The organism is Pandoraea capi (assembly GCF_902459735.1).
Taxonomy (GTDB): domain Bacteria; phylum Pseudomonadota; class Gammaproteobacteria; order Burkholderiales; family Burkholderiaceae; genus Pandoraea; species Pandoraea capi.
In genome coordinates this window covers 57,672-115,342 of sequence record NZ_CABPRV010000012.1, presented here as the reverse complement: position 1 = coordinate 115,342, position 57,671 = coordinate 57,672, and the positions used below count along the sequence as shown (strand labels likewise).

Genomic DNA, 57,671 nt, shown 5'->3' with positions numbered 1-57,671 from the left:
GCAGCTTGTGAGCGGGCACACCACGCTGTTCCTCGCAGCGCAAGGCGCCTTCGTGCTGTCGCTCGTGATGCTCTGGCGACGGCTGCAAAGCCGTGGCGGTGTCGTGCTGCTGCTCTCGCGTATTCCGGTGCTGCGTGAGCGCGTGCGCATCTACGAACTGGCGCGCGTGTATCTCACGCTCGGCATGCTGCTCGAAGGCGGCATCACGATCCTGCGCGCGCTGGCGACCGTGCAACCGATGGCGTCCGTCAATCTGCGTGCCGCGCTCGGTGCTGCGTCGGCAAGTGTCGATGCGGGCACGCCGCTGTCCACGGCATTCGAAGCCGCGGGCCTCACCACGCCGATCTCGCTGCGCATGCTGCGCGTGGGCGAACGCACCGGCGAGATGGGGCCGATGCTCACCCAGTCAGCGGCGTTCTACGACGGCGAAATCGACCGCTGGATCGACCGCTTCACGCGCTCGTTCGAACCGGTGCTCATGGCGGCCATCGGCCTTGTCGTCGGCGCCATTGTGATCCTGCTTTACATGCCCATCTTCGATCTGGCGGGAGATCTCTCGTGAGCACGCTCGACCTCAGCCCTCCCGACACGCTCATCGACGCCGCACAGGTCGCCCGCGCCCGCGAGATTCAGCGCGAGACGGGACAGGATCTCGTCGCCGCGCTGCACTCGCTCACGGGCGGCGGCCTGCGTGACGTGGTGCTAGCCCTCGGCACGCAACTGGGCTTGCCGGTGATGGATCTGGCCGACATGCTCGCCGCGAAACCGGCGTTCGACACGGTATCGCTCTCGCAGTCCTTGCAGCGCCATTGCGTGCTGCTCGCGCGTGCGGACGGCGCGCTCGTGGGCGTCGTCAGCGATCCCTTCGATCTGGACTTGCGTGTCTGGCTCGGCGCGCGCGCGTCGACCCCGGCGCCCCTGCCCTTCGCGCTGGCGTTGACCGACGACCTCCGCGCCTACCTCGCCAAACAGGAGGAGACGGCGCGGGCCATCGATCACGTGGTCTCCGCAGACGGCGAGAGCGTGGGGAGCGACCGTACGTCGACTCGCCTGTCGTTCGCCAGCGTTGCCGAAGGCGCAAGTCCGGCGGTCAAACTCGTCAACTCGACGCTATACGACGCCCTCAAGGCGGGCGCGTCGGACATTCACCTCGAGAGCACGGCGACCGGACTGGCCATCAAGTATCGTGTGGACGGCGTACTCGATCACGCAGCGTCGGCACGCGGCACGGACCTCGCCGAGCAGGCGATTTCGCGTCTGAAGGTGCTGGCGGAACTCGACATTGCCGAGCGACGCATTCCGCAGGACGGCAGCTTCCGCGTGGAGGCGGCCGGGCGCGACATCGATTTGCGCGTCTCGATCATGCCGAGCATTCACGGCGAGGACGCCGTGATCCGGATTCTCGACAAGCGCGCCATGATCGAGGCGTACGGCGCCCTCACGCTCGAAGCGCTCGGCTTCGATCCGGCGTCGCTCGTCAGCCTGCGGGCGCTCGCGCGCGAAGCGTACGGCATGCTGCTCGTGACCGGCCCGACCGGCTCGGGCAAGACGACCACGCTCTACGCCGCGCTCACCGAGATTCACGACGGCCGCGAGAAAATCATCACCATCGAAGACCCGGTCGAGTACCAACTGCCGGGCATCCTGCAAATCCCCGTGAACGAGAAGAAGGGCCTGACCTTCGCCAAAGGGTTGCGCTCGATCCTGCGTCACGACCCCGACAAGATCATGGTCGGCGAAATCCGTGACCGCGAGACGGCGGAAATCGCCGTGCAATCGGCCTTGACGGGTCACCTGGTGCTCACCACCGTGCACGCGAACAATGTGTTCGACGTGTTCGGCCGCTTCAATCACATGGGGATCGACCCCTACGCCTTTGTCTCCGCGCTCAACGGCATCTGGGCCCAGCGGCTCATGCGCGTGAACTGCCCGCATTGCCGGGAAGACGCCCCGACGCCCGACGACGCCGAGCTGGCCAGCGTCGGCCTGACGCGCGCCGACGTCGCCGACTTCCGCTTCATGCGCGCTCGCGGCTGTTCGCAGTGCCGTGGCTCGGGCTACAAGGGACGCCGCTCGATTGCCGAGATCCTGATGCTCAACGACGAGCTTCGCGAACTGGTCGTGGACAAGCGCCCGATCCGCCAGATCAAGGCCGCCGCGCACGCGAACGGCACACGCAGCCTGCGCCACGCCGCACTGATGCTGGTGCGCGCGGGCGACAGCACGCTGGAAGAAGTGCGACGGGTGACGACGAATGCTTGAATGGCGAGCGCAATCCCTGCATCTGGGCGTGTCGCGCGATGCGGCAAGTCTGGTACTGCGCGAACAAAAGTCGCAGAAGTTGCAGACGTGGCGGGTGCTCGGCTCGTCGTCGCTCGCGGCATTCTCCGGCGAGGCGTATGTGCCTGCGCTACGCGACGCCGTGCACGATCTGCTCAGCCAGCATGCCGCGCGTCGCGCCACGCTCGACATCGTGTTCGACGACCGCCTCGCACGCCTGTGGATGACCACGCCGCCCGCCGGTGCGACACGCCCATCCGACATCGAGGGCGCCGCCATGTTGCGCTTTGCCAATCTGTTCGGCGAGACACCCGAGCACTGGCAGATCGCCGGGGACTGGCAAGTCACGCATCCGTTCTGCACGGCAGCTTTGCCTCGTACACTCGTCGATACGCTGATCGTGACGGCGCAGGCGTGCCGCGTCCCCGTCACGAGCATCGCGCCGCAATTCGTGCGTGCGTGGAACCGCTGGCAGCGGCAATGTCGCACACCCGGCTGGTTTGCCGTCATGCATGACGATCTGATGCGCATCGGCATCACCAACGGTCGCGACGCGCACCATCGACTGCATGCGATTCACGAGGTAACCATGCCATCGGATCGCGACATCTACTGGCTCGCCCAGACGCTGGCGCGCACCGCCATGCTCATGGGGGTCATACCGGCCACGACACTGCATCTGTGCGGCACCGTGCCGAACGACGCGCGTGTCACGCTCGCGGCACTGCATGTGAACGCGCTGGCGTTGGCGGCGGTGCATGAAACCAGCGAAACCGGCGACGGACACGACTGGCAAGCCGCCGACATCCTCGCGACGGGCGGAGCGCTGATATGAGCGGCATGTCACGCATCGCCATCGACTTCGCACCGCGCGGCTGGCAGCGCACGCTACGACAACTGTCACCGCGCTGGTGCGTGGTGCTGGCGCTCGCCATCGTGATCGCCACGGTGGCGGCCGTGCTCGGCTACCGCGTCTATGTGCGCGGTCAGGCGCGGCAAGCGGCCGCACAGCGCGTTGCACAACGTGAGGCTGCGCACGCTCGCGCCAATCCACCGGTCGCCCCCATCGTGGTGCCGGTGGCGCAGGCGAACGCCATCAACGCCATCGCCCGCACGCTCAATCTGCCGTGGCGCGAACTGCGCGATGCACTCGACGCCTCGGCCATGGCGAACGTCGCCCTGCTCTCGCTCGCCCCCGACGTCAACCGGCATTCGGTGCGCATCACGGCAGAGACGACGTCCCCGGACGACATGATCATTTACCTGCGTGTGCTGCGCGAACAGCCCTTCTTCTCCGACGTGCAATTGACGCATCACGAAATCAACGAACAGGACATCAACCGTCCGATTCGCTTTGTCCTGGAGGCCGTATGGACGGTATCGGCCGCTCACTGAACCTGCGTCTGCCTGCGCGACCGACTGCGCCGTTGCTGCGCGCGCGCATCGCGTTCGCCCGTCTGGGTGTCGCGCGAGCGGCAGTGCTCGCATGCTTGCTGTGTTCGCTGACGGCGCTCGCGGCGTTCGGTCTGGCATTGACGCGAGACGACACGTCGTCGGTCGTGACCGCAGTCTCCGGCAAGCGCCGCCCGTCCGGTCCATCTCAGGGATCGGCCCCCGTGGATGCCGGACTGCTGGCGTTCTTCGAGACATTGGGCAACCGTCGGCAGAACGATCTGCACATCAAGCTGTTCTTCGATCTGGCGAAGCAGAATGGCCTCACGCTCAAGCAGGGCGAGTATCAGTACGGCTACGACAACGCCGCGCACGTCGCCACGTGTCAGGTCGTCCTGCCGCTCAAGGGCAACTACGACGCCATCTGGCATTTCGTGCTCGAAGTGCTGAAGACGCTGCCCTTCGCGGCCTTGCAGGACATCAACTTCAAGCGCGACGCCATTGGCGACGCCGCCGTGAGCGCGCAGGTGCGCTTCACGCTCTATCTCCGGGACGGCCCGGTGCGTACCCCATGACGCGGCGTAGATGGCTGCTGTGGGGCTCGCTCGCCGCCAGCATTGCGGCTGCGCTCGCAGATCCTTCATTTTTGCCGTTCCTCGATACGTCGTCGAACGCGCCGGTTGTCTCGCCTGCGCTGCCGGTCACGCACGCGCGGGTGCGTCCGACTCCCCCGGCCAGTCAAGCGATGGCCGCAAGCGCTGCGGTGGCATCCGCCACGGCGAACACACGCACCGACGCAGACGACCTCGCCGCCTATCGACGCGAGCTGCTCACGCAGGTGCGCGCGTTCGTCTCGGGCAGCGGCCCGAGCGTCGGGGCGTCGTCCATCGTCGCCCCAATGCCGCGCGAGCATCTCGTCGACACCGACGGAGCACCTGCATCATCGGCGCGCCTGTTCGCCAGTCAGAACTGGGGGCCACCGCCGCCCGCGCCGTCATCCGCGCCCGCGCCCCTCGCACCGCTGCCGCCCACTGCGCCGCCGATGCCGTTCACGTATCTCGGCAAGGCGCAGGCCGCCGGGGCTTGGGAGGTCTATCTGGCGCGCGGCGAGAGGACCTTCATCGTGCATGAGAACTCGGTCGTCGACGACGTGTACCGCGTCGAGTCGATCAAGCCGCCTCGCCTGTCGCTCATCTACATCCCCATGAACCAGCAGCAAGAGTTGGATATCGGAGGCGTGCAGTGAAGTTGCCCGTCGCTTCATTCTTTTCGTCGTCGCATTCATCGCCATCGTCACTTTCGGCCCGGACCGTGACCCTGCGCGCGACGGCTGCGCTCGCCCTCCTCGCACTTTCCGGTTGCGCAGCCCAAATGGCGCTGCGCGACGGTCGCGACCTCATCGCTCATGACCAGCCCGAGGCCGGTCTCAAGAAATTGCAGGAAGCAAGCCAGCGCGATCCGGCCAACGGCGAGTACCGCCTGATCTACATCAACGCGCGCGACAAGACCTTGCTCGACTTCATCACCAACGGCGAGAAGGAGATGACGGCGAACAAGCTGCAAGCCGCTCGGCCGTGGTTCAAGCGCGCGCTCGATCTCGATCCGAACAACGAGAAGGCGAAAGCCGATCTGCGCACGCTCGACGCCCTGCTGCGTCACCAGAGCATGATCAAGCAGGCGTCGATTTCCATGGACGAGCGACGTTTCGACGCCGCGCGCAAGACGCTCGAACAGATCCTGCGCGAGCGGCCCGACAACGACGCGGCCCGGGCCATGCTCGCCGAAGTGGAGTCACGCGCGGCGCAACCGGTACTCAGCGCGGAACTGTCCGACGCCTACCGTCAGCCGTTGTCGATCGAATTTCGCGACGCGCCCCTGCGTCAGGTGTTTCAGGTCATCGCCCAGCGCTCGGGGCTGAACTTCGTGTTCGACAAGGACCTGAAGGCGGACACCAAGGTCTCGATTGCCCTGCGCAACAGCACCGTGGAGCAGGCGCTGTACTTCCTGCTCGTGACCAACCAGCTCGAACAGCAGGTGATGGACAACAACACGTTGCTCATCTACCCGAATCTGCCCGCGAAGGTACGCGAGTACAAGGAAATGGTCGTGCGCACGTTCTTCCTGAACAATGCCGACGCCAAGCTCGTCGCCGCTTCGCTCAAGACGCTCACCAAATCGACCGACATCGTCGTCGACGAGAAGCTCAATGCGGTGATCGTGCGCGACTCCCCCGAGGCGATCAAGGTCGCCGAGCAGGTCGTCGCGCTTCAGGACCGCGCCGAGCCGGAAGTCGTGCTCGACGTGGAAGTGATGGAAATCACGCGCAGCCGCTTGCAGAACCTCGGCATCCAGTGGCCGGACAAGGTGGTGCTCACGCCACTGTCGTCAGCAGGCAGCGGCGCGGCGCTCACGCTGGCCGATCTGCTCTCGCCCACGCGCAATAGCGTCGGCGTCGGCTCGCCATCCGCGACCGTCAACCTCAATGCCACCGACGGCGACACCAACATCCTCGCCAACCCGCGCATTCGCGTGCGCAACAAGGAGAAGGCGAAGATCCTGATCGGCGACAAGGTGCCGGTCATCTCCACGACCGTGGGGGCCGGGGTCGGCGCCTTCGCGTCGGAATCGGTGAGCTATATCGACGTGGGCCTCACGCTCAATGTCGAGCCGACCATCTACATGAACGATCAGGTCGGCATCCGTATCTCGATGGAAGTCAGCAGCCTGGGCGCGAAGACGACGACGAACTCCGGCAGCACCGTGTTCCAGATCGGCACGCGTCAGGCCTCGACCGTTCTCCAGTTGAAGGACGGCGAGAATCAGGTGCTCGCCGGGTTGCTCAACAATCAGGAGCAGACCTCGGGCAACAAGATTCCGGGCCTTGGCGACTTCCCGATTCTCGGACGCCTGTTCGGCAACACCACGAACAACGATCAGAAGACCGAGATCGTACTGTCGATCACCCCGCACATCGTGCGCAACGTAGTGCGCCCCGCCGAGCGCGCCACCGAGTTCCTGTCCGGCACGCAAGGCAACTTCCGTCGTCGTCCCGCACCGGCACTGCCGGACGCTACGCCGCGCCCGCAAGCGGCGACTGTTGTACCGGGTGTCGTCATGACCACATCAGGGGCCGGCGGTGCCGCTGTGGCGGCCAACGGGCTGTCGCTGTACGAGGCGTCGCACGGCGCACCGGCTGTGGCTGCGCCGACGCAACCGGCACCGGTGACGCCGCTGCCGCCGCCCGCTGCCGCCGCTCCCCCTGCCGGCGGTGCGGTGCCGCCCCCGCCCGGCAATCCCGTGCCGCCGCCGGCACCGACACCCACGACCGTGCTCGGTCCGACCAGCGACCCCGTGCCGCTTTCGTCGCAACAACCGGTGCCCGTGGGCGGTGCCCCCGCGCCGCGCTGATGCTGATACCGATGCCGACGCCTCGCCTGCCGCGCTGTGCTCGCCCTGCCACACAACGCTCGTGTGGCGGGCGCCAACGCGGCTTCACGATGATCGAACTGCTGGTCACGCTCGCCATCATGGCCATGCTCGCCGCGCTCGCCGTGCCGGTATCGCAACTGGCTGTGCAGCGTCGCCAGGAACAGGAGCTTGCGCGCGATCTGCGCGAAATCCGCCACGCCATCGATGCCTACAAGCGCGCGTGGGATACCGGGCACATGGAGAAGAAGGCCACGGAGACGGGCTACCCGCCCTCGCTCGAAATTCTCGTGCAGGGCGTGCCTGACATGCGCGATCCGAAGCGCAAACGGCAGTACTTCCTGCGACGCATTCCCCGCGATCCGTTCAACAACGACGACTCGCTCACGGACTCGCAGACATGGGGCAAGCGCAGCTACGCGAGCCCGCCCGACACGCCGGCCGAGGGCGAGGACATTTACGACGTCTACACGCTGTCGCAGGGCGTGAGCCTGAACGGCGTGCCCTATCGGCTCTGGTAACGACACCGGGAAAGACACTGCTGCGTGGACTTCGACATGAACCGCATACCGAAAACCCGTTCGTCCCGATCCCATCGTGCATCGCGTGGCGCTCGTGGCGCGCGCCGCTGCGGCGGCTTCACGTTGATCGAGCTGCTGGTGGTGCTGGGCATCATCGCCACGCTCGCGACGTTGATGATCCCGAACTACGTGCCCGCCATCAGCAAGGCGAAGAACACCGTGCTGGCCGAGAATCTGCGCACGCTGCGCAAGGTCATCGACCAGTATTTCGACGACACCGGCCACTATCCCGCGAATCTGAACGAGCTGGTCGAGCGCAAGTATCTGCGCGCCGTGCCCGTCGACCCGGTGACGGGCAGCGACACCACCTGGATTACCATGACGCTGGCCGAGAACGCCGCGCAGGACCCCAGTGCGCAGATTCTTGCCACGACGCGCGCCGCGCAGGAATCGGCACGCTTCGGCGCCTCCACCCCGACGCCACCGCCCGGTGCGATTCCCGCGGTCGAGGACAAGGGCGTGTGCTGCGTGAAGAGCGGTGCGACGGGCGCCGACCCGGCGGGCAAGGCGTATGCGGACTATTGAACGACGCGCACGCGCCGGCCGACGCGCCCGTCACGCCCAGCGTGGCTTCACCTACGTGGGGCTGCTGATTCTGGTCGCCGTGCTGGGACTGGTCGCGGCGCTCACCATCCGCGTGGGTGCGCTATGGCAACGGGCCGCGCGCGAAGCGCAGTTGCTGGAGATCGGGGCCCAGTTCAGCGACGCCTTGCGGGCCTATGCGGACGCCACACCCGCCGGTCAGTTGCCGCAGCCGCCGAATCTGGCTGCGCTGCTGCTCGATCCGCGTTTTCCGACGCCGCATCGCTATTTGCGCAAGATCTTCGCAGACCCGATCACCGGCAGTACGGACTGGGGCATAACGTACGTGACGACGAACAAAGGCGTGCTGGAGGTGTACAGCCGCTCGTCGGCAACGCCCCTGAAGGCAGGCCACTTCGACGAGCAATTCGGCACATTCGGGGGAAAGACGCACTACTACGACTGGCGCTTCTCGGCGGCGACAGCGACGCCGGTCGTGCTGCCGTCTACCCCGACGCCGGGGTCCGGCCCCGGGACACCGGTGGACGATTCGATGAACAATCCGGTCGGCAATGCGTTCGGAGGTCCGCAAAGCCCCTCGAACGTATCCAACTCGCCGAATGCCAACGTCGGCAACACCGCCCTCGGGGGCAATGGCTTCGGCAGCAGTTTCAACAGTCCGCAGAGCAGTTCGTTCGGCAGTACGCCAGGGAATACGTCAGGCAATGCGTCGGCAGGATCGCCGCCGTCCGCCTCACCGTTCTCGTCATCGCCAGCCCCGCAATCCAAGACCGACTTCTGACGCCCCATGCGCCCGAGCCTTCCTCTCGATCCGCCTGACCACCGATTCGTCCCGCGTCGTTACCGCTCACGCACGCTCGCATTCGCGGGCCTCGCCATCGTGGCGCTAACCATGAGTCGGCCGTCGCACGCCGACTGTTTCGACGACGCCGCGACCTATCACCACGTGAACGCCGATGTGCTGCGCGCCATCGCGTGGGAAGAATCGAACAACCGGCCCGACGCCCGCCGCACGAACACGAACGGGTCGGTCGACTACGGCCTTATGCAGATCAACTCGGTGCATCTGGAAGCGCTGGCGCGCTTCGGCATTGGTACCGACGACCTCATGGTGCCGTGCAAGAGCGTCTACATCGCCGCGTGGCACCTGCAACGTCAGATGGCGAAGTACGGCAACACGTGGGCCGCCATCGGCGCCTATCACTCGGCCACACCGGCCCTTCGCGACGCTTACGCCACACGCATCGCCGCCAAACTGAACGCGATCCGGGACGCGCGGGAGAATCGGCGCTAAGTTCCTGAATCCCCGGGTCATCCGCCCCCTCAGCACACCGAAGGGGCTGCTCCTCAAAGCGTTTCGTTCACCGGCCCCGCGCCATGCTGGAGAACACGCCGTCACGCCGGATCAGGCCGTGCATGAGCGCGGCGGCCAGATGCCCGATCACCAGCGCGAACAGCGCAAAGGCGAGCCACGTGTGCAATGCACGCAGCAGCGCGAACAAACGCGCGTCGGTCGACACCAGCGGCGGCAGATGATAGGCGCCGAACAGCGTCACCGGATACCCACCGGCCGACACCATCGCCCAACCGATCAGCGGCATGATCAGCATCAACGCATAGAGCAGTATGTGCGACGCCTTCGCTGCCGTCTGCTGCAACGACGGCACGCTGTCGGGCAGTGGCGGACTGCCGCGCGTCACCCGCACGATGATGCGAACCAGTACCAGCGCGAGAATCAGGATACCCAGTGGCCGATGCAACGCGATCAGCAACGTGTGCGCCTGAGACAGCGTGCTGACCATGATCACGCCGATAAACAGCATGGCAAGCATGGCCACTGCCATGCTCCAGTGCAACCAGCGCTGGAGTGGACTGAAATGACGATGGGCACGAGTCATTGGGCACCTCCCTGAGCAGACGTCTTGACCGACGGCGCGCCACTCAGCGCCTCTTCGCGGGTGCGACGCTTGTACGACAGCGCATACGCCGCCGAGCGTGCCGCGAGCAGCGGATCGCCGGACGGCTCGATGCCCGAAGGCAGGATCGTCGGATCGAAGTTGATGTCGCGGCAGGCGCCGTCATCTTGCGACGTCGCCTGCGAGAGCACCAGCGTACCGGCATCGACCTGCTGCCGCGTGGCTGGCCACTGACGCGTGGCGTCGTCAATCGGATCGCCGGGCTGCGCCACCGTCAGCATCAGATGCCACCGCACCGGTCCTTGCTTCAGGCGCGAGAACAGCTCCCCGGCGAGGTAGTTCGCTTCCCCCTTCTCCTTGTCCGACACGGTGTCGAACGGCAATTCGGGCTGCATCGACCAGCGAACCGCCTTGCGCTGTCCATCGGCGTCGACGAAATAGAACGCATTGATGCCGTAGTACGCCGCATTGGCGTAGCTCGACGACGGCGGATGCCCCTTCACCCAATCGCGGAACGCCTGCGTGTCGGGGTGCGCTGCGAAAAACGCCTGCAACTTCGCGGGATCGGGCTTGCCCGTGGCCGGGTCGGGGCGCGACGCCGCAAGCTGGGCGTAAAACTCCTCTGGCGTGCGCACGGCGAACAGCGGCGTGGTGTTCATGCCGGTACGCCATTGCTGGCCGTCGGCCTGCGTAAACATGAGCGCCATGCTGCGAATCGGCACGCTGTTGTCGGATGCTGTCGGGTTCGGGCCGGGAATCGCAAAGCGTCCGGTCACCGGCGTGCGGCCCGGCGCGAAGACGGCGGCCTTCGAAAGCGCGACGGCGTTGCCATTGCTCTCGAAATAGCCGTCCACGCAAAGGCCCTTCGCGTGATTGCGGCGAAAGCCCTCGTGGACACCGGCATTGGTCTCGAAGGTGTCGATGACGGTGTTCGCACTGAGGCGCTGCGGGGTCAGCCAGCCGGCGGCATAGGCGAAGCCACCGGCGAGCAGGCCGACGACGGCGACGATGGCCGCCGCCCGGCAAGGCACGCAGATGGCTCGGGGGTCAGACGGAGAAGGTTCGGTCACGAAGGAGGCTCCTTGGGATGACGTCGGGGGGATCGTGCGACTTTCGGGAATCTCAAAAGGGCGTTGCCATCAAGGTAGAACACCCCACGCACCGGCTTATTCCCCGACGCCCGAAATTTTTCCGTCGCATGGAATAAGCTGTCGGGAAAAGGTGTTGACCCGAATATGACCCCGATCCTCATTCGGATGACCCCGAACCACCCGGCCCCAGGCCTCAATTAACAGCATGGACATCCGCGACCAGCTGTACGACCACGTTCCGCGCCTGCGGCGGTATGCGCGCGCGCTCACGGGCAACCCCGAGTTGGCCGACGACCTCGTGCAGGACACGCTGGAGCGCGCGCTGAGCCGTCACACCATGTTCGAAGTGGGCACCGACGCCCGCGCATGGCTCTTTACCATCATGCACAACCTGTTTCTCAATCAGCAGCGGCGCGCGCCCGCGCAGGCAGCACACGTGTCGCTGGACGAAACCGACATCGCCGAGCGCGAAGTCGCCGTGCCGGTCGACCCCGCACGCCGTCTCGAAATCCGGGACCTGGACGAAGCCTTGCGGCACCTGCCGGCCGAGCAGCGCGCCATCGTGCTGCTCGTCGGACTGGAAGACATGAGCTATGCGGATGTCGCCTCGTCGCTGCAAGTGCCCATCGGTACCGTCATGTCGCGCCTCTCGCGCGGCAGGCAGCGGCTGCGCGATCTGATGTCAGGCATCGCGCCGTCCGGCGGGATCGGTCAACCTGCGAAGCTGAAGGTGGTGCGATGAACGACCGGACCCATACGATCGACGATAGTGAACTGCACGCGTACGTCGACGGAGAACTCCCGCCGCAACGCCGTGCAGAGCTGGACCGCGCACTCGCCGAGGACCCCGCGCTGGCGGCGGCCGTGAGCGAGATCGTCGCGCTCAAGCGCGCACTGCACGCCCGTTACGACGACGTGCTCGATGAGCCGATTCCCGCCCGTCTGCAACGGCCGCAGCCGCGTCCGGCGCAGATGCCCGGTGCGCCTGATGCGCCTGAACTGGCGGAACCACAGCGAGCCCGGCGCACGAGCGCCGCTAACCAGCGGCGTTGGCCGCATTGGTCACGTTTCGCAGGACTGGCCGCTGCGCTGGTCGTCGGTATCGGCATCGGCGTGCAAGGCAACCGCATGTGGTCGGCACCGTCGCCCGCCGCGCCGTCGCTGGCGATGACCGGCGGCACCGGTGGCATCGGTGGCGCAGCGAACGCCGTCACGGTCGCGGACAGCGCCGTGCGCTTTGCCCGGCGCGCGGCCATCGCCCACGTCGTCTACATGCCCGAGATCCAGCGTCCGTCGGGCGTGGACGGACAGACCGAAGCCCGTTTCTCGCAGTGGATCGCCAGCCGTCTCGAGACCACCGCGCATGCGCCCGACCTCAGCGCGCGCGGCTTCCAGTTGAGCGGCGGGCGCGCACTGCCCGACAGCGACGAGCGCGTCATCCAGTACATGTATCGCAACGACGCAGGCGAGCGCATCACCGTGTGCATCTCGCCGGCCGGCGTGGAGGGTCAGCCGGCGGCATTCCGCTTCTATGAGGATGGGCCGGTCAAGGTCTTCTACTGGGTCGACAAGACGTTCGGTTATGCCATTTCGGGCGGCATCGACCGGCAAACGTTGCTGGGCCTGTCGCAAGACATCTACACCCAGCTGGAGGCACGCGGGCGGGCGGCGCAGCACGGGTAAACGTTAGTTCCTCCCAGCAATAGAGAAGGTGTCAAACGCTCCTAATGGTGCGTTTTTGTCGGGCACTACCATGACTTCACCGTGAACAGTGTTTGCGGGCAATCCGACAAAAATTCTCAGGAGACATGGCATGCTTCACGACCTTCCCGCACGGCCCGACACGGTGCATTGGGGCTACTTCGACGCGACACAGAAACCGGCGCTGACGATCAAGAGCGGCGATTTCATTCGCGCCGAAGCCGTCACGCATCACGCGGGCGACGCCCCCGATCTGATGATGGACGACGCCGTGCGCGCCATCTACGACAAGATTCCCCACGAAGATCGCAATCCGGGCGTGCACATCATGACCGGCCCGATCTATGTGGAAGGCGCGAAGCCGGGCGACATGCTCGAAGTGCGCTATCTCCAGATGATTCCCCGCTTCCGCTTCGGCGCGAACGTCGCCGCACATTGGGGGCAACTCTACGACGACTTCCAGAAGGAACGCGTCACCATCTACGAACTGGATAACCGTTCGAACACCGCTCACGCGCTGTACGCCTACGACTACCCGGGCAAGCTCACGACACCGGGCAAGGTCGTCGACCATCGTGAGTGCTGCAAGCAACCGGCACTGGCCGGCGTGCGTGTGCCCGTGCGACCGCACCTCGGCACGGCAGGCGTCGCCCCCGACGCGCAGGGCCGTGTGACGACCGTCGAGCCGGGATTGCACGGCGGCAACATCGATAACTGGCGCATCGGCGCCGGCGCGACCATGTACTACAAGGTACAGGTCGACGGCGGGCTCTTCTCCATCGGCGACCCGCACATCTCGCAGGGCGACGGCGAAATCAGCGGCACCGCCATCGAAGCCTCGCTCAACGTGCTGTTCCAGGTCGTGCTGCGCAAGGATTTCGAGTTCCCCTCGCCGCTGCTGGAAACCCCCGACTGCTGGATCGTGCACGGCTTCCATCAGGATCTGGACGAAGCGGGCAAGAACGCCGCACGCGACATGATCACGCTGCTCACCGACCAGCAGGGACTGTCACGCGACGACGCCTACTCGCTCATGAGCGTGGCGGCCGACTTCGGCGTGACGCAGGTCGTCGACGGCACGCAAGGGGTGCACTGCACCATGCCGCGCGGCATGTTCCCGCCCAAGACGCCCAAGTCGGATTAAGTCCTGACGGCACGCGGAGGATCCACCCATGCAATACGTCTACGTCGGGCGCAACGAGCTTGTCGCCCTGATCGTCGGATTGGTGACGGGCACGCTGTACTCGTGGCTCGATCTGCCGATTCCCGCACCGAATGTGCTCGGCGGCATCTTCGCCATCATCTTCACGTATCTGGGCTATCTGATCGTGAACGTGTGGCGCCGCTCGGTCACGTTCGGACGTCCGCCCGCTGACAGCCTGTCGGGCGCCGGGGCATCGTCTTCGTCCCCTTCTGCCCGTCAGTCCTGAGGAGCGCATCATGGTCGAAATCACACTCGGGGCGACCGAGTTGCAGGCGGCGGCGGTCGGGCTCGTCACCGGTGTGCTGTACACCGGCGTGCGGGCGCCGATTCCCGCGCCGAACGTGCTCGGCGGCATCTTCGCCATCGTCGGCACGTTCGTCGGCTTTGCTTTCGTGGCGGCAATGCGCGGCCAGTTACACTTCGGCTAGCGCAGTTGCACGTCTGACGTGTGGCCCCGGCACGGTCGACGACGGCCGTGCCGGGCCGCCGTCGTCATTTCCGAAGGAGGCCGGATTTTGGATCGCGCGCACTTCTCAACCGAGTCCTACGCCCAGGATCAGCGCGGGCCTGCGTGGCAAGCGCGCCTGCTCGACGCCCGCCTGCATTTTCGCGCCCCCTCCGACGCCCAGCCGCTGCACGGCACGCTGCTCACGCATCGCACCCCCGGCGGCATCGAACTGTCGGTGATCGCGTCCACGCCGCAAACGGTGTCGGCGCGCGCAGGCGGCGAGCGTGGCTTCCTGCTCGTCATGCTGCTCGACGGTCAGGCGGAGCTGACCGGCGCGGGCGTGCCCGAGGGCGAGACGCTCATGGCCGGCGACATGGCCTGCATCCCCGGCACGCACAGCGCCGATCTCGTCGCCCGAACGCCGTTCCGGCTGATTTCGGTGCATGTGCGTCATGCACTCATCGCCCCGCGTCTTGGCGCAGCGCCGCCAACGCACGCGTGCAAACTTCCCGAGCGCGTGTCGGGTCTGTTCGGCGGCTTGCTGAGCGGGCTGGCCCGGCAACTGGACACGATGCACGACGCCGATCCGCATGCGCTCGAACCCGCTGAGCGCGTGATCCTCGAATGCCTCGCGTGCGCACTGACGGCCGTCAGACCGCAGGCCTCGCCTCTGTCGACGTCGCGCACCATCGTGTTCACGCGCATCTGTCACCGGATTCAGGCGCGACTGGCCGAACCCGATCTGTCGTTGAGCACGATTGCCAAAGACGAGCATGTGTCGGATCGTTACTTGCGAAAACTCTTCGAAGACGCGGGACAAAGCTTCTCGTCCTATCTGCGCAACAGCCGTTTGCAGCGCTGCCACGCGGATTTGCAGAATCCGGCGTATGAGCAATTGACGGTGGCGGACATCTGTTATCGCTGGGGGTTTAACGATCCGTCGTACTTCAGCCAGGCATTTCGCGAGCGCTTTGGCGTGTCGCCCAAAGCCAGCCGCGATCAGGCGTTGCGCGAGCGCGTGCTGCCGGAGCGCGCCCGTATCTCGCGCGGCCATCCGGATGTGCCCGCCGGACTCTCCCCCCATGCGCCTCATGCCGCCCACGCGGCGCACGTCCGTCTGCCCTCGCACGACGCAAAGCCCGGCGGTGACGCGCTGCGCCGCGCGCTCCCCCACGACGCGGGCCGCCATCACTACCTGCGCGCAACGTGCGACTCAGTGCACTGGGGCTATCTGAGTCATGACCTTGCGCCCGTGCTGACGGTGGCGTCCGGGGACACGGTCACCATCGAGACCCTGACGCAACACGCGACCGACGACTGGGCGCGCATGATCGAGGGCGACCCCGGCGCCGAGAGCGTGTTTCACTGGACCGCCACGCAGAAGAACGTCGACCGGCGCGGCGCGGGACCGATGGATGCGTCGGTCTACGGACGCGGTGCGGGCGAAGGTTTCGGCGTGCACATCTGCACCGGCCCCATCGCGGTGGAAGACGCCATGCCCGGCGACGTGCTCGAAGTCCGGATTCTGGACCTGCAACCCCGCCCGAGCGCCAACCCCGAGTTCGCGGGCAAGGCCTTCGGCAGCCATGCCTCGACATGGTGGGGCTTCCACTACCAGGACATGCTCACGCTGCCGCGCGAGCGCGAAGTCGTGACGGTGTTCGAGATCGATTGCCACGACGGCACCGGCAACGAATCGATGGACGAAGGCAGCGACGTCGCACGCGCCATCTACAGCTTCCGTTGGACACCGCAGCAAGACCCGTTCGGCGTGGTGCATCCGACCATCGACTATCCGGGCGTGCCGGTCGATCACACCCGCATCACCAAGAATTACCGCACGCTCCGGAATGTCGAAATCCCGCTGCGGCCACACTTCGGGGTGCTGGCGGTGGCGCCCGCACAGGACGGCCTGATCGACTCGATTCCGCCGTCGAGCTACGCGGGCAATCTCGACAACTGGCGCGTGACGCGCGGCGCAAGCGTGTTCCTCAAGGTCGCGGTGCCGGGTGCCCTGCTGTCCGTCGGCGACCCGCACGCGTCGCAGGGCGACGCCGAACTCGGCGGCACCGCCATCGAGTGTTCGCTCACCGGCAACATCCAGCTGATCCTGCACAAGAAGGCGGCGATCAAGGCGAGCGCACCGTATGCCGACCTGACCTATCCGCTGGTCGAGACCCCGACCGAGTGGATCATCCATGGCTTCAGTTCGCCGAATCATCTCGCCGAGCTGGGACAGAAGGCGCAGAGCCAGATCTACATGAAATCGACGCTCGACAGCGCCCTGCGCGACGCCTTCCTCAAAGCGCGCCGCTTTCTCATGCAAGTCAAACGGCTCACCGAGGACGAAGCCACTGCGATACTCTCGGTGTCCGTCGACTTCGGGGTGACGCAGGTCGTCAATGGCAACTGGGGCGTGCACGCCATCATCCGCAAGGGAATGTTTAACGATTGATCGGCCGCCGCAGCCGTCCGCCAGCGAAGACCCGTCGCGCGAAAATCGCAAAATCGGCAAAGTGCCGGTCGTTACATTGGCGTCCAAGGAGCGCAAATGAAACCCGAGACCCGTCTTCGCTACGCCCAACGCATGGAGCCTGTGCTGCGCTGGCTGGCCAGTCATCCGGAGAGTCCCCCGGATCTGTACCACCTCGCCGAACTGGCCTGCCTGTCGCCGTATCACTTCCATCGTGTCTACCGCGCGTTGCTCGGCGAGACGGTGAACGGCACGGTGCAGCGCATTCGCATGCATCGTGCAGCCATCGCGCTGGCAGACTCGGAGGATTCGATGCGCGTTGTGGCGTCGCGCGCCGGCTATACGTCGGACGCCGCGTTCAACCGGGCCTTCGGTGCGTTCTTCGGCATGCCGCCGGGACGCTATCGGGACACCCGCTCCGATCCCGTCGATCCTCAGGAGCCCAACATGTACCCGATCTCAGTCGAATCGTTTCCCGCCACGACCCTTGCCGCGCTGCGACACAGCGGCGACTACCAGGCCATCGGCCCCGTCTTCGTCCGCGTTTTCATGCTGGCCGCCGCGCACGGTCTGGCGCGACCGGACACCACCGGCTTCGGCGTCTATTTCGACGATCCGGAACAGGTGCCGACCGAACAGTTGCGCTCGCTCGCCGGCGTGTCGGTTGCGAGCAATGCCGACATTGGCGGCGATCTGGAAAGGTTCGAGATTCCGGCCGGACGATGTGCCGTGCTGACGTACACCGGCCCGTACAACGAGATGAGCAAGCCGTATCAGTGGCTCTTTTCGGAGTGGCTGCCGAACAGCGGGCTGGAACCGGCCAACTTCCCGATGTTCGAGCAGTACCTCAACGACCCGCGTTCGACCCCGGCGGCACAGCTTCAGACGAAGATCTGTCTGCCGGTGAAATGACGGCGAGCAGGGCCTGTGCCTGCGGGCGCAGGTCTTGCGCGACGGGATGAAACGCGAACGGCATCGCCTGCGTCAGCCCTTTGAGCAGCTTGCGCGAACTGCGCGTGTACGCCGGGTCGTAGTGCCGCGTGATGAGCGCTTCGGAGAGTTCGCGTTGTTGCCCCTGATCGAGCATCGCCAGCCACTGGTCGACGACCGCCCTGCCATGCAACGGAACGAGCCGCAGCAACTGCGCGCGAAACGCCTCCGGCTGCGCAAGCAGATGACCGTACTCCTGCGTGAGCAATGCCACACGCTCGTCGATGGCGACGCTGACCTCGACGCAGCGCATGGTGCCGCGCATCGCCGTCATCAGCGACTCGGGCAGCGTCACGAGGCCGATGCGACGACTCTCCGCTTCCACGAACACCGGACGCGCCGGATCGAGCGCACGCAGCGCACCGATCAACCGCGTGTCGAAAGCCTTTTGCGACGGCTGTGGCGCGTCGGGCATCGCGCCGAGCAGCGAGCCCCGATGCACGGCGAGGCCTTCGAGATCGAGCGTCTGCGCCCCGGCGTGGGCCAGCGCGTGCAGCAGACGTGTCTTGCCGCAGCCGGTGTGTCCGGCGAGGACCACGTAGTCGAGCGTCGGCGGCAATGTCGCAAGCGAGGCCACGACATCGCTGCGATAGGTCTTGTAGCCGCCTTCGAGCTGACGCGCCCGCCAGCCGATCATGTTCATCATCAGCGTCATCGACGCCGAGCGCATGCCCCCGCGCCAGCAATACACGAGCGGACGCCAGTTGCGCGGCCGGTCGGCAAACACCGTATCGAGATGATGCGCAATGTTGCGCGCGACCATGGCCGCGCCCTCACGCGAGGCGTCGAACGGCGAGACCTGCTTGTACATCGTGCCGACGACAATGCGTTCTTCGTTGCTGAGCACCGGGGCGTTGATGGCGCCGGGGATGTGATCGTCGGCGAATTCGAGCGGCGTACGAACGTCGATGATTTCGTCGAAGTCGCCAACGCTGGCGAGCGGCACGCGCAGATGATTCATCGTGCCTGCTTTGCCGAGGGTACGGCGGTTTGTTGGGTCGATGGCCCGGCGGCTTGTTGGACGGCTTGTGCAGCCAACGAACCGCAGTGACTGCCGTACGGCGTGCGAGAGGTGGGCTGGTGGCGCGCGTCGTCGCCGAGATCGGCCCGCACCCTGGCGGCACGATCGATGATGCGCGTTGCGGCTTCCGCATCGCCCGCCCCGCCGAGCGCGAGTGCATAGTCGTCGAGCAACTCGGCGTAGGCGAACGGCACCTTGCGCGCCGCCTCCAGACGGTCGAGCGTGCCGAGTGCACGACCGAAGTATTTGACCGAGACGCCGAACTGACGCTGCACCAATGCCAGCCGCGCCAGTTCGACGAGCGCCGGGTAGCGATAGCGCGCCGTCAGGATGTCGAGATCGTAGGCCTGACTCAACTCGCGCTCAGCTTCGGCGTAATAGCAGGTCACGCCGAGCGCCCGCCCGTAGTCGAAATGTACCGCCGCGCGTTGCGACGCCGGCCAGCCGGACTGGTCCGCGACCAGCGCCGCCTGACCGAAGGCGCGTCGGGCAGTATCCCAGTCGCCACGCACTTCGGCAGCGCCGCCCTGCGCGGCGTAGTCAGGGCCTGCCGGCTTCGGCGCCGGTGAAGTGCACCCTACGGCGCCCAGAACGGCGCCAAGCGCACACACCATCGCCAACCACGTCAAAGATCGAATCATCGGGGAGAGAAAACTGCCGGGAAATCACCTGTCGCGGGGCACCTCCGCACCGCGCTCGCCCGACAGGATACCGCGTCGCACCTGAACGCCCCAACGCTGACGTCCCGTGAGGAAATGGCCCCAGCCCATCGCCGCCCCCGTGTGACGCATTAACTGGAACGAAAACGGCTCCAGCACCGCAGCCACGAAGGCCAGCCCGAGGCTCGTGCCGGTGCTGTGCCCGGTCCAGCGGCGATAGGCATGCACCGACCACAGATGAAAGCCGAGATCGATGACGATCTTGCCGAGAATGATCCCGGAGACCGGCAGCACGACCCCGTAATGTCCTTCGCAGACGAACGTCACCAGCAGCGCGAAGGCCGTCAGCCCGTAGATCGGCTGAAGCGTGTCGAACGCCTTGACCGGCAGCATCCAGCGACCGAGGTTGCCGTAGCGGCCGTTGCCGACCATATCGCGATACCAGTACTGCGTCTGGAGGAAGCCCGCAAACCAGCGGCGACGCTGACGCAGGAAGCTCGTCAGGGTGCCCGGGGCATCGGTGATCGCCTGTGCACCGCCCACGACACGCACTTCCCAATGCAGCGCATGCGCCACCGAGTAGCGGCGCAGACGATGGATCAGTTCGTAATCCTCGACCAGACAGGCCGGATCGAAGCCGCCCACGGCCAGCACTGCTTCGCGCCGGAAGCACGCGAAAGCGCCGGAGATCAGCAACAGGCCGTCGGCGCGCATCCACGCAAAGCGCGAGATGAAGTTGCGGATGTACTCGTACGTCTGGAAGAACTGCAAAACGCGCGCGCTCATGGTGTCGCCGCACACCGGCGTGAGGACCCCCGTGGCCGCCACGAGACGCGGGCGACGGGCGAACGCATCGTGCATGGCCGCACATGCGCCGGCGTCGAGCAGCGTATCGGCGTCGACCGTCATGACGATGTCGGTGTCCATACCGACGAGCGCGGCATTGAGCGCTTTCGCCTTGCCGCCGTGCGGCACGCGCAGCCAGCGCAGGTTCGGATAACGCGTGCTCGGTGCACTCAACCCGCCAACACCCGGATCGACGAGACCATAGTCGCCCGTGAGCAAGGCGACGGTGCCGTCGTGCGAACCGTCGTCGGCAATCACGATGGCATCCGGGACCTGACGGCCCGCCATCAACGAGCGCAACGTCACCGGCAGCGCCGCCGCTTCGTTGTGCGCCGCCACGACCACGCCGAGGGTGAGGCGCACCGCGGCCGCATCGGCGGCGTTGCCCCAGGTCTCATCCGGGTCCGGGCGCATCAGGCGCCACGCCTGCCAGAAGACGAACGCCAGCAGCACGGTGTCGTAGACGACATACGCCACGCCCGTGCCCCACGCGAACACGCCCTTGAGGAAGAACGCCTGCGCAAACAACAGGCACCACAGCACGGCAACGCCGGTATGCACGAGCCAGCTCGCGAGGGGCGTCGGCGGCAAGGTGAAGCGCGGCGAGTGTTGTTCGCGCAACGCTTCCAGTCGGGAAACGCCCGTCTCGATAGTCGGTGTCATGTCTTGGTTCTGCTCCGTGCTCACGGCAGCATCCGGCCGATCACCGGGTGACGGTCGATCCATTGATGCTTGAGCGCACCACCGATGTGCAGCGCCAGCAACGCATAGAGGGTGTAGGCGCAATACGTGTGAACGTCGCCCAGCACGCCGTGCCAGTAGTCCTTGCTCGCGTCGCTCATCGCCATCAGGAAGCCCATGCGCGGGAACGGCACCGAGCCGAACAGCACCAGCGGGTGCGTCGATGCGGCCACCCATGCCGAGTCATGCGCCCAGCCCGAGAGCGGCATCGCGAAGATCAGCACGTACAGCAGCCAATGCACCAGATGCGCTGCGGCACGCTCCCACGAAGCGAAAACGTGCGACAGCTCGGGCGGACGATGCGTAACGCGCCACAGAATGCGCAGAATCGCGAGGCCGAGTACCGTGATGCCGATGGACTTGTGCAGATCGATCCAGAAACGCACGTCGATCTTTTCGAGCGTGGCGTCGGACAGCAAGGCAATCGTCTGACCGATCGCGACGTTGCCGAGCATCAGCAGCGCGACCGCCCAATGCAGCAGCATGGCGACACGGGTGTACTTGGGATCTTCGTACAGGGCCACGCGGGGTTTGCCGGCAGACGCCGATGAGACTGAAGGAGGCTGAGAATTCACGTTGGACGTCCTGAAAATACGCTGGAAGATGATGGCATAACGCCGGTTGAAGCGCGCTTATTCCGGCGTTGCCGCAAAAAAGTTGTTACCGGGGATTACCGGCGCGGCACGGGACACCGCGTTCCCCCTTCTGTCGCCACGCTCGACAAAACCGTTCGTCGGTCGCCATTCGTCGGCATGCCTGCACGCGCATGGGGAATCTGCCTTGCGAGCGCGTCGCAAAACCGCGATGATCGGAAAATTCCGTGCGCAGCGCATCGCGAACTGCGCCCTCTATGGAGACATGCCATGCCACGCAGCATCGCCGAAAAACGCGCCGCGTTTCGAGAGCTTCACCTCGCCGGTTGTTTCGTCATCCCCAACCCGTGGGACGCCGGTAGCGCCAAATACCTCGAACATGCCGGCTTTCAGGCGATCGCCTCCACCAGTTCCGGTTTCGCCTGGTCGACCGGGCACCCCGACAACGGCGTGACGCGCGACGGCGTTCTGGCGCATTTGCGCACCCTCGTCGAGGCCACCGACCTGCCGGTGAACGCCGACTTCGAAAGCGGCTTCGGCAGCACGCCCGACGACGTGGCGCAGAGCGTGAAGCTGGCAGTCGCCACCGGCGTGGCCGGTCTGTCCATCGAGGACTCGACGGGCAACGACAACGAACCGCTCTTCCCGCTCGACGAAGCCGTCGCGCGCATGAAGGCGGCGCGCCGTGCCATCGACGAGACCGGCGGCGATACGCTGCTCGTGGGTCGCGCGGAGAACTTCTTCGCCGGCGTGCCTGATCTCGACGACACCATCAAACGATTGCAGGCTTACGCCGAAGCGGGCGCCGACTGCCTCTACGCGCCGGGTATCCAGTCTGCCGAGCAGATCCGCGCCGTGGTGGCGGCCGTCGCACCGAAGCCCGTCAACGTGCTCGTCGGCGCCACATCGCCCTTCACCCTGCAAACGCTGGCGAGCCTCGGGGTGCGCCGCGTGAGCGTCGGCGGTGCGCTCGCCCGCTCCGCATGGGGCGGCTTCATGCATGCGGCGCAAGCGCTGGCCGAAGGTCGATTCGACGGCTTCGACGGCGCCGCCAGCGGTGCAACGCTCAATGGTCTGTTCCGCAAGGGGGAATGAACGACCGGGGGCGATAGCCGTGGCAGGTCCCTGACCAGTGACTTTTCGTCGATAGACGTTGCCGCCCCCGCGCGGGGACAATTCCGGGAAAGCCGATGCCCGCATAGCGGACACGGCGTCCCCATTCGACGGAGCGCCCCCATGAATTCCCCGCACGACGCCTTTGCCGCCTTTGCGATCCCCACGCCGCTGGGCGCACCGCTGCCCAAGCCGCAAATATTCGATAACGTGGAAGACGAACGCGCCGACCGGAAGCTGCGGCTTGCCGTGGCCTTTCGTATCTTCGCGCGCTTCGGGCTGGCCGAAGGCATCGCCGGGCATATCACCGTGCGCGACCCCGAGTTTCACGACCGTTTCTGGGTCAACCGCTACGCCCAGCACTTTTCGTCGATTCATCCCGACGATTTGATTCTGGTGGACGAAGCCGGCGGCCTGCATCACGGCGACGGTCCGGTCAATGCCGCAGCGATGGCCATCCATGCCGGCATTCACGCCACCCTGCCTCACGTGACGGCCGCCGCCCACACGCACACGACCCACGGCCGCGCCTTCTCCGCACGCACGCGCCATCTCGCGCCGATCAATCAGGAAGCGTGCCTGTTCTTCGAAGACCACGTGCTGTTCCGTGGCGACGTGCTCGTTCTCGGCGCCGACGAAGGTCGTCGCATCGCCCAGACGATGGGGCATCAGCGTGCCGCCGTGCTGTTGAATCACGGGTTGCTCACCGTCGGCTCGTCCGTCGATGCCGCGGCCTACCGTTTCCTCGCAATGGAGCGATGCGCGCAGGTCCAGTTGCTGGCCGAAGCCGCGGGACCGCTCGAAGTACTCTCCGACGCCGAAGCCCGCGAGGTCTTCCGTCTGCTCGGATCGGACTATGTGGCATGGCTCGGCTATCAGGGCCTCTACGAGCAAGTGTTGCGCGAATGCCCTGAACTCCGGTCGCCCCGCTAATCAGGTCCGTTCGCTGACGCGCTCGCCGAGATACCCGTCGACGGCGCGGCGTAACCAGGCGTCGAACTGACGCAACGGCGCCCAGTCGCGACGCTGTGCCGGATACGAGAAGTAGATGGTCTGGGGATTGGCGAGCGTATGCGCGTGGGCCTGCACCAGGGCGCCACTCGCGAGTTCGCGCTCGATGAGCACACGCGGCAGCAACGCCACGCCGAGTCCGGCGACTGCCGCGTTGATCGCCATGATGAACATGTCGTAGCGCTGCGCACCGCGTTGGGGCCGGATCTCCGACGCGTGTGTCGCGCCTTGCGAGGCGAACCAGTCGTCCCACACGCGAGGGAGATCGCGCGGGCAGATCCATGACTGCCCGGCGACCTCGTCGAGCGTCAATGACGTGCGCCCCGCCAGCAGTCGAGGTGCGGCCACGAGCAAGAGCGAATCGTCGGTGACAAGCGCCGTGCCGGGCATGCCGGGCCATAGCCGCGTGCTGAAGTAGATTGCCGCATCGAATGCGGAATCGTCGAAGAACACGGGCTGATCGCGCCCGAGAATATGCAGACGCACGTCACGCGTGGTGGCATAGAAGTCATCGAGCCGGGGAATGAGCCACTGCGCGGCGAACGTCACGCCGACGGCAATGTCCAGCTCGGACTCACGGCCCTGTTGCACGACGTCGAGCGTGTCGCGACGAATCTGATCGAGATGCACGCGAATGCGTTTCGCGTATTCGGCACCGGCAGGCGTGAGCACGAGCCGCTGCCGGACACGCTCGAACAACGCGACCCCCAGGTGCTTTTCCAACTCCCCGACCCGCTTACAGACGGCGCCGTGTGTGAGTGCGAGTTCTTGCGCGGCTGCCGCGAAATTCTGATGACGGGCACTGGCCTCGAAGGCCTGCAACGCCGAGAGACTGGGAACGCCCAGACGCATGGTGGCTCCTGCGGGAAAACGATGTTGCCCGACAGTCTATGCGATGCGTCTCGCACAAACCAAGGCCCGTCGTGCCTGCGCATCGACGGGCCTTGGTGCTGCCCCTGCGGGCGTCAGCTCACGACAATCTGCGAGCGACGCTTGTTCCGCGCTTATTCCACGTGCGCGACACCACCGGCGAGCACCGGCGCACCCGCCACTTCCTTGGGCAAGGCCCACGACATCCAGTGCGTGCGCAGCGCAACCACCAGCACGAAGGCGAGCGCCGCCAATGCGCCGAACGTGGCGAACCCCATCTGATAGCTGCCCGTCGACTCCTTGGCGATGCCCATGATCACGGGCAGATAGAAGCCGCCGATACCACCGGCTGCACCGATGATGCCCGACATCAGGCCCGTCTTGCCTTGCCAGCGTTGCGGCACGAGCTGGAACGTCGCTCCATTGCCCAGACCGAAGCACAGGTAGATCAGCACGAGCAGCGCGATACCGGCGCCTTGCGGCGGCATCCATGCCGCGAACACAAAGTCGATGACCGAGATGGCGGCGAGCAGCAACACGAGCGCACGCACGCCGGAGATGCGGTCGGCCACCAGACCGCCGATGGGACGCACCAGCGCACCGAGGAACGCGAGCAGCGACATGAACAGACCGGCTTCGAGACGCGGCATGCCGTACAGCGAGATCAGCAGCGTGGTCACATACGACGACATGCCGACGAAGCCGCCGAACGTGATGCTGTAGACCAGCATGATGACCCACGTGTCGCGCTCACCGAGCACACCACGATAGTGACGCGGCAACACGGCGATGGCGAGCAGCGCACCGAGCACCGGCAGCAGCAGCACGCCCGCCTTGCCTTCGCCGAAAGCGCCCGCATGCACGCACAACACCAGCGCGACGAGCCCGAACACCGTGATGAAGAAGCTCGAGAACGCACGCGGCGCACTGCCCGACTTCACGCCCTGATCCTTGGCCCAGAACACCAGCGCCAGACCGGCGAGTGCGAGCAGCGGCAGCGCGGCACCGGCGGCGCGCGCCCAGCCGAAGTGTTCGGCCAGTCCCGGGAACATGAAACCGTCGAGCACGGCACCGACGTTACCCGCTGCGGCGAGGCCAAGCACAAGACCCTGCACCTTCGGCGGATAGTTGCTGCCCGCCATCGGCAAGGCCACGGCGAAGCTCGCACCGCCCACGCCGAGGAACACCCCCAGCACGAGCAGCAACGTGTACGACGGCGTGCCCGGCATCAGCAGCAGCACGACCGACGGAATGGCCGACAGTACGAGCCCCATCAATGCGATCTTGCGGCCGTCGTAGGCCTGATAGAGATTGCCCAGCGTGACGCGCAGGATCGCGGCGCCCAGCACCGGCACGGCCACGAGGAAGCCGGTCTGTGCGGGCGTCATCGCAATGTCCTTGCCGATGAACGGGGCCAGCGGTCCGAGCATCACCCAGACGGTGAAACCGGTGTCGAAGTAGAGAAAACACGCAACCAGCGCGCGCCAGTTGCCACTTTTCAACGATTGCGTGAGCGTGCTCATGGATACCCTCGTGTGCGGATGCCAAAAAAAAAAGCGTCCCGAAGCCGTCGGCCTGTAAACAGACCTGTAGCTTCGGGACGCCGTTGCCCCGAAATCCCCGCGCTCGCGGGGTCATGCATGCGGTGCAGAAAATTCGCTTGTCTTCGCTTACCTTACTCAGCCGCCGTTGGCCTTATGCAAGGATTAGCAATTGGCGTGCCAAGTGGGCGTCATGTACGGAACAAAACGCGGGAGATGTCCATTTCACGGGGCTTTTGCGGGAGTACGGCGCGCGGGAAATGCCGCAATGAGGGGCAATCGGCGCGAGCGCTGGCCGCCCTCTCCATGACATCACAACGGGCACAATGCCGCATCGCGATGCGGCGGCGCACCATTAACGTGCGCCCCACCCCGCACGACGGCAAGCGACGACGCGTGACGATTTCCGAAGACTTGCTCCAGATGGCGCATCGTTTCCCGATAGCCGGCCTCGCTTCAGTTCAGGCATGCTGGGGTCGTTATGCCCTCAGACAGACTGCGAGCGCAGTCGACGACAACGATATCCCGGGAAATCTCGCGTGTACCGCATCCTGCTCCAGCTCTCGATGGCCGTGCTCGGCCTTCTGCCCGTCTTTTCCACCGCCGCCCCCGCCAAGGGCACCCCGCTGCTGACGCAAGACACGCTGACGCAGCAAGTCGATGACGCGTCGCTCGCCAAGTATCGCGAGATCGTCGCGACGTTCGACGCGGCCGTGCGCGAGCACCCCGCCGATCCGAAGCTGGCGCTGGCGCGTTGTCAGTTCATGCAGACCTATTCCTGGTCGGAGGACCTGCGCTGGGCCGGACAAGCGCAAACGGATTTCTCCGCCTGCCGGCAAACGCTCACCGACAAGTTCGCCAACGTTCCGGAGGTCGCGCTATATCTACTGCAAAGCACGTACGGCAAAGCGCTCATCGAGCAAGGCTCGCCTCTGCTGGCGGCATCGGCCGAGTGGTCGCCGCAGGACCGCGCCCGGTTGCATGCTGCGCTCGCCAATGCTTACGAGGCGACGCAAGACAAGCGCAACGCGGGCCAGCAAGCGGTGGAAGCCGCCATGCTGGCCCCCGATACCCCGGTGCTGTTGCTGGCCGTTCGCTATCTCGCGTCGAACGGAGAGAAGACGCAAGCGAAGCGTATGTTGATGGCGGCCCCGGCGCCCAAGGTCCCCTGGCTCGCCAACGCCCGCATCAACACCGCGCATGATGTCTTGCCTGGCACCACGGCGCGCGACCTCCTGCTGCAAATGCAGCAGGCCGGGTTGAAGATCGATCCGTACACCAGCGCACGCGCGTGGCTTCAGGCCGGTGACCCCGCCCGCGCACAACGTGCGCTCTCCGATACGCCGCCCAGCGCGTCGGAGTTGACGCAGAACCGCGCGCTGCGTCTGTCCGTGGCGCTCGCCGCCGGCGACGGCAAAGCTGCGGCGGCGGCTATCGAATCGTCGCTCGAACATGACAAGGGCAACCGCTGGCCGCTCTCCCAGTCGTACGCCGTGCTGCTGACGATCGACCCGGCGGCGGCCCTGCATCCTGCCTTTGCGGGATTGGCGCTGACGTTGCTCGCCATCGGTCTGTGCATCGCGCTGGTGCCCGGCCTGCTGATGTTTCCGGTGCACTATGTCGGAACCGTGCGCGCCCGCAAAGGCCGTCCGACCCCGGCGATCTTCGACGGCATCGGCCTGCGGCATGCCTGGTGTGGACTCGCCGTGTTCTGCCTCGCCAGTTGGGTGATCCCGGTGTTCATGCTCGGACGGGTGGCATCGGCCTATCCGGTCGCGGCGACGGGAGCGTCGCTGTTGCAGCCGAAGCTGGCCATCGCTCACTTCGTCACGCTTGGCGTCATTTCGCTCGCACTCGCCCATACCGTCTGGAGGTTCGGCTGGCGCCAGTGGCCCGGCTACGGCACGTGGAAGGTGCGCTGGTTCATCTGGCCCGCCATTCTGCTCATGATCGCGGCATTCAGCGCCTGGGTGATGGCAAGGCATGGCATGCCGGGGACGGCGGACAAGCCGGTCTGGAACGAAATCATCGTACTCAGCGCGCGGCAGGCCGGCGGCGCCGGACTCGCTTACCTGCTGATCGCCGTTGCCGTGCCGATCGTCGAAGAGTTCGTTTTCCGGGGCTGTCTGCTCGGCGGCCTGACCCGCCATATGAGTTTCGCCGCGGCCAACGTCTGGCAGGCCGTGATCTTCGCGTCCGTGCACTTCGATGCGAAACACTTCGTGTTCTTCGTCCTGTTCGGCCTGACAACCGGCTGGCTCGCGAAGAAGACACACGGACTGGCCGTACCCATCGCCATCCACGCCATCAACAACGCCATCTTCGTCTCGATGGTCCTGTCACGCTGAAGCGCCGAACCGGGGCATGGCACCCTTGAGGGATAATCGATCCACCCGTTGCCACGCTCCGCCCGGACGTCGCTCATGAACGCCAAGCTTTTCCCGCATCTGGTCCGCTTCCACCCGCGACTGCTCATCGCCATCGTGATTGGCGTCGTTGCAGGCCTGTTCGTGCAGGTCGTCGTCAAGGGAGAGTTCAGCACCGTCACCCGCGTGCTGATCGGCTGGAACGCCGGAGCATGGTCGTATCTGGCGATGATCTGGTTCATGATGGTCACCGCCCCCAAACGCAGCATCGAGCGCTTCGCCGAGCAGGAGGACCAGAGCGCGGTCATCGTGCTGAGTGTCGTCAGTCTGTCGGCGATCGCCAGCGTGGCCGCCATCGTTCACATTCTCGCGAGCGCGAAGGCCGGGGGTGCATCGCACGCCTCTGAGCATGTTCTGTTTGCTGCCGCCACCCTCATCGCCGGCTGGTTTCTCGTCCCGACGATCTACACGCTGCATTACGCGCGACTGTACTTCACCGATACCGAGTCGCCGTATGCGCTCGCCTGGCCGGACCGGGATTGCGATCCGGACTATTGGGACTTCCTGTACTTCTCGTTCACCATCGCGGTCGCGTCGCAAACCGCCGACATCGCGCTCAAGTCGCGCCGCATGCGACGTGCCGCTCTCGCACAGGCCATCCTCTCGTTCTTCTTCAATCTGGCGGTGCTCGGCCTGTCGATCAACATCGGCGCCGGATTGCTCAGTTGAGCCGTGCGACGCATCGACGCGAGTGCCGACGCTGCGTCGTCACGTTTGACGACATGTGACATGACGCCGCACCACCTACAGACATAAACCCCATTAAAAACATACAAATAGCGCAAATTCGGTCGATGGCAGATCCCGCGTCAATGCGCCACATGTGACGACTTGTCACGCGTGCTGCGACGCAGCAACGTCTAATATGCATGCAAACAAGTGGTGAAATCACAAGATTATCACCATACAAGACAGGGTTTAATTGCATACATAGAGCGCAACATGACTGCCGTTCCGGATGCCCTCGACCTCGCACGCCTGCAATTCGCGTTCACGGTCTCGTTTCACATCATTTTCCCCGCCGTCTCCATCGGTCTGGCGAGCTTCATCGCCGTACTCGAAGGGCTCTGGCTCAAGACACGTCAGCAGCACTATCTCGATCTGTGCCGCTTCTGGTCGAAGGCGTTCGCCGTGTGTTTCGGCATGGGCGTGGTCTCCGGCGTGGTGATGGCCTATCAGTTCGGTACGAACTGGTCGGGCTTCTCCAGCTTCGCCGGCGCGGTCACGGGACCGCTGCTCACTTATGAAGTGATGACCGCGTTCTTCCTCGAAGCCGGGTTCCTCGGCATCATGCTGTTCGGCTGGCATCGCGTGAGTCCGCGCGCACACTTCGCCGCCACGCTCTGCGTGGCCATCGGCACGCTGATCTCGACGTTCTGGATTCTCGCGTCGAACAGCTGGATGCAAACGCCGCAGGGATACGAGATCGTCGACGGACGCGTGGTCGTACTGTCGTGGTGGGACGTGATCTTCAACCCCTCTTTCCCGTATCGACTCGCGCATATGAGCATTGCCGCGTTCGTGGTGGCTGCGCTCGTCGTGGCGGGCACCGGCGCGTGGCACCTGCTGCGCGGGCGTCGCGACCCGGCCGTCAAGACGATGTTCTCGATGGCGATGTGGTTGCTGCTCATCTTCGCGCCGCTGCAAGCTTTCGTCGGCGATCTGCACGGGCTCAATACCCGTGAGCATCAACCGGCGAAGATCGCCGCCATCGAAGGCCTCTGGGAGACAAAGACCGGCGGCACGCCGCTCAACCTTTTCGGCTGGCCCGACATGAAGGCCGAGACCACGCGTTACGCGATCGAAGTGCCGCATCTGGGGAGCCTGATCCTCACGCATAGCTGGGACGGCGAGATTCGCGGCCTGAAGGAATTCCCGAAAGACGAGCGCCCCAACGTGCCGCTGGTGTTCTGGAGCTTCCGCATCATGGTCGGTCTGGGTCTGGCGATGATCGGCGCGGCGCTCGCGGCACTGTGGCTGCGCCGTCGCGGCACGCTCTACGCCTCGCGCAACTTCGCCCGCGTGATGCTGCTGCTCTCGCCGACCGGCTTCATTGCGCTGCTCGCCGGATGGGTCACGACCGAAGCAGGACGTCAGCCCTGGGTCGTGTACGGCGTGATGCGCACGGCGAACGCCATGTCGCCGGTGAGCGCGCAACAGGTACAGGTGTCGCTGCTGGTGCTCGTGCTCGCCTACTTCCTCGTGTTCGGCACGGGCGTGTATTACCTGCTGAAAATTCTGCGCGGCGGACCGGTCGGGGCTGACGTGACGCCGCCCCCGAACCGCGCGCCGGACGCCTCGGCGGGCGCATCGCATACCAATGACGTCCACCACGGGCCGCAGGCGATTCCGGCCATGTCGGGGCTGTCAGGACGCATTGACACCGACAGCGCGCACGCGACCTGATCGTCGTCGGTTGCAACGACACGCGCTCATACCGACACGCCCCGACACACTTCGAACCGCATCGGCACGCTTCGACACTTACCGGACATAGCGAGACTTCTCATGGATCTGACCCTGGCGTGGGCCGCCATCATCGCGCTCGGCCTTTTTCTCTACGTGGTGCTCGACGGTTTCGACCTCGGCATCGGCATCCTCTTCCCGTTCTTCCCCGACGCGCGTGAGCGCGACACGATGATGAATTCTGTCGCCCCCGTCTGGGATGGCAACGAGACGTGGCTCGTGCTCGGCGGCGCCGGTCTGCTCGCGGCGTTCCCGATGGTCTACTCGGTACTGCTCTCCGCGCTGTATCTGCCGCTCGTGCTCATGCTCGTGTGTCTGATCTTCCGCGGCGTGGCCTTCGAGATTCGCGGCAAGTCGCGTCGCACGCGGCAGTGGTGGGACCTCGCGTTCATCGGCGGTTCGGCAGGGGCGACGTTCTTCCAGGGCGTGGCCCTCGGCGCCTACCTGTCGGGCATTCCCGTCGAGCACGGACAGTTTGCCGGCGATGCCTTCGCGTGGGTCACGGCGTTCAATCTGTTCACCGGTCTCGGATTGCTCGTCACGTATGCCCTGCTCGGCGCGTGCTGGCTGATCGGCAAGACCGAGGGCGATCTGCAACGTCGTCTGCGCGTGCTCGCGTGGCCGTTGACGATCGCGCTCGTCGCCACCATGGCCATCGTCTCGTTGTGGACGCCGCTGCGCTTGCCGCTCGTGGCCGAACGCTGGTTCGACGGCCAATGGTTCTGGCGATGCCTGCCGGTGCCGTTCGTCGTCGCGGGTGCCACGCTGGCCATGCGTCGCGTGCTGCAACGCGCGCACGACGCCACGCCGTTCTGGCTCGCGATCGGTCTCGTGTTTCTCGGCTACAGCGGTTTGCTCATCAGCGCGTACCCGTACGCGATTCTGCCGGGCATCACGCTGTGGGACGCCGCCGCGCCGCACTCCAGTCTCTCGTTCACGATGTGGGGCGCGGCCTTCATCATTCCTGTGATCCTCGCCTACACGATGCTGGCGTACTGGGTCTTTCGCGGCAAGGTGGCACACGATGCGCACTATCACTGATCTCGTACGTCCCGGGGTGCGCCGCCAACGCGAGCGCGACGGCACAAACACCCCTGACATGACTCGCCCGGCGTGGCAGCTCATGTGGATTCGCTGGGGATGGTTCGTGGCGCTCTGGTGCGCGGGTGTGGCGGGCACGGCCCTGCTTGCACTACCATTCAAACTCATCATTGCAACTGCCAAATAGGAGCCAGCTTATGAATCGGCTTTCATCCCCGAACGTGACGCGCATTGCAGGGGCCGCGGCCATGGCCGTCACCCTGCTTGCCGGATTCGCCGGCACGGCACGTGCGGAAGGCATGAGCGTTTCATCCAGTGCATTTACCGACAGCGCCCTGCTGCCTGCGATTCACGCTGGCCTCGACGCCTGCGGCGGCGAGAACAAGAGCCCGCCGCTCGAATGGAAGAACCTGCCGCAGGGTACGCGCAGCGTGGTCATCAAGATGACCGATCCGGATGGCGCGAAGGGTGGCGGTGTCGTTCACTGGATTGCCTACAACATCCCTGCATCGATGACGTCGCTGCCCGCCGGCGCTGGCGAGAAAACCGGCCCGAACATCACGGTCGGCAAGAACATCACCGGTTCCGAGGCCTATCGCGGCGCCTGCCCGCCGGTCGGCGACACGCCGCATCACTACATCATCACGGTGACGGCGACCGATATCGCCCCGGGCGATCTGCCTGCCGGGCTCGACGCCAACGGCCTTGCAGCCAGGCTCGCCGGTCACACGCTGAACGGCTCGACGATCGTGGCGCGCTACGGTCGCTGAGGTTGCTGAAGTCACGGGTGACGTGACGTCGACCGGGAAACCTTGCCGGTCGAGCCCTCGATGCGAACGCGACGCCTCAAAAGAAAACGCCAGCGGCATCCACCGCTGGCGTTTCTCGTTTCAGAGCGTCACGATTTAAACGTGTAAATCGAACACGTCAGTCGAACACGTCAGTCGAACGCGCAGAAAGGCGCGAGCCGCTGCGCGATCACTTGTCCCGAGCGAGGGCGAGGAATTCCGTGCGCAGCGCCAGATTCGGCTGCAACTCGCCGAGCATCGACGACGTCACCGTTTCCTCACCGGCCGTGCGAATGCCACGGCTTTCCATGCACATGTGACGGCATGACACCACCACGCCGACCGCCTTCGGTTGCAGATGCGTCATCAGCGCTTCGGCGACTTGCGTCGTCAACCGCTCCTGCACTTGCAGACGACGCGCGAAGCAATCGACCAGACGCGTGAGCTTCGACAGGCCGACGATCTTGCCGTTGGGCAGATAGCCGATCGTCGCCTTGCCGAAGAACGGTGCGAGGTGATGCTCGCAATGGCTGTAGACGGGAATACCGCGCACCACGATCAATTCGTTGTATTGCTCGGCGCCGTCTTCGAAGACCTTGAGCACCTCGGCCGGGTCCTGGTCATAGCCGGCCGTCCATTGACGCCATGCCTTCTGTACACGCGCCGGCGTTTCGTGCAGGCCGGGGCGGTTCGGGTCTTCGCCGATGTGTTTGAGGAATCGCTTCCAGTCGTTTTCGTCGAACGTGTCGTGAGACATATCAATCAAGCTCCGTTGCATTGGATCCGGGGCGCTGCGCCAACACCGCTCGCGCCTCCCCGCGCCGCCGGACATGTGCGCACAATAACAGAGAGTCTCATCGCACGCCGAAAGCCACCTTGACAGGCATGCCCTTTGCGTCGACCTGATGCCGACCTGATGCCCACTTTATGCCGAGCCAGTCCCGATTGCCTCGCCTCTCGCTTTTGCGCTAAGGTGGCGGCGGACACCCGCAACGCACGAGGCGCGCCATGTCGGCAACCCCACGCATGTGCACTAACGCGATGACCCTTGCTGCCGTGGCGACGCTCGCCCTGCTGGCAGGCTGCGGCGACGGCGGCACCAAGCCGTGGCAGGGCTACGTCGAGGGCGAATTCGTCTATGTCGCCTCCTCGCAGGCCGGCACCTTGCAGACGCTTTCCGTCGCGCGCGGCCAACAGGTCAAAGCGGGCGACGCCCTTTTCGATCTCGAAGCCACCTTCGAGATCGCCGCACAGGCCCACGCCCGCGAAACGCTCGCGAGTGCCCAAGCCCAGTTGCGCGATCTCGGCACCGGCAAACGCCCCGACGAGATTGCCGTCTCGGCCGCGCAACTCCAGCAGGCGATTGCCGGGCGCGACAAGGCCGTCACCCAGTTCGACCGCGATCAGGCGCAGTACGCCGCCGGTGGCATCTCGCGCGAGCAGCTCGACGCCAGCCGTGCCGATGCCCGCAGCACCACAGCACGAGTCCAGGAGTTGCAAAGCAGTCTGGCCGTCGCCCGGCTGCCCGGGCGCGAGGCGCAGCGTCAGTCACAGGCCGCGCAGGTCGACGTGGCGCGGGCGTCGCTGGCGCAGGCCGACTGGCAACTCGCGCAGAAACACGCGGTAGCCAACGCCCCGGGGCGCGTGTACGACACGATGTATCGCGTGGGCGAGTGGGTCGCGGCAGGCAGTCCCGTCGTGCGGCTTCTGCCGCCCGCCAACATCAAGGTCCGGTTCTTCGTGCCGCAAGCCGCGCTCGGCGACCTGCATGCCGGTCAGACGGTGCATATCGCTTGCGACGGCTGCGGCGCGGGCGTCGACGCCCGTATCAGCTACGTCGCCAATCAGGCGGAATACACGCCGCCCGTCATCTACAGCAACGACACGCGCGACAAGCTCGTCTACATGATCGAGGCGCATCCGGCCCCGGCCGACGCGATCAAGCTCAACCCCGGGCAGCCGGTGCAGGTGAGTCGTCGATGACCGGCCTCGCCGCCTCGACGCGCGACGGGGCCCCGACGTCCGGCGAAGGCGCCGACGGCGCGCGCAACGGGCATGACATCCACGATAGCCACGACAGCCACGACAGCCCCAACGAACTCGCCATCGACGTGCGTGGACTGAACAAGCACTTCGGTGACAAGCACGTCGTCAAGGACCTGTCGATGCAGGTCCGGCGCGGCGAGATCTTCGGCTTTCTCGGACCGAACGGCAGCGGCAAGACCACCTGCATTCGCATGATGTGCGGCCTGCTCACGCCCGACTCCGGCAGCGGCACGTGTCTGGGCTTCGACATCGTGCGCGAGAGTGCGCAGATCAAGCGGCACGTCGGCTACATGACGCAGCGCTTCTCCTATTGGGAAGACCTGACGATTCGCGAGAACCTCGATTTCGTCGCCCGCGTGTACGGCATGCCGAACCGCAAGGACACCGTCGAGCAGGCCATCGAACGGCTCGGCCTCAAAGCGCGCGCCAATCAACTCACGGGCTCGCTCTCGGGCGGATGGAAACAGCGGCTGGCGCTGGCGGCGTGCATGCTGCACGAGCCGCAGGTCCTGCTGCTCGACGAGCCGACCGCCGGGGTGGACCCGACCGCCCGTCGCGACTTCTGGGAAGAACTGCACGAGCTGGCCGCACGCGGCATTTCGGTACTGGTCAGCACCCATTACATGGACGAAGCCGAGCGCTGCCACAAGCTCGCCTACATCTCGTACGGCGAATTGCTGGCACAAGGCTCGGCGGCGGAAGTCATCGAAAGCCAGCACCTGTCGACGTGGACCGTGCATGGCGACGATCTCGTCGATCTCGCCCGGGAACTGCGCGAGCAACCCGCCGTGGCGCAAACGGTCGCATTCGGCAGCGCCCTGCACGTGAGCGGCACGGATGCCGACGCGCTGGGCAAACTGCTTCGCGATCTGGCCGACACGCGCGGCCTTCGCGTAACGCCCATCGACACGAGTCTGGAAGACGTGTTCATCTATCTGATGAGCCACGCCAGGGACAACTTCGGAGACGGGACGTGAGCGCGCCGCTCGGGTTCTCCATCGCCCGCTGGTGGAGCATCGTCTGCAAGGAATTCCTGCAACTGCGGCGCGACCGGGTGACGTTCGCCATGATCGTCGCCGTGCCGCTCGTGCAACTGACGCTCTTCGGCTTCGCCATCAATACCGATCCGAAGCACATGCCCACCGCCGTGCTGATGCACGACGACAGCGAGTTCACCCGCAGCTTCGTCGCTGCAATGGAGCACTCCGAATACTTCCGCCTCACGGAAACGCTGTCGAGCGAAGAGGCGGGCCGCGCTGCGTTGGCACAGGGCCGCGTGCAGTTCGTGCTCAATATCCCGACCGATTTCACGCGACGGTTGTTGCGTGGCGAGCGCCCCGCCCTGCTCGTCGAAGCCGATGCCACCGACCCGATGGCGATGGCCTCCGCGCTCGGTGCACTACCCGCGATCGCGCAGTCCGTCGCGCAGAAGGACCTGACCGGACCACTGGCCGGGCTGGCAGGCGGGCAGAGTGCGTTCGACGTGCAGGTGCACCGTCTGTACAACGCCGAGGGCATCACGCAGTACAACATCATTCCCGGCCTGATGGGCGTGATCCTCACCATGACGCTCGCGATGATGACCGGGCTGGCGATCGTGCGCGAACGTGAGCGCGGCACCATGGAGAATCTGCTCGCGACACCGGTGCTGCCCATCGAAGTGATGACGGGCAAGATCGTGCCGTACATCGCCATCGGTCTGATTCAGGCGAGCATCATCCTGATCGCGGCGCGCTTCGTGTTTCACGTGCCGTTCGAGGGCAGCGTGATCGCCATCTATCTGTCGGCGCTCGTCTTCATCGCCGCCAACCTGACGGTCGGTATCGCGCTCTCGTCGTTCGCGCAGAACCAGTTGCAGGCGATGCAGCTCACCGTGTTCTACTTTCTGCCGAACATGCTGCTGTCCGGCTTCATGTTTCCGTTTCGCGGCATGCCTGCGTGGGCGCAGGCGATCGGCAACGTGCTGCCGCTGACGTATTTCAACCGGCTCATCCGCGGCATTCTGCTCAAGGGCAACGGTTGGGCGGACGCCTGGCACGATCTGTGGCCGCTGCTCGTTTTCTGCGCCGTGCTCATGACGGTGGCCGTCAGATTCTATAAACGCACGCTCGACTGAACCGCCTATGCGAGCCGCCCGCCACGCGCTTTCGCGCCTCACCTCTTGCCCACCGACGCTCGCCATGATGGGCGGGCTGATCGTGGTGTGCGCGCTCGCCGCTGCGCTGTCGGGCTGCGCCGTCGGCCCCGATTTCCACACGCCCGACACCCCGGCCGTCGCGCGATACACGACCGGCGCACAGCCCGATACGACCTCGGGTACGTTGAACCTTGATGCACCGCAAGGTCAACGTCAGACGCTCACGACCGATGCCGACGTGCCCTCCGCCTGGTGGACACGCTTCGGCTCGGCCGAACTGAACGCGCTCGTCGCGCAGGCGCTCGACGACAGTCCGACACTGCGACAGGCCGAAGCCAAGCTGCGGCAGGCGCAGGAGGACTATCGCGCGCAGGCGGGCGCGCGGCTCTTGCCATCGGCCGATCTGAAACTCTCGGGCACGCGCGAGCAGGTCGACCTCGCGTCGTTCGGTATTACCAGCGTGCCCAGCCCCGGGCCGTTCACGCTGTACAACGCCAGTGTGGACGTGTCTTACACGCTCGATGTCTTCGGCGGCAATCGCCGTGCGCTCGAAGGGCTGGCCGCGCAAGTCGACTATCAACGCTTCGAACTCGACGCGGCACGGCTCTCGCTCGCCGGCAATGTCGTCACCGCCGCGCTGCGTCAGGCCAGCGCTCGCGCGCAACTCGCCGCGCTCGAAGGCATGCTCGTCGCACAACGCCGGCAGCTCGACATAACACGCTCGCGTGAGCGCGTCGGAGGCGTGGCAACGCTCGACGTCCAGAATCAGGCTGCGCTGGTCGCGCAAACGGAAGCGCAATTACCGGGGCTTCGTTTGCAGATATCGCAATACGATCATCAGTTGGCACGTTGGGTCGGTCAGGCGCCCGGCGCCTTCACATCGCCAGCCATCGACATCACCTCGCTGCAATTGCCGCAGACGGTGCCGGTCTCGCTACCGTCGACGCTGGCTCAACGGCGGCCCGACATCCAGGCCGCGCAGGCACTGCTGCATAAAGCGAGTGCCGATGTCGGCGTGGCGACGGCGAACCTGTATCCGCAATTCACCCTGACGGGCAGCTTCGGCACCCAGCGCATGCGCACGGCCGATCTGGGCGATGGCATCAACATCTGGAACCTCGGCATGAACCTGCTGCAACCGCTCTTTCGCGGCGGCGAGCTACGTGCCCAGCGACGCTCGGCCATCGCCGCGTACGATGCGGCACTCGCTTCGTATCGGGACACGGTGCTGCTGGGCCTCGCGCAAGTAGCGGACGCGATGCGCGCCCTCGAAGCCGACGCGGACAAGCTCACCGCACAGGCCGACGCCGCGCAGCGCGCCGAGAACGCGTACCGAATCTCAAGCGAGCGTTACCGTGTCGGGGGCATCAGCCATCTGGCATTGCTGGACGCCCAGCGTCAGGCACTCGATGCGCTCCGAGCGCGGCTGGACACGCAAGGCGCGCGGCTGGTGGACACCGCTGCGCTGTGGCAAGCGCTGGGAGGCGCGACGATGGCGTCATCGGCAGGGAACGGCGATGTCACACCCCGCACCGCCGACGACGTCAGCCCTGCGAATCCGCCTCGTCGCTAAGACATTTCATCAACGTACCCACGGGCGCACGCTTGAGCGCCGACTGACGCACCAGCACCCCAAGCTCGCGCGTGAGCGGCGCGCCTGACAGCGGCAGCACCTGCACGCCCGATGCCGCTTTAGCGGCTTTGGCGACGTTGTCGGGCTCGTTGGCACTGCGGCCCCGCAGCGCGCCACGAGCGGGCGCACCCGACGCCTTCGCGTCGACCGGCAGACCGATGAGCGTGGCCGGCACGATGGACCATCCGAGTCCCGCGCGCACCATGCGCAGAATCACTTCGGGCTCGTCGAGCTCCACGCCCTCACGCACCCACAGCCGGTGACGTCGCAAGTACCGGTCGACGAGATCGCCACCGTAGGAGCGCCGGTTGTAGCGCACGAACGGCAGCGCCGACGCCCAGTCGGCGACGTCTCCGCGCGTGCCCTTCGGCGCAATCGCAACGTACGGCTCGTGCATGAGCGTGAGCCACTTCATGTCGGCCGGCACCCCGATGCGCGGACGGATCATCACCGCCAGATCGAGCTCCTTGGCGTCGAGTTGCGCGAGCAGTTGCACCGACATGCCGGGCACGATGTTCAGATGCGGCATGGCGCCAAGCGCGGTCCAGCGCTGTACCGCACCGGGCAAGAGACCGAGCTGCACCGTGAGGATCGCACCGACGTGGATGGGCGCGAGCGCCGCCAGCCCGCCCTGCGCCCCGGCGTCCCCACGCATCGCCTGATAGCCCGCAATCACGCCTTGCGCCTGCGCCAGCAGACGTCGCCCGTCGTCCGAGAGCGACACGGCGCGCCCGGTGCGCTCGAACAGTTGCACGCCAAGGTCGTCTTCGAGACGCTGGATCTGGGCGCTCACGGCCGATTGCGTCAGCCCGAGACGCGCGCCGGCCGCCGAGAACGACGCGGTTTCGGCAGCCGTGACGAAGGTTTTCAGGTAGCGGATCATGGATCGAAAATTTCTATGCTGAGCGGTCGAATTATTCGTTTCTGATTATTTTTATCGATGGATAGAATTTACAGCAAATCGACGCACCCATCGCGATACGCGCTATGCACGACGTCGTTCAACCCCACATTGCACCGGAGTCCCCTATGGCCACGCCTCTTTTCCATCTCGCCTTTCCCGTCCACGATCTCGCTGCGGCCCGCCAGTTCTACGGTGACGTGATGGGCTGTGCCGAGGGCCGGAGCTCGGATCACTGGATCGACTTCGACTTCTTCGGCCATCAACTGGTCGCGCACCTGTCGCCGGACGACGCCGGCAAGCGCATCACCAACCCGGTGGACGGCGACGACGTCCCCGTCCCGCATTTCGGCGTTATCCTTGACATGCCTGCATGGCACGCGCTCGCCGACCGGCTGCGCGCGGCGGGCACGCGCTTCGTGATCGAGCCGCATATCCGTTTCGCCGGGCAAGTCGGCGAGCAGGCGACGCTGTTCTTCTACGACCCGTCGGGTAACGCGCTGGAGTTCAAGGCGTTCGCCGACATGTCGCAGGTGTTCGCCAAGTAACCGCGAGTCAGCGGCCAGGCCGTGGACCGGCGCGTCGGTCAGGCCATCCGAATTCCCGACGTCGTCACCGGGCTTGTCCCGGACGACGTCGGTTTGTGTTTGTTGTTGGTATGCGTCTCACATCGTTCGAGAGTCTTCTCATGAGCCAATTCGTTATTTCAGCCCCGCCCCAGGCGTCGGTCTCTGTGGCCGGCAGCGACGCCCGCTTCCCCGTGCGCCGCGTGTTTTGCGTCGGCCGTAACTACGCCGCACACGCCCGCGAGATGGGCAGCAACCCGGACCGTGAACCGCCGTTCTTCTTCATGAAGCCGGCCGACGCCGTCGTGCCCGCCGAGGGCACGCTGCCCTATCCGCCGCTCACGAGCGAGCTGCATCACGAGATCGAACTGGTTGTCGCCATCGGCGCCGACGGCGAGAACGTGGATGCGGGCGATGCGCTGTCGCTGGTGTGGGGCTATGGCGTGGGCGTGGACCTGACCCGTCGCGATCTGCAACAGCAGGCCAAGGACACGCGTCGGCCGTGGGACTGGGGCAAGGCGTTCGACGCCTCGGCACCGTGCGGCCCGCTGCACGCCGTGGCCGACGTCGGTCATCCGAACGAAGGCCGCGTGTGGCTCGACGTGAACGGTGAGAACCGTCAGACGGGCGACCTCAACGAACTGATCTGGTCGGTGCCCGACCTGATCGCCGAGATCTCGCGCAGCGTGAAGCTCGCAGCCGGCGATCTGATCTTCACCGGCACGCCCGCCGGCGTCGGTCCGCTCGAACCGGGCGACAAGGTGAGCGCCGGCGTCGCCGGCGTGGGCGAGATCGCCTTCACCGTCGGCCAGAAACCGGCCGCCTGAGCGAGCCCCGTCAGGGGTTGCCTGACGTGACGGCAAGGATATCCACAGCAACTGTTGATAACCCTTTGCATAAGTCCCCTGCCGGCGGCGCAATCGCCCGCCGGCATTGACTGTCAAGTGCATTGCCTAATTTGCCGTCACGCGCGTCTTCACTCGCTTCTTCATGCATCGCCTCACCATCGCTCATTGACGCAACGCCGTCGTCTCCCCATGCACCGCTGCCTCGCGTGAAACATTTGCCGCACGCGTGCCTTCCGGTCGTTCAATCCTGAAACGTTTTTCGCTGCACAGCGCAAATTTCGCCACCGTGCTCGTCGAACTTCTCTGACGATTCAATAGGTTGCGAGCATTGGCATGCTTCTCGCATTAATGAGGTGGCAAGCCGTCCGCCCCCGGGGAAGTCTCTTCGCCAGGCCGACTGCCTCGGGAATCACGCCATGCACGCCACATGGCCCCGGCACGCCCGATGCCTATCCCTCGCCGGGAGCGCCCCGGGTGCGGACGGATTTGCACCAGAGACCGACGGCGCGTGAAGCGTCAGATGTCAAAGACGCCGCGCCGGCCGGTCGGATCGGACAAGGGAATCGAATCAGGGAGAGGATCATGCAAATGCGCCGCACCGGGCCTTGCGCCCTAAGTCCCTGCGTCAGATCGCTCGCACCGGCGAGCCCGGCCAAGTCGGCCCGTCGTCATCCGCGCGAGCGGTGTGCAAGCTGGCGACACCGTCGGCACGAAGCCGCTGGCGATCGCCGTCATGTCGCGCCCGGTCGGGCGCTGCGCTGAAGCCACACTTCGGCGAGGCGACGCCGTCCGGTGACTTCAGCGCGTGGCTGTCGTCGGCATGGCGCACGGCAGCCGGTCGGCACGTTTTCTGCCCGCTATCAGATATCCATCAGCTATCTTCGGCCCACGCCTTGGCCGCGCGCACCGCGCGTTGCCAACCGCCGACCGCACGCTCGACCTCCTGCTCGGACAGCTTGCGCGAGAAGCGCTGCTGCAACTGCCACTGGCGCTGCAACGTGTCGATGTCGGGCCAATAGCCTACGGCCAGTCCCGCGAGGTAGGCCGCACCGGCGGCCGTCGTCTCGATCACCTTCGGACGCACGACATCCGCCCCCAGCAGATCAGCCTGCCACTGCATGAGCAGATCGTTGGCCGCTGCGCCGCCGTCCACTCGCAACTCCGACACATGCAGACCGGCATCGGCCTCCATGGCGCGCAGCACGTCGAGTGTCTGGAAAGCGATGCTGTCGAGCGCGGCGCGGGCCACATGGGCTGCCGTGGTGCCGCGCGTGGCGCCGAACAGTGTGCCGCGCGCGTGCGGCTGCCAGTGGGGTGCGCCGAGTCCGGCAAACGCGGGCACGAGCACGACGCCGTCGGCATCGGGCACGCTCGTCGCCAGCGCTTCGACATCGCGCGAGTGACGAATGATGCCCAGTCCGTCGCGTAACCATTGCACGACCGCACCGCCGATGAAGATGCTGCCTTCGAGCGCGTAGTCCACCCGGTTGCCGATCTTCCACGCGACCGTGGTGAGCAGGTTATGGCTCGACGCCTGCGGCTTGTCGCCGGTGTTCATGACCATGAAACAGCCCGTGCCGTAGGTGTTCTTCACCATGCCGGGCGAGAGACACATCTGACCGAACAACGCGGCCTGCTGATCGCCCGCAATGCCGGCGATCGGCACCGGCGCAGAGAACAGCGGCGTGGCCGTATGCCCGTAGACTTCGCTCGACGAGCGCACCTCCGGCAGCATGCTGCGCGGCACGTCGAGCAACGCGAGGAGTTCGTCGTCCCATTCGAGCGAGTGGATGTTGAAGAGCATGGTGCGCGAGGCGTTCGACACATCCGTCACATGCAGCTTGCCGCCCGTGAGGTGCCACACCAGCCAGCTATCGACCGTACCGAAGGCGAGATGGCCCGCCTCGGCCGCCTCGCGCGCGCCGTCGACATGATCGAGAATCCAGCGGATCTTGCTGCCCGAGAAGTAGGAGTCGATGCGTAGACCGGTGCGACTCGCGACCAGCGCTTCGTTGCCTTGCGCACGAAGCTGCTCGCAGAAGTCCGCCATACGACGGTCTTGCCACACGATGGCGTTGTACACCGGCTCGCCCGTGCGGCGATCCCAGACAATCGTGGTCTCGCGTTGATTCGTAATGCCGATGGCCGCGATGTCGCTGCCGGCCACACCGGCGTGCGTCAACGCCTCGGCGGCGACACCGGCCTGCGTCGACCAGATTTCGCGCGGGTCGTGCTCGACCCAGCCGGGATGCGGATAGATCTGACGAAATTCCTTCTGTGCGATCGCTACCACATGACCGTCGCGATCGAACAGTAGCGCTCGCGAACTCGTGGTGCCCTGATCGAACGCGAGGATGTACGCGCCTCCTGACATTGTCTTCGTCTCCTTGATGCGATGGCGGCCGCACTGGACGGCGGCCGCTCTTTGCTTTGTGTGGCGCTCAGGTCACCACTTGGGCCAACGCGCTCAGGCGGCCATGGCCAGATGCTGCTCGAACCATTGGGCCACGCTGGCCTCGCCTTCCTTGCCGACGTGCAAGCCGAGTTTGGTCCGGCGCCACAACACGTCCTGTGCAGTGCGCGCCCATTCGTATTGCACCAGATAGCGCAGTTCGGCCTCGTACAGATCGCCGCAGATGCGCTGCCCCAGACCGTCGAGCGAATTCGCATCGCCCACGAGCACGTGCGTGCGTGTGCCATACGTGTGGGCGTAGCGCTGCGCGAGCGACGCCGGCAGCCACGGCATCTGTGCACGCAGCGACGTCTCGAACACGCCGGCGTCCGGTTCGGCCATGTCGCCGCCCGGCAGCGGTGCGCCGGCCGTCCAGTCGCCGTGCGTAAAGCCCAGCGCGCCATGAAGATGCGACATCGCCTCTTCCGCGAGACGACGATAGGTCGTGATCTTGCCGCCGAACACCGACAGCAGTGGTGCGCGCGTGCCGGGGGCATCGAGTTCGAGCTTGTAATCCCGCGTCACCGCCGACGGATTGGCGACGTCCTCCTCCATCAGCGGACGCACGCCCGCGTACGTCCAAACGACATCGGCCGGCGTAATCGCCTTCGTGAAGTACTCGCTGGCCGACTTGCAGAGGTAGTCGATCTCGTCGTCGTTGATCGCCACCGTTGCGGGGTCACCGAGATATTCGAGATCGGTCGTGCCGATGAGCGTGAAATCGCGCTCGTAAGGAATCGCGAAAATGATGCGCTTGTCGGGATTCTGGAAGATGTACGCGTGGTCGTGATCGAACAGCTTGCGCGTCACGATGTGGCTGCCCTTGACGTTGCGGATACGATGCGTCGCCTCCTGACGCAGCACGTCGCCCAGCAGGTGACCGACCCACGGTCCGGCCGCGTTGACGATGGCGCGCGCACGCACGGTCTGACGCTCGCCCGCCGTCGTCTCGAGATGCGCCGTCCAGGAGTGTTCGCCACGCTCGGCGCCGGTCAGACGCGTGCGCGTGAGCACCGTTGCGCCTCGCTCGGCGGCATCCTGCGCGTTGAGCACCACAAGGCGTGCGTCCTGCACCCAGCCGTCGGAGTACACGAACCCGCGCGTCAGATCGCGACGCAGCGGCACGCCTGCCGGATGCTGACGCAGATCGATGCCGCGCGAACCGGGGAGAATCTCGCGTCGCGCGAGGTGGTCGTAGAGGAACAGGCCCGCGCGAATCATCCAGGCCGGGCGCAGATTCGGCATGTGCGGCATGACGAAACGCAGCGGCCACATGATGTGGGGCGCGGCGCGCAGCAGCACTTCGCGCTCCTGCAACGCTTTGCGCACCAGCCCGAACTCGTAGTACTCGAGATAGCGCAGGCCACCGTGGATCAGCTTGGTACTGGCCGACGACGTATGCGACGCCAGATCGTCCTGCTCGACGAGCAACACGCGCAGGCCGCGACCGGCGGCGTCGCGGGCGATGCCCGTACCGTTGATGCCGCCCCCCACGACCAGCAGGTCATACGGGGCGGCAGGCGCAGCGGCTGCGGAAGATGTCGTGGAGGCCAGTCCGTTCACGGCTGGGGATTGCGCGGGTGTCTGCACGTCGTCACTCCCAATATCGGGGGCAAATCAGGGAAAAGGTCGAACGGGTTCACGAAAGCTCGGAATGTTAGAAATGTTCGGAATTTTCGCAAACGCTCTGAAAATGTTCGTTTTCGAACATCAACATTCGAATTCTAACAGATCACGCCACATGAGTTTCGAATTCGCACATTTCAACGTCCCGATGTGGGCGTTCGCACATTCGTCATCGCACGCGTCCGGGCGGCGTCAGTCCGCCACGTGGACCCGCGTTCCGGCCTCGGCAATCACCGCCTCCATGCCTGCCGGGACCGGGCGGTCGGTGAACAACGCATCGACTTGCGAAAGATGGCCGAGCCGCACGAGCGCCGGACGTCCGAACTTGCTGTGATCGGCGGCCAGAAACACCGTACGGGACTGCGCGATGATCGCTTCGGCCACCCGCACTTCGCGGTAGTCGAAATCGCGCAACGTCCCGTCGGCGTCAATGGCGGAGATCCCCACGATGCCGAAGTCGACCTTGAACTGACGAATGAAATCGAGCGTGGCCTCGCCCGTCACGCCTTGATCGCGTGCGCGCACCACGCCGCCGGTGATGATGACCTCGGCGTCGGCGTAGTTGCTCATCATCGCCGCCACGTGCAGGTTGTTGGTGATGACACGCAGACCACGATGGCGCGACAACGCTCGCGCCACGGCTTCCGTGGTGGTGCCCAGATTGATGAAGAGGGAGGCGTGATCGGGAATTTGCTCGGCGAGACGCACCGCGATGCGACGCTTTTCGTCGGCCAGTTGCGTCTGACGGGCGTCGTACGCGTCGTTCTCCGCGCCGCCGGGCAAGCCGACGCCCCCGTGGTAGCGCCGCACCCACTTGCGTTCGGCCAGGAAATTGATGTCGCGGCGGATGGTTTGCGGCGTGACGTCGAAGCGCGCCGCCAGTTCGTCGACGGTCAGGAAGCCATCGCGGCGAACCGCGTCGAAAAGCGATTGCTGGCGCGGGTTGAGCGACGCCTGTGTCGCATCACCCGTCGCAGCAGGGCCTTCGGGGATGTCGAGGGCATCGACAGGGTCGGCGGATTCGACAGATTCGGTAGAGGACATCGGCACGCACACAGGTAATAGCCTTCGCGCCGCCCGACCGGCCGCGCGTTCGCCGTCATGATACTCCGCCGTTGTATGACGTCGCGGTGACAACAGCATGGCAGCCGGGCCGACGCCGCCACCGCCCGATGACGCGACGGCGTCTGCGCGAGCCTGAATTGGTCCCTGCGAAGACGCCGGGAAGCCCTCAGAGGCACTGACGCACGGCGTCGGCCAGCGATTGCGGGCCCGTCGAGCCGAGGTAGAGCGACCCTTCGCTGCCCGGCTTGCGCGGGGCGAGGTCGAGAATGGCGAGAATGCCGTCGTCCTGAGACGAGAGTTCGAGCGTCTGTCCCACACCCGCCTTGACCCGCTGCAAACGGGCGTAGGGCAGTTGCTTCTTCCAGAGACGCGCGGTGCAGGCGCTCACGCGCGGGAAAGTCTTCTTCGACGATCCCTGCCAGACGGCGCCATTGGCGCGCGCATCGCTGATCGTGTCGCGATAGGCAGGCAACGTCTCGACTTTTACGTTTTCCGGTGCGACGTCGGCGACGCTGCCCACCGGCGGATCGTCAGGCTTGGCCGCGACCGGCGCGGTCTGCGCGCACCCGGCGAGCAGCACCGCCAGCGCCAGACTTGCGAGGCTCGCCGCCCGCACGACACCGCGCTGCGCATCGCGCACCGTGCCGAAATTCGTGTTGATGCCCCGGTTCATGGCCCCGCTCCACACTTGCAAATCGTTGCCGCACGCGTCGCGTCAACTGGCAGTCTCCGGCTGTCACGGCAGGCCGGGCGAAATCTTGACGTCATGCAGGATCTGGTCGAGGCGCGCCATCTCCGGCAGCCACGGGATGTCTTGATGCATCCGTGCCGGGCCGCCACGCGCGCCGTCTTGTTCATTGATGTTGACCGGCTTGTTGTTCACTCACGCGCACGCCCGTTTCACGCGCCAGTTTCGCAAACGAATCTGCGAAACCTGCGGCCTGTCGGGTGACGCATTGCCGATTGGCGCTCATCTTACTCGTGTTATTCATAGCATGGCAATTCGCGCAATGCGCGCCGGCCCGAATCGCGTATATTGGCGGTTTCTGTCACACTGCGTCGCACCGCTTCGCGTCCCATCCAGCAGCGAAGCCAGCGTGCGACCCCGCCCGCCGGACTACGGACTCACCGTCCTGCCGGTACGCCATAAGCGATAACAACAAGCGGGCCGCGTCTTCACCTGCGGCGCACGTGAATCCTGCCAACCCGAATCACTTTTTGCGACTGTCCCGATTTCCATGTCCAGCAATGCGCAAGCCCCGATCATCGTTATTGCCCCCGATTCGTTCAAAGGTTCGCTGAGCGCGCCTGAAGTGGCGCAAGCCATCGCGTCCGGCATTGCCCGCGTGCTGCCGCAGGCCGATCTGCGTCTGCGCCCGATGGCCGACGGCGGCGAAGGCACGCTCGATGCCCTGCTCTCCGCCGGCGGACGTCGCGTGCCGTTGTCGGTGCGCGGCGCGGGCAACGCCTCAGTCACGGCCGAGTACGGCGTCATGCCCGACGGCACCGGCGTGCTTGAGAGCGCCAACGTCGTGAGCATCACCGACCCGGTCGGCATGCAGACCCCCGTGGCCGAGCGCTCGACGATCGGTCTCGGCGAGTTGCTGCGCGCCCTGCTCGACACCGGCGCACGACGCGTGCTCATCGGTCTGGGCGGCAGCAGCACGAACGATGGCGGCGCCGGTCTGCTCGTCGGCCTCGGTGCGCGCCTGCTCAACGAAGCCGGTGAAGAGGTCCCGCCGGTGCCGGCCGCGCTGCATCGTGTGGCCTCGATCGATCTGAACGGACTCGACGCTCGCCTGAAAGACTGCGAACTGGTGGCGATGTCCGACGTCAACAATCCGCTGAACGGCACGCAAGGCGCGACGGCCATCTTCGGGCCGCAGAAGGGCGTGAGCGAAGCGCAGGTCGAACCGCTCGACCGCGCCATCGCCCACTTCGCCGGTCATGCGCATCGTGCGTTCAACGCCAGCGAAGCGGCCAGCCGTGCAGGCGCGGGTGCCGCAGGCGGTCTGGGTTTCGCCCTGCACCTGCTGGGTGCACAATTCCGCTCCGGCGCGGAAGTGGTCGCGGAACGCGTCGGTCTGCCGCAAGCGGTGGAAGGCGCTGACTGGCTCATCACCGGCGAGGGCCGCAGCGACGGTCAAACGCTGTCGGGCAAGACCCCGATGATCGCCGCGCAGGTCGCCATCAAGGCGGGCGCGACGGCGTCGCTGCTCTCGGGCGCCATCGACCGCAGCGCGCTCGACAATCTCTCGCGCGTCTTCTCCGGATGCTTCTCGCTGACGTTCGGACCGACCACGCTCGAGAAGGCCATCGCAGACGCCGCCGGCCTGCTGGCGGACAGCGCCGAACAGATGACTCGCCTGCGTTATACGCACAAGGGCTGAGCACCGCACGTCGCGTCGCGCCCCTGGAGAGTCAGCCGAGTCCGGCGATCCTCTCCCGCAGGCGCGGTGCGGCGAAGTCGAGAAAGACACGTAACTTCAGGGGCAGCGGCGTCTGCCCCTTGTGCACGAGATTGACGGGAAGCGGCATGGCTTCGAAGTCTTTCAGCACGACGCGCAAGGCATCGTCGCCGAGCGCCTGCGCGACCTGATACGACAACACGCGCACGAACCCCACGCCGAGCACGGCGGCCGAGATCGCGGCTTCGGCAGTGTTTACCGCCAACCGGGAGTGAATCGGCACCGACTGCCCGGTTCTGCCCTCACCGAACTCCCACGCCCGGCGCGACGCCAGCACTTCGAACGTAATGCAAGCGTGCCCCTCAAGGTCCCGGGGTCGCTGCGGTACGCCATGCGCCGCGAGATAACCGGGACTCGCGCAGATCACCCGGCGCACCGCGCCGATGCCCCTCGCCACCAGTGAACTGTCCGGCAAATCGCCGATGCGCAACGCGACGTCCGCGTGTTCGTCCATCAGATGCACGACACGATCGGTCAGCATCAGACGCACGTCGATCTCCGGATACTGCGCCAGGAATTCCGCGACCACGGGCAGCACATGCAGACGACCGAACACGACCGGCGCCGTGAGTACCAGTTCCCCCTTCGGTGTGACGTACTCGCCCGTCGCCGTCCGCTCGGCCTCGCCAATGTCTTCGAGAATCCGGCGGCACGCCGCCACGTAGGCGCTGCCCGCTTCGGTCAGCGACAACTGACGCGTGGTCCGGTGCAACAACCGGGTCTTCAGGTGCGCCTCGAGCTCTCCCACCTTGCGACTGACCGTGGCCAACGGCATGCCGAGGCGACGCGATGCGGCCGACAGACTTCCCGCGTCGACCACCGCGATGAGGATGGACATCGATTCGAGCCGATTCATGGACCCTACCAAATTTCGGAAAGATGATTCCTGATCTTGATGGATTCTCTACATAGGTGCAAGCGCGTAATGTCCGTCATCAAACGTGGTACCGCACCGTCAGGCACCGTCCGGCCCTATCCGGCCGTGTAGGTCTGACTCGACGGGCGTCCACATCCGGTGACCTTCATGACAGGAACGCAATATGCCATCGCCCAACACCCCGACCTCCCCCAGCACGCCCAGTGCTGCAGCACCGCCGCCCGAGATCGCGTCGCGCAGCAAGATCGTCATGATGGCGATCGTCGCAGGTGCGGTGATCACCAACATCTACTGCACGCAGCCGATCCTGCCCCTGATTGCGACGAGCATGCACGTCGATCTGGGGACGGTGGATCTCGTCGCCGCCGCCGCGTTGCTCGGCTTCTCGTCGGGCCTCGCCCTGCTGCTGCCGCTTGGCGACCGTTACGACCGCCGCAAGCTCGTGCTCGTGCAGATTGCCCTCGCCTTCTGCTTTGCGCTGGCCGCCGCCTTTGCCCCCGGCATCTGGGCATTGATCGCGGCGTCGTTCAGTCTGGGCGTGGTGTGCTGCGTGCCGCAGCAACTGGTGCCGTTCGCGGCCGTCATGTCACGCCCGGAGCAACGCGGCCGGTCCGTCGGCACAGTGGTGAGCGGCATCATGGTTGGCATTCTGCTCGGACGCACGATTGCCGGCATCGTCGGCGAGACCTTCGGCTGGCGTGCCGTCTACGGCATGGAGGCAGCCTTCATGATCCCGGTGTGGTTCGCGGCGGCCGTGCTGTTGCCGAAAGGACGTCCGAGCACCGACCTCTCGTATGCTCGCCTGCTGGCCTCGCTGTGGCCGCTCGCCCGCGATCATCGCCCGCTTCGGGAGTCGATGATGATTCAGGCGCTGTTGTGGGCCTGCTTCAATGCGTTCTGGGTGAACCTCGCCGCGCTGCTCGCGAGCGGACCGTGGCACCTCGGCAGCGCGTGGGCGGGAGGCTTCGGCATCATCGGTGCGGCGGGTGCGTTCGCGGCGTCGCTTGGCGGACGCGCCACCGACAAGCTCGGCCCGCGCGGCATCGTCGGCGCGAGCATCGGTATCGTCACGCTGTCCTATCTGGTGCTCGGCGGCGCAAACGTGTCGCTCGCGTTGCTCGTGATCGGTGTGATCGTGCTCGATATCGGCGTGCAGGCGGGCCTCGTCGCCAACCAGACGCGTGCGTTCGCCGTCGACCCGAAAGCGCAGGGACGCATCAACAGTCTCTACATGACGGCGACGTTCTTCGGCGGCGCGGTGGGCGCGACCGTCAGCGGCTGGCTGATGGCGCGCTTCGGATGGACGGGCGTCGTCGCACTGGGTGTCGTGCTGGGCGCACTCGCGTTGGCGCTTCACTGGGCGGGTGGACTGCGCCGCCCGGTAGTCGCGGGCGACAACGCATCCGCGATGTAATCGATCGGCATCCGGTGTCGCGCCTCGCGCCGGATGCCGTCGGCATCACACCATCAAATCCACGAACTGATGCACCGGCATCGTCTCCAGTCGTTGCCGGTCGAGCGCCACGTCGAGAATGCGGGTCTGCGCGCGGGCGGCGAAGCGGCGCGCCAGGTTCGTTCTGAACTTCTCCACGAGCAACGGCATGCCTTCGTCGCGACGCCGCTTGTGGCCGATCGGGTATTCGACAAGTACTTCGTCGAGCACGGTGCCGTCGTTCAGCGTGACGCTCAGCCCGTTGGCGATCGAGCGCTTGTCCGGATCGTGATAATCGCGCGTGAACTGCGGGTCTTCCTCGCAGACGATCTTCGCGCGCAACGCGTCGATACGCGGGTCGGCCGCCACGTCGTCCTCATAGTCGGATGCCGTCAAGCGTCCGAACAGCAACGGCACGGCGACCATGTACTGAATGCAGTGATCGCGATCCGCCGGATTGGCGAGCGGCCCCTGCTTGTCGATGATGCGAATCGCCGCCGCATGCGTGCGAATCTTCACCGAGCGGATGTCCTCGGCGCGGCGCCCCATCGACGCCAGTTGCCGGTGCAGCGTCATGGCAGCCTCGGCAGCCGTCTGCGCATGAAACTCGGCGGGGAACGAAATCTTGAACAGCACGTTCTCCATCACGTACGACCCATAAGGCCGCTGAAAGGCGAACGGCTTGCCCTTGAACAGCACGTCGTAAAAGCCCCACGTCTTCGCCGTCAGCACGGACGGATACCCCATCTCCCCCGTGCGCGCCATGAGTGCGAGACGCACCGCGCGGCTCGTTGCATCCCCGGCGGCCCATGACTTGCGACTGCCGGTGTTGGGCGCATGACGATACGTGCGCAGGCTCTGTCCATCGACGAACGCCAGCGAAAGCGCGTTGATCAGCTCGTCGCGCGAGAGGCCCAGCATCTCGCCGACCACCGCCGTCGATGCGACCTTGACCAGCACCACGTGATCGAGCCCGACCTGATTGAACGAGTTCTCCAGCGCGAGACATCCCTGAATCTCGTGCGCCTTGATCATCGCCGCGAGCACATGACGCATCGTGAGCGGCGGCTGCCCTTGCGCGACCGCTGTGCGCGAGAGCCAGTCGGCCGTCATCAGGATGCCGCCGAGATTGTCGGACGGATGCCCCCACTCGGCGGCGAGCCACGTGTCGTTGAAGTCCAGCCAGCGGATCATCGCGCCCAGACTGAACGCGGCCTGCACCGGATCGAGCTGATACGGCGTGCCGGGCACCTTCGCCCCGTTCGGCACGACGGTGCCCGGCACGATGGGGCCCAGCAGTTTGGTGCACGCAGGATAAGAGAGCGCTTCGAAACCGCACCCGAGCGTGTCGATCAGGCAGTAACGCGCGGTATCGAAGGCAAGATCGCTGCGGATCTCGTAGGTCAGGACGTAGTCGACAATGTGGGTCAGCACGTTGTCGGGCGAGGGGCGCACGTTCGAAATGGGTGAATTTTTCCGAACGCTCGATTCATTTGCAGACATCGACTACCTCCTGTGACGGGGATCAGCGCCTCGTCAGAACGCATCTCCCGGAACGCGGACCCAGCCTTCCATCAGCACACGGGCACTGCGGCTCATGATGGCCTTCGTGACCGTCCACTCGCCGCCCGCCTCGTTGGCCTCTGCACCCACACGCAACGTGCCCGACGGGTGGCCGAAGCGCACGGCATTGCGTGCGCCGCCCCCGGCGGCCAGATTCACGAGCGTGCCCGGAATGGACGCGGCCGCGCCGATACACACCGCCGCCGTGCCCATCATCGCATGATGGAGCTTGCCCATCGACAGCGCGCGAACCAGCAGGTCCACGTCACCGGCATTCACGACCTTGCCGCTCGACGCCGTATAGCCCGCAGGCTTCGCCACGAACGCGACCTTCGGTGTGTGCTGGCGCGTTGCCGCTTCCGACACGTCCTTGATCAGCCCCATGCGAATGGCGCCGTGAGCGCGAATCGTCTCGAACATGGCGAGCGCTTTCGGGTCGCTGTTGATGGTGTCCTGCAATTCGGTGCCCTTGTAGCCGATGTCTTCGGCGTTCAGGAAGATCGTCGGAATTCCCGCATTGATAAGCGTCGCCTTGAACGTGCCCACGCCGGGGACTTCGAGGTCGTCGATCAGATGCCCGGTCGGGAACATCGCGCCGCCCCCGCCGTCACCCTCTTCCTCGGCGGCCGGATCGAGGAATTCGAGTTGCACTTCGGCGGCCGGGAACGTCACGCCGTCGAGCTCGAAGTCGCCCGTCTCCTGCACCGCACCGTTCGTCATCGGCACATGCGCGACGATGGTCTTGCCGATGTTGGCCTGCCAGATGCGCACGACAGCCACGCCATCGCGCGGCACCCGTGCCGGATCCACCAGCCCGCCGCTGATCGCGAACGGGCCGACGGCCGCCGACAGATTGCCGCAGTTGCCGCTCCAGTCGACGAACTTCTGATCGATCGAGACCTGCCCGAACAGATAGTCCACATCGTGGTCCGGCCGCTCGCTCTTCGCGATGATGACCGTCTTGCTGGTGCTCGACGTGGCCCCGCCCATGCCGTCGATCTGCTTGCCGTACGGGTCGGGGCTGCCGATCACACGCATGAGCAACGCGTCGCGCGCGGCGCCCGGCGTCTGCGCGGCGGCGGGCAGGTCCTGCAAGCGGAAGAACACGCCCTTGCTGGTGCCGCCACGCATATACGTGGCGGGAATGCGGATTTGCGGCTGATGTGCCATCACGTCTCCCCTCATGCCGCGGCCTGCGACGATTCCAGAAAGTCTTGCGCGAAGCGCTGAAGCACCCCGCCCGCCTCGTAGATCGACACCTCTTCGGCCGTATCGAGACGGCAGGTGACCGGCACGTCGATACGCTCGCCGTTCTTGCGATGGATCACCAGCGTCAGATCGGCGCGCGGCGTGCGCTCGCCAACGACATCGAACGTCTCACTGCCGTCGATGCCCAGCGTCTTGCGGTTCGTACCCGGCTTGAATTCGAGCGGCAACACGCCCATGCCAACCAGATTGGTCCGGTGGATACGCTCGAAGCCTTCGGCAACGATGGCTTCGGTACCGGCCAGACGCACGCCCTTGGCCGCCCAGTCGCGCGACGAGCCCTGACCGTAGTCGGCCCCGGCAATCACGATGAGCGGCTGCTTGCGCGCCATGTACGTCTCGATCGCTTCCCACATGCGCGTGACCTTGCCTTCCGGTTCGATGCGCGCGAGCGAGCCCGCCTTCACCTGACCGTCGACCACGACCATCTCGTTCTTGAGCGTCGGGTTCGCGAACGTGGCGCGTTGCGCCGTGAGGTGATCGCCGCGGTGCGTGGCGTACGAGTTGAAGTCTTCTTCCGGCAGGCCCATCTTCGCCAGATACTCGCCTGCGGCGCTATCGGCCATGATGGCGTTCGACGGCGAGAGGTGATCGGTCGTGATGTTGTCGCCCAGCACGGCCAGCGCGCGCATGCCGCGCAGCGTGCGCTCCCCGGCGAGTGCGCCTTCCCAGTAAGGCGGGCGGCGGATGTACGTGCTCATCTCGCGCCAGTCGTAGAGCGGCTCGGCCGATTCGCCCTGTGCCACGGACGCCGCAAACATCGGCTCGTACACGCGACGGAACTGCTCCGGCTTCACGCTGTTCGCGATGATCGCGTCGATCTCTTCGTCGCTCGGCCACAGGTCGGCGAGCTTCACCGGCTTGCCGTCGGCGTCGACACCCAGCACGTCCTTCTCGATGTCGAAGCGGATCGTACCCGCAATGGCGTAAGCCACGACGAGCGGCGGCGAGGCGAGGAACGCCTGCTTCGCATACGGGTGGATACGGCCGTCGAAATTGCGGTTGCCCGAGAGCACGGCGGTGGCATACAGATCGCGCTCGACGATTTCCTGCTGAATCACCGGATCGAGCGCGCCCGACATGCCGTTGCACGACGTGCAGGCATACGCGACCACGCCGAAACCGAGCGCTTCCAGTTCCGGCAGCAAACCGGCGGCTTCCAGATACAGCGTGACGGCCTTCGAGCCCGGGGCGAGCGAACTCTTGACCCACGGCTTGCGCACGAGGCCGGCGCGATTCGCGTTGCGCGCGAAGAGTCCTGCCGCAATCATGTTGCGCGGGTTATTGGTGTTCGTGCAGCTCGTGATGGCGGCAATGATGACCGCGCCGTCGGGCATCAGCCCCGGCTCGTTCTCGACCTTGCCGCTGATGCCGCGTGCCGCCAGCTCGCTCGTCGGCACACGCTTGTGCGGATTCGACGGTCCCGCGATGTTGCGCACCACGCTCGAAAGATCGAACGTGAGCACGCGCTCGTACTGGGCGTTCGTCAGGCTGTCGGCCCACAGGCCGGTCTGCTTCGCGTAGGTCTCGACCAGCGCGACGAGCGCGTCGTCGCGACCGGTGAGTTTCAGGTATTTGATGGTTTGGGCGTCGATGTAGAACATCGCCGCCGTCGCGCCGAACTCGGGCGCCATGTTCGAGATCGTCGCGCGGTCGCCCAGCGTGAGATTCGACGCGCCTTCGCCGTAGAACTCCAGATAGGCGGACACGACCTTTTCCTTTCGCAGGAACTCGGTGAGCGCCAGCACGATATCGGTCGCGGTAATGCCCGGCTGCGGCTTGCCCGTCAGTTCGACACCGACGATATCCGGCAGACGCATCCACGACGCGCGGCCCAGCATTACGCTCTCCGCTTCCAGCCCGCCCACGCCGATGGCGATCACGCCCAGCGCATCGACCATCGGCGTATGCGAGTCGGTGCCCACGAGCGTGTCGGGATACGCCACACCATCCGCCACCTGAATCACCGGGCTCATGCGCTCGAGGTTGATCTGGTGGAGGATGCCGTTGCCCGGCGGGATCACGTCGACGTTGCGAAACGCCTTCTTCGTCCAGTTGATGAAGTCGAAGCGGTCTTCGTTACGACGATCTTCGATCGCGCGGTTCTTCGCGAACGCGTCCGGATCGAAACCGCCGCATTCGACTGCCAGCGAGTGGTCGACCACGAGTTGCGTCGGCACCACCGGATTGACCAGTGCGGGGTCGCCGCCTTGCGCCGCAATGGCGTCGCGCAGCCCGGCGAGGTCGACGAGCGCGGTCTGCCCCAGAATGTCGTGGCACACGACGCGTGCCGGGAACCACGGAAAATCGAGGTCGCGGCGTCGCTCGATCAGTTGTCGGAGCGAGTCGGTGAGCGCCGCCGGTTCGCAGCGGCGCACGAGGTTTTCGGCCAGCACGCGCGACGTGTACGGCAGGGTGTCGTACGCGCCGGGCGCAATGGCCTCGACAGCTGCTCGGGCGTCGAAATAGTCGAGCGACGTCCCCGGCAGGGATTTACGGTAGGCGGTGTTCATGTCGCGGTGTTATGGATTTGACGCGTATGGGGGACGGTAGGAACGGCAGACGCTGGATCGAGACGCCCCGGCGCCGATCGGCCCACAGAGAGCCCATCGGTGCCGAGGGTCGAGCGTCGAGCGTGGGTACTCAGCGCTTCTCGATCGGCACGAACGTCTGGTCTTCCGGTCCCGTGTAGTTGGCGCTCGGACGAATGATCTTGTTGTCGATGCGTTGCTCGATGATGTGCGCGCTCCAGCCGGACGTGCGCGCGATCACGAACAGCGGCGTGAACATCGCGGTCGGCACGCCCATCATGTGATAGCTCACGGCGCTGAACCAGTCGAGGTTCGGGAACATCTTCTTGACGTCCCACATCACCGATTCGAGACGCTCGGCAATGTCGTACATCGCGGTGTTCTGCTGTTCCTTCGACAACTCGTGGGCGACTTCCTTGATGACCTTGTTGCGCGGATCGCTCACGGTGTAGACCGGGTGACCGAAGCCGATGATCACTTCCTTGTTCTCGACGCGCTGACGGATGTCGGCCTCGGCTTCGTCCGGCGAGTTGTAGCGCTTCTGCACTTCGAAGGCGACTTCGTTCGCGCCGCCGTGCTTCGGACCGCGCAGCGCGCCGATGGCGCCGGTGATGGCCGAATGGATGTCCGAGCCCGTACCGGCGATCACGCGCGCGGTGAACGTCGACGCGTTGAATTCGTGCTCTGCGTAGAGAATCAGCGAGGTGTGCATCGCACGCACCCACAGGTCCGACGGCTTCTCGCCGTGCAGCAGATGCAGGAAGTGGCCGCCGATGCTGTCGTCGTCCGTCTCCACGTCGATACGCACGCCGTTCTGGCTGTAGTGATACCAGTACAGCAGCATCGAGCCGAGGCTCGCCATCAGACGATCGGCGATATCGCGCGCGCCGGGAATGTTGTGGTCGTCCTTCTCCGGCAGCACGGTGCCGAGCACCGACACGCCCGTGCGCATCACGTCCATCGGGTGAGCGGCGGCGGGCACGGCTTCGAGGGCGTCCTTGACGGCGGCGGGCAGACCGCGCAGCGACTTGAGCTTGGCCTTGTAGCCACGCAGCTCGGCCACCGTCGGCAGCTTGCCGTAGACCAGCAGATAGGCGAT

General features: G+C 65.7%; 53 protein-coding genes (2 of these 53 cut by a window edge). 33 read left to right on the top strand and 20 right to left on the bottom strand.

The features are described from left to right. The 11 genes from PCA20602_RS21610 to PCA20602_RS21560 form a co-directional block, all read left to right on the top strand. A protein-coding gene (locus PCA20602_RS21610; RefSeq protein WP_150722946.1) for a type II secretion system F family protein crosses the window boundary here: on the top strand, positions 1–562 show its 3' end. 653 nt of this gene lie to the left of the window's left edge; only the last 562 of its 1,215 coding nucleotides appear in the window; its start codon lies off the left edge, out of view; it ends in the stop codon at positions 560–562. Continuing rightward, on the top strand, positions 559–2,262 hold the full coding sequence (locus PCA20602_RS21605; protein WP_150722945.1) for a GspE/PulE family protein: 1,704 nt from the start codon (positions 559–561) through the stop codon (positions 2,260–2,262). Before PCA20602_RS21610 ends, PCA20602_RS21605 begins: the two co-directional genes overlap by 4 nt. Next, the gene (locus PCA20602_RS21600) at positions 2,255–3,115 is read left to right on the top strand and encodes a hypothetical protein (RefSeq protein ID WP_150722944.1); all 861 of its coding nucleotides are present in this window, start codon (positions 2,255–2,257) and stop codon (positions 3,113–3,115) included. Before PCA20602_RS21605 ends, PCA20602_RS21600 begins: the two co-directional genes overlap by 8 nt. After that, entirely contained in the window at positions 3,112–3,675 is a 564-nt protein-coding gene (locus PCA20602_RS21595) for a PilN domain-containing protein (RefSeq protein WP_150722943.1), read from the top strand. Before PCA20602_RS21600 ends, PCA20602_RS21595 begins: the two co-directional genes overlap by 4 nt. After that, entirely contained in the window at positions 3,651–4,247 is a 597-nt protein-coding gene (locus PCA20602_RS21590) for a hypothetical protein (protein WP_150722942.1), read from the top strand. Before PCA20602_RS21595 ends, PCA20602_RS21590 begins: the two co-directional genes overlap by 25 nt. Beyond that, positions 4,244–4,918, top strand: a complete 675-nt coding sequence (locus tag PCA20602_RS21585; protein ID WP_150722941.1) for a hypothetical protein — start codon at positions 4,244–4,246, stop codon at positions 4,916–4,918. The genes PCA20602_RS21590 and PCA20602_RS21585 overlap by 4 nt, the downstream gene beginning before the upstream one ends. Before the next feature lie 65 nt (positions 4,919–4,983). After that, positions 4,984–7,080, top strand: coding sequence for a secretin N-terminal domain-containing protein (locus PCA20602_RS21580; RefSeq protein ID WP_246182278.1), 2,097 nt, complete (start codon positions 4,984–4,986; stop codon positions 7,078–7,080). Between the two features lie 11 nt (positions 7,081–7,091). After that, complete coding sequence (locus tag PCA20602_RS21575; RefSeq protein WP_150722940.1) at positions 7,092–7,619, top strand: type II secretion system protein; 528 nt, start codon at positions 7,092–7,094, stop codon at positions 7,617–7,619. Between the two features lie 36 nt (positions 7,620–7,655). Further along, complete coding sequence (locus tag PCA20602_RS26305) at positions 7,656–8,204, top strand: type II secretion system protein (protein WP_150722939.1); 549 nt, start codon at positions 7,656–7,658, stop codon at positions 8,202–8,204. Then, positions 8,191–9,003 (top strand): type II secretion system protein, encoded by an 813-nt coding sequence (locus PCA20602_RS21565; protein ID WP_150722938.1) that lies wholly within the window; start codon positions 8,191–8,193, stop codon positions 9,001–9,003. The genes PCA20602_RS26305 and PCA20602_RS21565 overlap by 14 nt, the downstream gene beginning before the upstream one ends. Positions 9,004–9,114: 111 nt before the next feature. Then, the gene (locus tag PCA20602_RS21560) at positions 9,115–9,516 is read left to right on the top strand and encodes a lytic transglycosylase domain-containing protein (RefSeq protein WP_069341346.1); all 402 of its coding nucleotides are present in this window, start codon (positions 9,115–9,117) and stop codon (positions 9,514–9,516) included. 67 nt (positions 9,517–9,583) lie between these two features. Here the strand turns inward: PCA20602_RS21560 and PCA20602_RS21555 are convergent, their stop codons facing one another. Together PCA20602_RS21555 and PCA20602_RS21550 are read right to left on the bottom strand one after the other, a co-directional pair. Beyond that, a complete protein-coding gene (locus PCA20602_RS21555; protein WP_150722937.1) occupies positions 9,584–10,120 on the bottom strand; it encodes a cytochrome b in 537 nt (178 codons plus the stop codon). Continuing rightward, positions 10,117–11,208, bottom strand: coding sequence for a catalase family peroxidase (locus tag PCA20602_RS21550; RefSeq protein ID WP_246182277.1), 1,092 nt, complete (start codon positions 11,206–11,208; stop codon positions 10,117–10,119). Before PCA20602_RS21550 ends, PCA20602_RS21555 begins: the two co-directional genes overlap by 4 nt. 226 nt (positions 11,209–11,434) lie before the next feature. Here PCA20602_RS21550 and PCA20602_RS21545 point away from each other — a divergent pair, with 226 nt between their 5' ends. The 7 genes from PCA20602_RS21545 (at position 11,435) to PCA20602_RS21515 (ending at position 17,967) form a co-directional block, all read left to right on the top strand. Continuing rightward, a complete protein-coding gene (locus PCA20602_RS21545; RefSeq protein ID WP_150722936.1) occupies positions 11,435–11,971 on the top strand; it encodes an RNA polymerase sigma factor in 537 nt (178 codons plus the stop codon). Further along, positions 11,968–12,912, top strand: a complete 945-nt coding sequence (locus PCA20602_RS21540; protein ID WP_150722935.1) for an anti-sigma factor family protein — start codon at positions 11,968–11,970, stop codon at positions 12,910–12,912. The genes PCA20602_RS21545 and PCA20602_RS21540 overlap by 4 nt, the downstream gene beginning before the upstream one ends. A 130-nt stretch (positions 12,913–13,042) precedes the next feature. Continuing rightward, complete coding sequence (locus PCA20602_RS21535) at positions 13,043–14,074, top strand: acetamidase/formamidase family protein (protein WP_150722934.1); 1,032 nt, start codon at positions 13,043–13,045, stop codon at positions 14,072–14,074. A gap of 28 nt (positions 14,075–14,102) precedes the next feature. Further along, positions 14,103–14,360 carry a XapX domain-containing protein gene (locus tag PCA20602_RS21530; protein WP_150722933.1) on the top strand — a complete coding sequence of 86 codons (258 nt, stop codon included), beginning with the start codon at positions 14,103–14,105 and terminating at the stop codon, positions 14,358–14,360. Between the two features lie 10 nt (positions 14,361–14,370). Next, positions 14,371–14,562 (top strand): XapX domain-containing protein, encoded by a 192-nt coding sequence (locus tag PCA20602_RS21525; protein ID WP_039397456.1) that lies wholly within the window; start codon positions 14,371–14,373, stop codon positions 14,560–14,562. A gap of 87 nt (positions 14,563–14,649) precedes the next feature. Then, on the top strand, positions 14,650–17,037 hold the full coding sequence (locus tag PCA20602_RS21520) for an acetamidase/formamidase family protein (RefSeq protein WP_150722932.1): 2,388 nt from the start codon (positions 14,650–14,652) through the stop codon (positions 17,035–17,037). A 96-nt stretch (positions 17,038–17,133) separates the two neighbouring features. After that, a complete protein-coding gene (locus PCA20602_RS21515; protein ID WP_150722931.1) occupies positions 17,134–17,967 on the top strand; it encodes an AraC family transcriptional regulator in 834 nt (277 codons plus the stop codon). Here PCA20602_RS21515 and mnmH read toward each other — a convergent pair. From mnmH to PCA20602_RS21495, 4 genes are read right to left on the bottom strand one after another with little or no spacing between them, the layout of a single operon-like run. Beyond that, positions 17,903–19,006, bottom strand: coding sequence for a tRNA 2-selenouridine(34) synthase MnmH (gene mnmH, locus PCA20602_RS21510; protein ID WP_150722930.1), 1,104 nt, complete (start codon positions 19,004–19,006; stop codon positions 17,903–17,905). The two genes, PCA20602_RS21515 and mnmH, sit on opposite strands and share 65 nt — an antisense overlap. After that, entirely contained in the window at positions 19,003–19,707 is a 705-nt protein-coding gene (locus tag PCA20602_RS21505; protein ID WP_150722929.1) for a tetratricopeptide repeat protein, read from the bottom strand. The genes mnmH and PCA20602_RS21505 overlap by 4 nt, the downstream gene beginning before the upstream one ends. Before the next feature lie 24 nt (positions 19,708–19,731). After that, positions 19,732–21,234, bottom strand: coding sequence for a glycosyltransferase family 2 protein (locus PCA20602_RS21500; RefSeq protein WP_150722928.1), 1,503 nt, complete (start codon positions 21,232–21,234; stop codon positions 19,732–19,734). A 20-nt stretch (positions 21,235–21,254) separates the two neighbouring features. Then, positions 21,255–21,887: a cytochrome b gene (locus PCA20602_RS21495; RefSeq protein ID WP_242560233.1), complete on the bottom strand. Its 633-nt coding sequence runs from the start codon at positions 21,885–21,887 to the stop codon at positions 21,255–21,257. 288 nt (positions 21,888–22,175) lie between these two features. Here PCA20602_RS21495 and PCA20602_RS21490 point away from each other — a divergent pair, with 288 nt between their 5' ends. Both PCA20602_RS21490 and PCA20602_RS21485 read left to right on the top strand, forming a co-directional pair. Further along, the gene (locus tag PCA20602_RS21490; protein ID WP_150722927.1) at positions 22,176–23,000 is read left to right on the top strand and encodes an isocitrate lyase/PEP mutase family protein; all 825 of its coding nucleotides are present in this window, start codon (positions 22,176–22,178) and stop codon (positions 22,998–23,000) included. A gap of 141 nt (positions 23,001–23,141) precedes the next feature. Beyond that, a complete protein-coding gene (locus PCA20602_RS21485) occupies positions 23,142–23,951 on the top strand; it encodes a class II aldolase/adducin family protein (RefSeq protein WP_150722926.1) in 810 nt (269 codons plus the stop codon). On the opposite strand, the gene PCA20602_RS21480 is transcribed toward PCA20602_RS21485, so the two are convergent. After that, entirely contained in the window at positions 23,952–24,881 is a 930-nt protein-coding gene (locus tag PCA20602_RS21480; protein ID WP_150722925.1) for a LysR substrate-binding domain-containing protein, read from the bottom strand. Positions 24,882–25,033: 152 nt separating this feature from the next. Continuing rightward, positions 25,034–26,422, bottom strand: a complete 1,389-nt coding sequence (locus tag PCA20602_RS21475; protein WP_150722924.1) for an MFS transporter — start codon at positions 26,420–26,422, stop codon at positions 25,034–25,036. Between the two features lie 557 nt (positions 26,423–26,979). On the opposite strand from PCA20602_RS21475, the gene PCA20602_RS21470 reads away from it, so the two are divergent. The 5 genes from PCA20602_RS21470 (at position 26,980) to PCA20602_RS21445 (ending at position 33,143) form a co-directional block, all read left to right on the top strand. Further along, positions 26,980–28,788 carry a CPBP family intramembrane glutamic endopeptidase gene (locus PCA20602_RS21470; protein ID WP_174981408.1) on the top strand — a complete coding sequence of 603 codons (1,809 nt, stop codon included), beginning with the start codon at positions 26,980–26,982 and terminating at the stop codon, positions 28,786–28,788. A 75-nt stretch (positions 28,789–28,863) separates the two neighbouring features. Further along, positions 28,864–29,535 (top strand): DUF1345 domain-containing protein, encoded by a 672-nt coding sequence (locus tag PCA20602_RS21465; protein ID WP_150722922.1) that lies wholly within the window; start codon positions 28,864–28,866, stop codon positions 29,533–29,535. A 273-nt stretch (positions 29,536–29,808) separates the two neighbouring features. After that, positions 29,809–31,272: a cytochrome ubiquinol oxidase subunit I gene (locus PCA20602_RS21460; protein ID WP_150722921.1), complete on the top strand. Its 1,464-nt coding sequence runs from the start codon at positions 29,809–29,811 to the stop codon at positions 31,270–31,272. Between the two features lie 102 nt (positions 31,273–31,374). Continuing rightward, a complete protein-coding gene (gene cydB / locus PCA20602_RS21455) occupies positions 31,375–32,373 on the top strand; it encodes a cytochrome d ubiquinol oxidase subunit II (protein WP_150722920.1) in 999 nt (332 codons plus the stop codon). A gap of 197 nt (positions 32,374–32,570) precedes the next feature. Then, positions 32,571–33,143 carry a YbhB/YbcL family Raf kinase inhibitor-like protein gene (locus PCA20602_RS21445; RefSeq protein WP_150722918.1) on the top strand — a complete coding sequence of 191 codons (573 nt, stop codon included), beginning with the start codon at positions 32,571–32,573 and terminating at the stop codon, positions 33,141–33,143. 208 nt (positions 33,144–33,351) lie between these two features. Here the strand turns inward: PCA20602_RS21445 and folE are convergent, their stop codons facing one another. Continuing rightward, positions 33,352–33,918 carry a GTP cyclohydrolase I FolE gene (folE, locus tag PCA20602_RS21440; protein WP_150722917.1) on the bottom strand — a complete coding sequence of 189 codons (567 nt, stop codon included), beginning with the start codon at positions 33,916–33,918 and terminating at the stop codon, positions 33,352–33,354. Between the two features lie 251 nt (positions 33,919–34,169). Between folE and PCA20602_RS21435 the strand changes: the two genes are divergently transcribed. From PCA20602_RS21435 to PCA20602_RS21420, 4 genes are read left to right on the top strand one after another with little or no spacing between them, the layout of a single operon-like run. Then, positions 34,170–35,144 carry an HlyD family secretion protein gene (locus tag PCA20602_RS21435; protein ID WP_150722916.1) on the top strand — a complete coding sequence of 325 codons (975 nt, stop codon included), beginning with the start codon at positions 34,170–34,172 and terminating at the stop codon, positions 35,142–35,144. Next, the gene (locus tag PCA20602_RS21430; RefSeq protein WP_150722915.1) at positions 35,141–36,184 is read left to right on the top strand and encodes an ABC transporter ATP-binding protein; all 1,044 of its coding nucleotides are present in this window, start codon (positions 35,141–35,143) and stop codon (positions 36,182–36,184) included. The genes PCA20602_RS21435 and PCA20602_RS21430 overlap by 4 nt, the downstream gene beginning before the upstream one ends. Beyond that, the gene (locus PCA20602_RS21425; RefSeq protein ID WP_069341326.1) at positions 36,181–37,323 is read left to right on the top strand and encodes an ABC transporter permease; all 1,143 of its coding nucleotides are present in this window, start codon (positions 36,181–36,183) and stop codon (positions 37,321–37,323) included. The genes PCA20602_RS21430 and PCA20602_RS21425 overlap by 4 nt, the downstream gene beginning before the upstream one ends. Positions 37,324–37,330: 7 nt before the next feature. Beyond that, entirely contained in the window at positions 37,331–38,917 is a 1,587-nt protein-coding gene (locus PCA20602_RS21420) for an efflux transporter outer membrane subunit (protein ID WP_246182276.1), read from the top strand. On the opposite strand, the gene PCA20602_RS21415 is transcribed toward PCA20602_RS21420, so the two are convergent. Then, positions 38,889–39,860 (bottom strand): LysR family transcriptional regulator, encoded by a 972-nt coding sequence (locus PCA20602_RS21415; RefSeq protein ID WP_150722914.1) that lies wholly within the window; start codon positions 39,858–39,860, stop codon positions 38,889–38,891. The genes PCA20602_RS21420 and PCA20602_RS21415 overlap by 29 nt on opposite strands. Positions 39,861–40,006: 146 nt before the next feature. Here PCA20602_RS21415 and PCA20602_RS21410 point away from each other — a divergent pair, with 146 nt between their 5' ends. Together PCA20602_RS21410 and PCA20602_RS21405 are read left to right on the top strand one after the other, a co-directional pair. Further along, positions 40,007–40,426: a VOC family protein gene (locus PCA20602_RS21410; RefSeq protein ID WP_150722913.1), complete on the top strand. Its 420-nt coding sequence runs from the start codon at positions 40,007–40,009 to the stop codon at positions 40,424–40,426. Positions 40,427–40,566: 140 nt separating this feature from the next. Continuing rightward, positions 40,567–41,271, top strand: a complete 705-nt coding sequence (locus tag PCA20602_RS21405) for a fumarylacetoacetate hydrolase family protein (RefSeq protein WP_150722912.1) — start codon at positions 40,567–40,569, stop codon at positions 41,269–41,271. An 892-nt stretch (positions 41,272–42,163) separates the two neighbouring features. On the opposite strand, the gene glpK is transcribed toward PCA20602_RS21405, so the two are convergent. From glpK to PCA20602_RS25740, 5 genes are all read right to left on the bottom strand, one after another. Continuing rightward, entirely contained in the window at positions 42,164–43,666 is a 1,503-nt protein-coding gene (glpK, locus tag PCA20602_RS21400; protein ID WP_150722911.1) for a glycerol kinase GlpK, read from the bottom strand. 93 nt (positions 43,667–43,759) lie between these two features. Further along, positions 43,760–45,298, bottom strand: coding sequence for a glycerol-3-phosphate dehydrogenase (glpD, locus tag PCA20602_RS21395; protein ID WP_150723008.1), 1,539 nt, complete (start codon positions 45,296–45,298; stop codon positions 43,760–43,762). 264 nt (positions 45,299–45,562) lie between these two features. Continuing rightward, the gene (locus PCA20602_RS21390) at positions 45,563–46,414 is read right to left on the bottom strand and encodes a DeoR/GlpR family DNA-binding transcription regulator (protein ID WP_246182275.1); all 852 of its coding nucleotides are present in this window, start codon (positions 46,412–46,414) and stop codon (positions 45,563–45,565) included. 187 nt (positions 46,415–46,601) lie between these two features. Continuing rightward, positions 46,602–47,108: a hypothetical protein gene (locus tag PCA20602_RS21385; protein WP_150722910.1), complete on the bottom strand. Its 507-nt coding sequence runs from the start codon at positions 47,106–47,108 to the stop codon at positions 46,602–46,604. A 63-nt stretch (positions 47,109–47,171) separates the two neighbouring features. Further along, the gene (locus tag PCA20602_RS25740) at positions 47,172–47,318 is read right to left on the bottom strand and encodes a hypothetical protein (RefSeq protein WP_174981405.1); all 147 of its coding nucleotides are present in this window, start codon (positions 47,316–47,318) and stop codon (positions 47,172–47,174) included. Between the two features lie 355 nt (positions 47,319–47,673). Here PCA20602_RS25740 and PCA20602_RS21380 point away from each other — a divergent pair, with 355 nt between their 5' ends. Then, positions 47,674–48,825: a glycerate kinase gene (locus PCA20602_RS21380; RefSeq protein ID WP_150722909.1), complete on the top strand. Its 1,152-nt coding sequence runs from the start codon at positions 47,674–47,676 to the stop codon at positions 48,823–48,825. Positions 48,826–48,856: 31 nt separating this feature from the next. Here PCA20602_RS21380 and PCA20602_RS21375 read toward each other — a convergent pair whose 3' ends face one another. Then, positions 48,857–49,759 carry a LysR family transcriptional regulator gene (locus PCA20602_RS21375; protein WP_150722908.1) on the bottom strand — a complete coding sequence of 301 codons (903 nt, stop codon included), beginning with the start codon at positions 49,757–49,759 and terminating at the stop codon, positions 48,857–48,859. Between the two features lie 184 nt (positions 49,760–49,943). Here PCA20602_RS21375 and PCA20602_RS21370 point away from each other — a divergent pair, with 184 nt between their 5' ends. After that, the gene (locus PCA20602_RS21370) at positions 49,944–51,194 is read left to right on the top strand and encodes an MFS transporter (protein WP_150722907.1); all 1,251 of its coding nucleotides are present in this window, start codon (positions 49,944–49,946) and stop codon (positions 51,192–51,194) included. 45 nt (positions 51,195–51,239) lie between these two features. Here the strand turns inward: PCA20602_RS21370 and PCA20602_RS21365 are convergent, their stop codons facing one another. The 4 genes from PCA20602_RS21365 to prpC all read right to left on the bottom strand — a co-directional run. Next, a complete protein-coding gene (locus tag PCA20602_RS21365; RefSeq protein WP_150722906.1) occupies positions 51,240–52,715 on the bottom strand; it encodes a bifunctional 2-methylcitrate dehydratase/aconitate hydratase in 1,476 nt (491 codons plus the stop codon). 33 nt (positions 52,716–52,748) lie between these two features. Then, positions 52,749–53,945: a 2-methylaconitate cis-trans isomerase PrpF gene (gene prpF, locus PCA20602_RS21360; protein ID WP_150722905.1), complete on the bottom strand. Its 1,197-nt coding sequence runs from the start codon at positions 53,943–53,945 to the stop codon at positions 52,749–52,751. Between the two features lie 11 nt (positions 53,946–53,956). Next, complete coding sequence (acnD, locus tag PCA20602_RS21355; protein ID WP_150722904.1) at positions 53,957–56,554, bottom strand: Fe/S-dependent 2-methylisocitrate dehydratase AcnD; 2,598 nt, start codon at positions 56,552–56,554, stop codon at positions 53,957–53,959. A 130-nt stretch (positions 56,555–56,684) separates the two neighbouring features. Further along, positions 56,685–57,671 carry the 3' portion of a bifunctional 2-methylcitrate synthase/citrate synthase gene (gene prpC / locus PCA20602_RS21350; RefSeq protein ID WP_150722903.1) on the bottom strand. 165 nt of this gene lie beyond the right edge of the window, so only the last 987 of its 1,152 coding nucleotides appear in the window; its start codon lies off the right edge, out of view — the gene reads right to left on this strand; it ends in the stop codon at positions 56,685–56,687.

Coding starts and splice junctions, on each gene's coding strand:
- PCA20602_RS21600 (WP_150722944.1), top strand. CDS start 2,255: ATGCTTGAATGGCGAGCGCAATCCCTGCATCTGGGCGTGTCGCGCGAT.
- PCA20602_RS21595 (WP_150722943.1), top strand. CDS start 3,112: ATGAGCGGCATGTCACGCATCGCCATCGACTTCGCACCGCGCGGCTGG.
- PCA20602_RS21590 (WP_150722942.1), top strand. CDS start 3,651: ATGGACGGTATCGGCCGCTCACTGAACCTGCGTCTGCCTGCGCGACCG.
- PCA20602_RS21585 (WP_150722941.1), top strand. CDS start 4,244: ATGACGCGGCGTAGATGGCTGCTGTGGGGCTCGCTCGCCGCCAGCATT.
- PCA20602_RS21575 (WP_150722940.1), top strand. CDS start 7,092: ATGCCGACGCCTCGCCTGCCGCGCTGTGCTCGCCCTGCCACACAACGC.
- PCA20602_RS26305 (WP_150722939.1), top strand. CDS start 7,656: ATGAACCGCATACCGAAAACCCGTTCGTCCCGATCCCATCGTGCATCG.
- PCA20602_RS21565 (WP_150722938.1), top strand. CDS start 8,191: ATGCGGACTATTGAACGACGCGCACGCGCCGGCCGACGCGCCCGTCAC.
- PCA20602_RS21560 (WP_069341346.1), top strand. CDS start 9,115: ATGAGTCGGCCGTCGCACGCCGACTGTTTCGACGACGCCGCGACCTAT.
- PCA20602_RS21555 (WP_150722937.1), bottom strand. CDS start 10,120: ATGACTCGTGCCCATCGTCATTTCAGTCCACTCCAGCGCTGGTTGCAC.
- PCA20602_RS21545 (WP_150722936.1), top strand. CDS start 11,435: ATGGACATCCGCGACCAGCTGTACGACCACGTTCCGCGCCTGCGGCGG.
- PCA20602_RS21540 (WP_150722935.1), top strand. CDS start 11,968: ATGAACGACCGGACCCATACGATCGACGATAGTGAACTGCACGCGTAC.
- PCA20602_RS21535 (WP_150722934.1), top strand. CDS start 13,043: ATGCTTCACGACCTTCCCGCACGGCCCGACACGGTGCATTGGGGCTAC.
- PCA20602_RS21530 (WP_150722933.1), top strand. CDS start 14,103: ATGCAATACGTCTACGTCGGGCGCAACGAGCTTGTCGCCCTGATCGTC.
- PCA20602_RS21525 (WP_039397456.1), top strand. CDS start 14,371: ATGGTCGAAATCACACTCGGGGCGACCGAGTTGCAGGCGGCGGCGGTC.
- PCA20602_RS21515 (WP_150722931.1), top strand. CDS start 17,134: ATGAAACCCGAGACCCGTCTTCGCTACGCCCAACGCATGGAGCCTGTG.
- mnmH (WP_150722930.1), bottom strand. CDS start 19,006: ATGAATCATCTGCGCGTGCCGCTCGCCAGCGTTGGCGACTTCGACGAA.
- PCA20602_RS21505 (WP_150722929.1), bottom strand. CDS start 19,707: ATGATTCGATCTTTGACGTGGTTGGCGATGGTGTGTGCGCTTGGCGCC.
- PCA20602_RS21500 (WP_150722928.1), bottom strand. CDS start 21,234: ATGACACCGACTATCGAGACGGGCGTTTCCCGACTGGAAGCGTTGCGC.
- PCA20602_RS21490 (WP_150722927.1), top strand. CDS start 22,176: ATGCCACGCAGCATCGCCGAAAAACGCGCCGCGTTTCGAGAGCTTCAC.
- PCA20602_RS21485 (WP_150722926.1), top strand. CDS start 23,142: ATGAATTCCCCGCACGACGCCTTTGCCGCCTTTGCGATCCCCACGCCG.
- PCA20602_RS21480 (WP_150722925.1), bottom strand. CDS start 24,881: ATGCGTCTGGGCGTTCCCAGTCTCTCGGCGTTGCAGGCCTTCGAGGCC.
- PCA20602_RS21475 (WP_150722924.1), bottom strand. CDS start 26,422: ATGAGCACGCTCACGCAATCGTTGAAAAGTGGCAACTGGCGCGCGCTG.
- PCA20602_RS21465 (WP_150722922.1), top strand. CDS start 28,864: ATGAACGCCAAGCTTTTCCCGCATCTGGTCCGCTTCCACCCGCGACTG.
- PCA20602_RS21460 (WP_150722921.1), top strand. CDS start 29,809: ATGACTGCCGTTCCGGATGCCCTCGACCTCGCACGCCTGCAATTCGCG.
- cydB (WP_150722920.1), top strand. CDS start 31,375: ATGGATCTGACCCTGGCGTGGGCCGCCATCATCGCGCTCGGCCTTTTT.
- PCA20602_RS21445 (WP_150722918.1), top strand. CDS start 32,571: ATGAATCGGCTTTCATCCCCGAACGTGACGCGCATTGCAGGGGCCGCG.
- folE (WP_150722917.1), bottom strand. CDS start 33,918: ATGTCTCACGACACGTTCGACGAAAACGACTGGAAGCGATTCCTCAAA.
- PCA20602_RS21435 (WP_150722916.1), top strand. CDS start 34,170: ATGTCGGCAACCCCACGCATGTGCACTAACGCGATGACCCTTGCTGCC.
- PCA20602_RS21430 (WP_150722915.1), top strand. CDS start 35,141: ATGACCGGCCTCGCCGCCTCGACGCGCGACGGGGCCCCGACGTCCGGC.
- PCA20602_RS21420 (WP_246182276.1), top strand. CDS start 37,331: ATGCGAGCCGCCCGCCACGCGCTTTCGCGCCTCACCTCTTGCCCACCG.
- PCA20602_RS21415 (WP_150722914.1), bottom strand. CDS start 39,860: ATGATCCGCTACCTGAAAACCTTCGTCACGGCTGCCGAAACCGCGTCG.
- PCA20602_RS21410 (WP_150722913.1), top strand. CDS start 40,007: ATGGCCACGCCTCTTTTCCATCTCGCCTTTCCCGTCCACGATCTCGCT.
- PCA20602_RS21405 (WP_150722912.1), top strand. CDS start 40,567: ATGAGCCAATTCGTTATTTCAGCCCCGCCCCAGGCGTCGGTCTCTGTG.
- glpK (WP_150722911.1), bottom strand. CDS start 43,666: ATGTCAGGAGGCGCGTACATCCTCGCGTTCGATCAGGGCACCACGAGT.
- PCA20602_RS21390 (WP_246182275.1), bottom strand. CDS start 46,414: ATGTCCTCTACCGAATCTGTCGAATCCGCCGACCCTGTCGATGCCCTC.
- PCA20602_RS21385 (WP_150722910.1), bottom strand. CDS start 47,108: ATGAACCGGGGCATCAACACGAATTTCGGCACGGTGCGCGATGCGCAG.
- PCA20602_RS21380 (WP_150722909.1), top strand. CDS start 47,674: ATGTCCAGCAATGCGCAAGCCCCGATCATCGTTATTGCCCCCGATTCG.
- PCA20602_RS21375 (WP_150722908.1), bottom strand. CDS start 49,759: ATGAATCGGCTCGAATCGATGTCCATCCTCATCGCGGTGGTCGACGCG.
- PCA20602_RS21370 (WP_150722907.1), top strand. CDS start 49,944: ATGCCATCGCCCAACACCCCGACCTCCCCCAGCACGCCCAGTGCTGCA.
- PCA20602_RS21365 (WP_150722906.1), bottom strand. CDS start 52,715: ATGTCTGCAAATGAATCGAGCGTTCGGAAAAATTCACCCATTTCGAAC.
- prpF (WP_150722905.1), bottom strand. CDS start 53,945: ATGGCACATCAGCCGCAAATCCGCATTCCCGCCACGTATATGCGTGGC.
- acnD (WP_150722904.1), bottom strand. CDS start 56,554: ATGAACACCGCCTACCGTAAATCCCTGCCGGGGACGTCGCTCGACTAT.